The organism is Pseudomonas sp. JL27(2026) (assembly GCF_056933555.1).
In genome coordinates this window covers 801,360-859,030 of sequence record NZ_CM167794.1, presented here as the reverse complement: position 1 = coordinate 859,030, position 57,671 = coordinate 801,360, and the positions used below count along the sequence as shown (strand labels likewise).

At 58.8% G+C, this 57,671-nt stretch carries 43 protein-coding genes, 2 tRNA genes, 3 rRNA genes and 2 pseudogenes (2 of these 50 cut by a window edge); 22 read left to right on the top strand and 28 right to left on the bottom strand.

Annotation, left to right across the window (positions count from 1 at the left end; genetic code table 11):
• From AC1Z1G_RS03835 to AC1Z1G_RS03820, 4 genes are all read left to right on the top strand, one after another.
• On the top strand, window positions 1–2,469 hold the 3' portion of the coding sequence (locus AC1Z1G_RS03835) for a TonB-dependent siderophore receptor (RefSeq protein WP_483625011.1). Its footprint begins 6 nt before the window's first position; the window shows 2,469 of its 2,475 coding nt (coding positions 7–2,475); its start codon lies off the left edge, out of view; its stop codon occupies window positions 2,467–2,469.
• Between the two features lie 149 nt (window positions 2,470–2,618).
• Window positions 2,619–3,194: an NAD(P)H-dependent oxidoreductase gene (locus tag AC1Z1G_RS03830; protein WP_483625009.1), complete on the top strand. Its 576-nt coding sequence runs from the start codon at window positions 2,619–2,621 to the stop codon at window positions 3,192–3,194.
• 53 nt (window positions 3,195–3,247) lie between these two features.
• Window positions 3,248–3,619 (top strand): MerR family transcriptional regulator, encoded by a 372-nt coding sequence (locus AC1Z1G_RS03825; RefSeq protein ID WP_483625007.1) that lies wholly within the window; start codon window positions 3,248–3,250, stop codon window positions 3,617–3,619.
• A 104-nt stretch (window positions 3,620–3,723) separates the two neighbouring features.
• Window positions 3,724–4,068 (top strand): cupin domain-containing protein, encoded by a 345-nt coding sequence (locus AC1Z1G_RS03820; protein WP_483625006.1) that lies wholly within the window; start codon window positions 3,724–3,726, stop codon window positions 4,066–4,068.
• Window positions 4,069–4,288: 220 nt separating this feature from the next.
• Here the strand turns inward: AC1Z1G_RS03820 and mmsB are convergent, their stop codons facing one another.
• Together mmsB and AC1Z1G_RS03810 are read right to left on the bottom strand one after the other, a co-directional pair.
• Window positions 4,289–5,176, bottom strand: coding sequence for a 3-hydroxyisobutyrate dehydrogenase (mmsB, locus tag AC1Z1G_RS03815; RefSeq protein ID WP_483625004.1), 888 nt, complete (start codon window positions 5,174–5,176; stop codon window positions 4,289–4,291).
• A 10-nt stretch (window positions 5,177–5,186) separates the two neighbouring features.
• Window positions 5,187–6,713: a CoA-acylating methylmalonate-semialdehyde dehydrogenase gene (locus tag AC1Z1G_RS03810; RefSeq protein ID WP_483625003.1), complete on the bottom strand. Its 1,527-nt coding sequence runs from the start codon at window positions 6,711–6,713 to the stop codon at window positions 5,187–5,189.
• Window positions 6,714–6,877: 164 nt separating this feature from the next.
• Between AC1Z1G_RS03810 and AC1Z1G_RS03805 the strand changes: the two genes are divergently transcribed.
• Entirely contained in the window at window positions 6,878–7,828 is a 951-nt protein-coding gene (locus tag AC1Z1G_RS03805; protein ID WP_483625001.1) for a LysR family transcriptional regulator, read from the top strand.
• A 341-nt stretch (window positions 7,829–8,169) separates the two neighbouring features.
• Here the strand turns inward: AC1Z1G_RS03805 and AC1Z1G_RS03800 are convergent, their stop codons facing one another.
• From AC1Z1G_RS03800 to AC1Z1G_RS03785, 4 genes are all read right to left on the bottom strand, one after another.
• The gene (locus AC1Z1G_RS03800; protein WP_483624999.1) at window positions 8,170–8,571 is read right to left on the bottom strand and encodes a KilA-N domain-containing protein; all 402 of its coding nucleotides are present in this window, start codon (window positions 8,569–8,571) and stop codon (window positions 8,170–8,172) included.
• A 357-nt stretch (window positions 8,572–8,928) separates the two neighbouring features.
• Window positions 8,929–9,513, bottom strand: a complete 585-nt coding sequence (locus tag AC1Z1G_RS03795; RefSeq protein WP_483624997.1) for a hypothetical protein — start codon at window positions 9,511–9,513, stop codon at window positions 8,929–8,931.
• A 195-nt stretch (window positions 9,514–9,708) separates the two neighbouring features.
• Window positions 9,709–10,665: a hypothetical protein gene (locus tag AC1Z1G_RS03790; protein WP_483624995.1), complete on the bottom strand. Its 957-nt coding sequence runs from the start codon at window positions 10,663–10,665 to the stop codon at window positions 9,709–9,711.
• On the bottom strand, window positions 10,658–12,025 hold the full coding sequence (locus tag AC1Z1G_RS03785) for a tyrosine-type recombinase/integrase (RefSeq protein ID WP_483624993.1): 1,368 nt from the start codon (window positions 12,023–12,025) through the stop codon (window positions 10,658–10,660). Before AC1Z1G_RS03785 ends, AC1Z1G_RS03790 begins: the two co-directional genes overlap by 8 nt.
• Window positions 12,026–12,068: 43 nt before the next feature.
• On the opposite strand from AC1Z1G_RS03785, the pseudogene AC1Z1G_RS03780 reads away from it, so the two are divergent.
• Both AC1Z1G_RS03780 and AC1Z1G_RS03775 read left to right on the top strand, forming a co-directional pair.
• Window positions 12,069–12,209 (top strand): annotated as a pseudogene (locus AC1Z1G_RS03780) (LysR family transcriptional regulator); the annotation flags it as partial.
• 11 nt (window positions 12,210–12,220) lie between these two features.
• A complete protein-coding gene (locus AC1Z1G_RS03775; protein WP_483624991.1) occupies window positions 12,221–12,739 on the top strand; it encodes a hypothetical protein in 519 nt (172 codons plus the stop codon).
• 17 nt (window positions 12,740–12,756) lie between these two features.
• On the opposite strand, the gene yfiB is transcribed toward AC1Z1G_RS03775, so the two are convergent.
• The 13 genes from yfiB to aptA form a co-directional block, all read right to left on the bottom strand.
• Complete coding sequence (yfiB, locus tag AC1Z1G_RS03770) at window positions 12,757–13,260, bottom strand: outer membrane lipoprotein YfiB (protein ID WP_483624989.1); 504 nt, start codon at window positions 13,258–13,260, stop codon at window positions 12,757–12,759.
• A gap of 5 nt (window positions 13,261–13,265) precedes the next feature.
• The gene (gene dgcN / locus AC1Z1G_RS03765; protein WP_483624987.1) at window positions 13,266–14,534 is read right to left on the bottom strand and encodes a diguanylate cyclase DgcN/YfiN; all 1,269 of its coding nucleotides are present in this window, start codon (window positions 14,532–14,534) and stop codon (window positions 13,266–13,268) included.
• Window positions 14,531–15,106 carry a regulatory sequestration protein YfiR gene (gene yfiR, locus AC1Z1G_RS03760; protein WP_483624985.1) on the bottom strand — a complete coding sequence of 192 codons (576 nt, stop codon included), beginning with the start codon at window positions 15,104–15,106 and terminating at the stop codon, window positions 14,531–14,533. Before yfiR ends, dgcN begins: the two co-directional genes overlap by 4 nt.
• A gap of 174 nt (window positions 15,107–15,280) precedes the next feature.
• Window positions 15,281–17,368, bottom strand: coding sequence for an exodeoxyribonuclease V subunit alpha (recD, locus tag AC1Z1G_RS03755; RefSeq protein ID WP_483624984.1), 2,088 nt, complete (start codon window positions 17,366–17,368; stop codon window positions 15,281–15,283).
• On the bottom strand, window positions 17,365–21,054 hold the full coding sequence (recB, locus tag AC1Z1G_RS03750; RefSeq protein WP_483624982.1) for an exodeoxyribonuclease V subunit beta: 3,690 nt from the start codon (window positions 21,052–21,054) through the stop codon (window positions 17,365–17,367). The genes recD and recB overlap by 4 nt, the downstream gene beginning before the upstream one ends.
• Window positions 21,051–24,503, bottom strand: a complete 3,453-nt coding sequence (recC, locus tag AC1Z1G_RS03745) for an exodeoxyribonuclease V subunit gamma (RefSeq protein WP_483624980.1) — start codon at window positions 24,501–24,503, stop codon at window positions 21,051–21,053. Before recC ends, recB begins: the two co-directional genes overlap by 4 nt.
• 164 nt (window positions 24,504–24,667) lie before the next feature.
• Window positions 24,668–24,783: ribosomal RNA gene (gene rrf, locus AC1Z1G_RS03740) — 5S ribosomal RNA — on the bottom strand.
• Between the two features lie 157 nt (window positions 24,784–24,940).
• Window positions 24,941–27,832: ribosomal RNA gene (locus AC1Z1G_RS03735) — 23S ribosomal RNA — on the bottom strand.
• A gap of 260 nt (window positions 27,833–28,092) precedes the next feature.
• A tRNA-Ala gene (locus tag AC1Z1G_RS03730) sits at window positions 28,093–28,168 on the bottom strand.
• 30 nt (window positions 28,169–28,198) lie between these two features.
• Window positions 28,199–28,275 (bottom strand) — tRNA-Ile (locus AC1Z1G_RS03725).
• Between the two features lie 81 nt (window positions 28,276–28,356).
• Window positions 28,357–29,895: ribosomal RNA gene (locus AC1Z1G_RS03720) — 16S ribosomal RNA — on the bottom strand.
• The 16S, 23S and 5S rRNA genes sit together here with 2 tRNA genes alongside, the layout of an rRNA operon.
• 626 nt (window positions 29,896–30,521) lie before the next feature.
• Window positions 30,522–32,015 carry a CoA-acylating methylmalonate-semialdehyde dehydrogenase gene (locus tag AC1Z1G_RS03715; RefSeq protein WP_483624978.1) on the bottom strand — a complete coding sequence of 498 codons (1,494 nt, stop codon included), beginning with the start codon at window positions 32,013–32,015 and terminating at the stop codon, window positions 30,522–30,524.
• Window positions 32,016–32,141: 126 nt separating this feature from the next.
• Window positions 32,142–33,491 carry an omega-aminotransferase AptA gene (aptA, locus tag AC1Z1G_RS03710; protein ID WP_483624976.1) on the bottom strand — a complete coding sequence of 450 codons (1,350 nt, stop codon included), beginning with the start codon at window positions 33,489–33,491 and terminating at the stop codon, window positions 32,142–32,144.
• Between the two features lie 138 nt (window positions 33,492–33,629).
• Here aptA and AC1Z1G_RS03705 point away from each other — a divergent pair, with 138 nt between their 5' ends.
• From AC1Z1G_RS03705 to AC1Z1G_RS03680, 6 genes are all read left to right on the top strand, one after another.
• Window positions 33,630–34,550 carry a LysR family transcriptional regulator gene (locus AC1Z1G_RS03705; protein ID WP_483624974.1) on the top strand — a complete coding sequence of 307 codons (921 nt, stop codon included), beginning with the start codon at window positions 33,630–33,632 and terminating at the stop codon, window positions 34,548–34,550.
• Between the two features lie 138 nt (window positions 34,551–34,688).
• Window positions 34,689–35,339, top strand: coding sequence for a TetR/AcrR family transcriptional regulator (locus tag AC1Z1G_RS03700; RefSeq protein ID WP_483624972.1), 651 nt, complete (start codon window positions 34,689–34,691; stop codon window positions 35,337–35,339).
• 11 nt (window positions 35,340–35,350) lie between these two features.
• Window positions 35,351–35,932: an IMPACT family protein gene (locus AC1Z1G_RS03695; protein WP_483624970.1), complete on the top strand. Its 582-nt coding sequence runs from the start codon at window positions 35,351–35,353 to the stop codon at window positions 35,930–35,932.
• Between the two features lie 709 nt (window positions 35,933–36,641).
• Complete coding sequence (locus tag AC1Z1G_RS03690) at window positions 36,642–37,328, top strand: SDR family oxidoreductase (protein ID WP_483624968.1); 687 nt, start codon at window positions 36,642–36,644, stop codon at window positions 37,326–37,328.
• Between the two features lie 159 nt (window positions 37,329–37,487).
• A complete protein-coding gene (locus tag AC1Z1G_RS03685) occupies window positions 37,488–38,843 on the top strand; it encodes an 8-oxoguanine deaminase (protein ID WP_483624966.1) in 1,356 nt (451 codons plus the stop codon).
• 164 nt (window positions 38,844–39,007) lie between these two features.
• Complete coding sequence (locus AC1Z1G_RS03680) at window positions 39,008–39,961, top strand: adenosine deaminase (RefSeq protein ID WP_483624964.1); 954 nt, start codon at window positions 39,008–39,010, stop codon at window positions 39,959–39,961.
• A gap of 146 nt (window positions 39,962–40,107) precedes the next feature.
• Here the strand turns inward: AC1Z1G_RS03680 and AC1Z1G_RS03675 are convergent, their stop codons facing one another.
• The 3 genes from AC1Z1G_RS03675 to AC1Z1G_RS03665 all read right to left on the bottom strand — a co-directional run bounded on the left by AC1Z1G_RS03675 (window position 40,108) and on the right by AC1Z1G_RS03665 (window position 43,597).
• A complete protein-coding gene (locus AC1Z1G_RS03675; RefSeq protein WP_483624962.1) occupies window positions 40,108–41,487 on the bottom strand; it encodes an MFS transporter in 1,380 nt (459 codons plus the stop codon).
• Between the two features lie 134 nt (window positions 41,488–41,621).
• Entirely contained in the window at window positions 41,622–42,356 is a 735-nt protein-coding gene (locus tag AC1Z1G_RS03670; RefSeq protein WP_483624960.1) for an ArsR/SmtB family transcription factor, read from the bottom strand.
• A 311-nt stretch (window positions 42,357–42,667) separates the two neighbouring features.
• Window positions 42,668–43,597, bottom strand: coding sequence for a LysR family transcriptional regulator (locus AC1Z1G_RS03665; protein ID WP_483624958.1), 930 nt, complete (start codon window positions 43,595–43,597; stop codon window positions 42,668–42,670).
• 117 nt (window positions 43,598–43,714) lie between these two features.
• On the opposite strand from AC1Z1G_RS03665, the gene AC1Z1G_RS03660 reads away from it, so the two are divergent.
• The 3 genes from AC1Z1G_RS03660 (at window position 43,715) to AC1Z1G_RS03650 (ending at window position 45,377) form a co-directional block, all read left to right on the top strand.
• On the top strand, window positions 43,715–44,008 hold the full coding sequence (locus AC1Z1G_RS03660) for a putative quinol monooxygenase (protein ID WP_483624957.1): 294 nt from the start codon (window positions 43,715–43,717) through the stop codon (window positions 44,006–44,008).
• A 37-nt stretch (window positions 44,009–44,045) separates the two neighbouring features.
• Complete coding sequence (locus tag AC1Z1G_RS03655; protein WP_483624955.1) at window positions 44,046–45,059, top strand: zinc-binding alcohol dehydrogenase family protein; 1,014 nt, start codon at window positions 44,046–44,048, stop codon at window positions 45,057–45,059.
• Window positions 45,060–45,206: 147 nt separating this feature from the next.
• A complete protein-coding gene (locus AC1Z1G_RS03650) occupies window positions 45,207–45,377 on the top strand; it encodes a hypothetical protein (RefSeq protein ID WP_347903857.1) in 171 nt (56 codons plus the stop codon).
• A gap of 1 nt (window position 45,378) precedes the next feature.
• Here the strand turns inward: AC1Z1G_RS03650 and AC1Z1G_RS03645 are convergent, their stop codons facing one another.
• Window positions 45,379–46,572: a multidrug effflux MFS transporter gene (locus tag AC1Z1G_RS03645; RefSeq protein ID WP_483624953.1), complete on the bottom strand. Its 1,194-nt coding sequence runs from the start codon at window positions 46,570–46,572 to the stop codon at window positions 45,379–45,381.
• A 94-nt stretch (window positions 46,573–46,666) separates the two neighbouring features.
• Entirely contained in the window at window positions 46,667–46,864 is a 198-nt protein-coding gene (locus AC1Z1G_RS03640; protein ID WP_483624952.1) for a heavy-metal-associated domain-containing protein, read from the bottom strand.
• A 201-nt stretch (window positions 46,865–47,065) separates the two neighbouring features.
• Between AC1Z1G_RS03640 and AC1Z1G_RS03635 the strand changes: the two genes are divergently transcribed.
• The 3 genes from AC1Z1G_RS03635 to cueR all read left to right on the top strand — a co-directional run bounded on the left by AC1Z1G_RS03635 (window position 47,066) and on the right by cueR (window position 50,381).
• The gene (locus AC1Z1G_RS03635) at window positions 47,066–47,449 is read left to right on the top strand and encodes a hypothetical protein (RefSeq protein ID WP_483624950.1); all 384 of its coding nucleotides are present in this window, start codon (window positions 47,066–47,068) and stop codon (window positions 47,447–47,449) included.
• Between the two features lie 164 nt (window positions 47,450–47,613).
• Window positions 47,614–49,971: a heavy metal translocating P-type ATPase gene (locus AC1Z1G_RS03630; protein WP_483627743.1), complete on the top strand. Its 2,358-nt coding sequence runs from the start codon at window positions 47,614–47,616 to the stop codon at window positions 49,969–49,971.
• Complete coding sequence (cueR, locus tag AC1Z1G_RS03625) at window positions 49,968–50,381, top strand: Cu(I)-responsive transcriptional regulator (RefSeq protein WP_483624948.1); 414 nt, start codon at window positions 49,968–49,970, stop codon at window positions 50,379–50,381. The genes AC1Z1G_RS03630 and cueR overlap by 4 nt, the downstream gene beginning before the upstream one ends.
• Here cueR and AC1Z1G_RS03620 read toward each other — a convergent pair.
• Both AC1Z1G_RS03620 and AC1Z1G_RS03615 read right to left on the bottom strand, forming a co-directional pair.
• A complete protein-coding gene (locus AC1Z1G_RS03620; RefSeq protein WP_483624946.1) occupies window positions 50,372–51,604 on the bottom strand; it encodes an MFS transporter in 1,233 nt (410 codons plus the stop codon). The genes cueR and AC1Z1G_RS03620 overlap by 10 nt on opposite strands.
• A gap of 229 nt (window positions 51,605–51,833) precedes the next feature.
• Window positions 51,834–52,727: a PA4780 family RIO1-like protein kinase gene (locus tag AC1Z1G_RS03615; protein ID WP_483624945.1), complete on the bottom strand. Its 894-nt coding sequence runs from the start codon at window positions 52,725–52,727 to the stop codon at window positions 51,834–51,836.
• Between the two features lie 425 nt (window positions 52,728–53,152).
• Between AC1Z1G_RS03615 and AC1Z1G_RS03610 the strand changes: the two are divergent.
• Both AC1Z1G_RS03610 and AC1Z1G_RS03605 read left to right on the top strand, forming a co-directional pair.
• Window positions 53,153–54,241, top strand: a pseudogene (locus tag AC1Z1G_RS03610) (HAMP domain-containing protein); the annotation flags it as partial.
• A gap of 90 nt (window positions 54,242–54,331) precedes the next feature.
• A complete protein-coding gene (locus AC1Z1G_RS03605; RefSeq protein WP_437128164.1) occupies window positions 54,332–55,099 on the top strand; it encodes a methyl-accepting chemotaxis protein in 768 nt (255 codons plus the stop codon).
• 227 nt (window positions 55,100–55,326) lie between these two features.
• On the opposite strand, the gene AC1Z1G_RS03600 is transcribed toward AC1Z1G_RS03605, so the two are convergent.
• The gene (locus AC1Z1G_RS03600) at window positions 55,327–56,118 is read right to left on the bottom strand and encodes an AraC family transcriptional regulator (RefSeq protein ID WP_483624943.1); all 792 of its coding nucleotides are present in this window, start codon (window positions 56,116–56,118) and stop codon (window positions 55,327–55,329) included.
• An 84-nt stretch (window positions 56,119–56,202) separates the two neighbouring features.
• Here AC1Z1G_RS03600 and AC1Z1G_RS03595 point away from each other — a divergent pair, with 84 nt between their 5' ends.
• Window positions 56,203–57,231 (top strand): bile acid:sodium symporter family protein, encoded by a 1,029-nt coding sequence (locus AC1Z1G_RS03595; protein ID WP_483624941.1) that lies wholly within the window; start codon window positions 56,203–56,205, stop codon window positions 57,229–57,231.
• Here the strand turns inward: AC1Z1G_RS03595 and AC1Z1G_RS03590 are convergent.
• Window positions 57,218–57,671 carry the 3' end of an acetyl-CoA C-acetyltransferase gene (locus AC1Z1G_RS03590; protein ID WP_483624939.1) on the bottom strand. The gene runs 824 nt beyond the window's last position, so 454 of the gene's 1,278 nt are visible here — the last part of the coding sequence; the start codon falls outside the window, past its right edge; the stop codon is at window positions 57,218–57,220. The two genes, AC1Z1G_RS03595 and AC1Z1G_RS03590, sit on opposite strands and share 14 nt — an antisense overlap.

Below are 57,671 nucleotides of genomic sequence, written 5' to 3'. Positions count from 1 at the left end.
CATCTGACCGCCACGCGGCGCCTGCCGGGCCTGCCGACTCTCCTGACGCTGGCCATCGGGCTGGCCGCCAGCACGCCGATTTACCTGCATGCCGCACCCGCCGCACAGGCTCAGGTTTATCGCTTCGAGATTCCCGCACAGTCGCTCGATGCGGCGCTGGTGGCGTTTTCAGCGGTTACGCGGATTCAGGTGCTGGTGTCGGCCGACGTCACCCAAGGCGCGCAGTCGCCCGGCGTGAGTGGCAGCTACTCCAAGGATCAGGCACTGGCGCGGTTGCTCGCGGGCACCGGGCTGAGCGCCAGCTTCATCGACAGCGACAGCGTGACCCTGCAACAGCGCCAGCCCTCGGACACCGCACTGGAGCTGGGCGCGACCACCGTCAGTGGCCAGCAGTTGGGCACCACCACCGAGGGCAGCGGTTCGTACACAACCGGCGCGGTGACGCTGGGAAAGGGTGAGCAAAAACTCAAGGACATCCCGCAATCGGTCAGCGTCCTGACCCGCAAACGGATGGACGATCAAGGCATCAACACCCTGACTCAAGCTGTGGAAGCCACACCCGGCCTGACCTCGGTCAAGTCGCCTGGCCCGGGCATGTTCATCTTTGCCCGCGGTTTTGACATTGAGTCCCTGCAATACGATGGCGTGCCGGTGCCTCGTAACGTTTATGCGCTGGGCAGCTACATCACGGAAAACATGGTGATCTACGACCGCATGGAAATCCTTCGCGGCGCGGCCGGCCTGCTACAGGGCGCGAACAGCCCGGGCGGGGCGATCAACCTGGTGCGCAAGCGTCCTCAGCACGCGCCCACCGTGACCTTGACAGCCAAGGCTGGCAGTTGGGATCGCTACGTGTCCCAGGCGGACGTCGGCGGCCCGTTGAACGATGAGGGAACGATCCGGGGTCGCGCGTTGGTCAATTACGAGAAGGGGCACTCCTTCACTGACTACCAATGGGGCTGGGAACAAACCGTGTATGGCGCGCTGGACTTCGACCTGGGGCCAGACACGGTGCTCGGTGTCGGTTTCAGCAACAAAAAGAGTCAAGGGCGCCCATACTTCATCGGCATTCCGAGATACGCCAATAGCAATGCACTGCCGCTGTCGCGCTCGACGTACACCGGGGCTACCTGGAACCGTTCGGAGAATGACCAGACTGCCGTTTACCTGGATCTTGAGCATCACTTCAACGACGACTGGAAGCTCAAGGCCTCGGCCATCGCGATGAACGAGTCCAATGAAGCGACGTATCAATTCATCGCTGGCACCGTTCCTGTCGGCACGACCACGGGGCCGCGCTTTTCCGACTACTCCACCGACTTCTACGGCAAGAACCGTGGGCTGGACGTTTACCTGACTGGCGAATTCGAAGCGCTGTCGTTCAAGCAAAACGTGGTGCTGGGCGCCAACTATTCCAAGTACACCACCGACGACGGCTACGCTCGGGCGTTCTCGCCGGGCGTCGACATCGCCGACATCGATCACCACCGTCCGAATCAGTCTTACAACAGCATCGCCGACACCGCGAACCTGGCACTCAGCACCTATGACGTTCGCCAAAAAGGCATTTACGGATCATGGCGGGTCAAACTGACCGATCCGCTGACGCTGATCCTCGGTGCACGCACCAGTTGGTACGACTTCGCGTTCGACCAGGACAACTTCGTCGCCCGTAAACTGCAAGAAGGTGGCGAGAAAAACTCGGTCAAGAGCAGTGGCCAGGTCACGCCTTATGCCGGCCTGGTGTATGCCCTCAACGATCAGTGGTCGGTCTACGGCAGTTATGCCGAGGTGTTCATTCCTCAAACTCAGTTGACCAAGGAGAAAACCGGCCTGAAACCCGTCGAGGGACAGAACTACGAGCTCGGTCTCAAGGGCGAGTTGATGGACGGACGGCTCAACGCCTCGCTGGCGATGTTCCGCTACATCCACAAGAATCGGGCGGTTTCCGACTTGAGCACAGACATCGAAAGCAGTGAGGCCTGCGGTGGCTGGTACTGCTCCCTGGCGTCGGGCAAGGTGCGCAGCCAGGGTGTAGAAGCCGAATTGAGCGGGGAAGTAGCACCCGGCCTGCAACTGTCTGGCAGCTACACCTACAACACCACCACGTTCCTCAAAGACCCCGAAATGAAAGACAAGGTCTTCAACACCGCGACCCCGATGCACATGCTGCGGATCTGGAGCGATTACCGACTGCCGGGCGACTTCAACAAAGTCAGCGTCGGCGCCGGGGTCAATACCCAGAGCACCACCGTCAGCTCCGACCGCAAATTCGCCCAGGCCGGTTTCGCGATCTGGAACTCGCGGGTAGCCTACGATGCAACGGATGAAGTCACCCTGGCCGTGAACCTGAACAACGTGTTCGACAAAAACTATTTCATTCCGGCCTACAGCCAGATGCTCGCCAATAGCTACTACGGCGACCCGCGCAACGTGATGTTCAGCGTGACCTACAAACCGCAGTTCTGAGGGATCGGATCAACCGGAGCGTGACCGCTTCGACGGGCAGCAAAGGAATGTTGCCCATGCCCGTTTACGCCAACGCGTTGCTGCACACCTTGACTCTCCCCTAAGGGGCAGACTTTACCCTTGGGGCTTGATCCTCAAGGAGCGCTCACATGGGCAAACGCATTCTGGTGATTCTCGGCCATCCCTCCAGCCACAGCTTCTGCGGCGCGCTGACCGAACGTTATGTGCTGGCCGCGAAAAGCGCCGGGCATGAGGTGCGGGAATTGCGCCTGGGAGCCCTGGATTTCGACCCGATCCTGCGGGAGGGCTACCAGCAAACTCAGCCGCTGGAAGCCGATCTGCTTCAGGCTCAGGCAGACATCACCTGGGCTGAGCACCTGACCTTCGTCTACCCGATCTGGTGGGGCGCGATTCCGGCATTGCTCAAGGGCTTTCTGGATCGCGTGCTGCTGCCCGGCTTCGCTTTCAAATACCATCCGGGCAAGGCCTTCCCGGAAAAACTGCTGCGCGGGCGCACTGCCGATCTGCTGGTGACCATGGACACGCCGCCCTGGTATTACCGCTGGGTCTATCGCATGCCCGGACTGCACCAGATGCGTAAAACCACGTTGGCGCTCTGCGGGGTCACGCCAAAGAAAACCCTGACCTTCGGCCCGATTATCAACTCCACGGCGAGCCAGCGGGAAACCTGGCTGTTGCAAGCACAGGCTATCGCCGGGCGCTGAGTCTCGCGGATAATCGCCGACGTCACCAGGGACACTCGGCAAAGGGATTTTTCATGTACATCGGCAAAGCCGCGCAGCTGTCAGGCACGACCATCAAGAGCATCCGTCACTACGAGGCCATCGGCCTGTTGCCTGCGGCGCAACGCCAGGGCAACTACCGCATTTATGATCAACAGAGCGTCGAGTTGCTGAGCTTCATCAAGTGCGCCCAGCAACTGGGCTTCAGGCTCAAGGACATGCAGGCGATGTTTGAGCAGCATCGCGGTCAGGCCCTGCCGTGGGAACTGGCGCGCCAGGCGATCACCGAGAAAAAACAGGAACTTGAGAACACCATCGCGGCGCTGACCCGCCAGCACCAGCAACTCACAGAATTCGAAAGCAGCCTTGCCCAGGCGCAAACCGAATGCCCGCTGGAGCAGATTTGAACGTAAGCGCGTTTCTGGACAGCTCGATGTCGAGCACAGACAACTGACCCGTTGCCGGGCGCTATAGGGTGCGACTTCAGTTCTCCCTACCGCACGGAGTCAGCATGTCCAGACCCATTACCGTCCTTCGCGATACCCACCCGCTGCCGGTGCTCGACGCCTGCAAATGGGAAAAGCTGGAAGGCGACCCGCACACCGTCAACCTCAACGCCTACACCAGCGAAGATGGCAGCAAGATCATGGGCACCTGGATCTGCACGCCGGGCAAGTGGCGAGTGGACTACGTGAAGTGGGAGTACTGCCATTTTCAGGAAGGCTACTGCGTCATCACCCCGGACGGCATGGAACCGATCCATCTGCGCGCCGGTGATATTTTCGTGGTTGAGCCGGGGATGAAAGGCACCTGGGAAGTGGTCGAGACCGTGCGCAAATATTTCGTGTTTGCCTGAAACAAAAAACCGAGAGACTACCCGACGTAGTCTCTCGGAAAATATTCAAATACATCTGTAGCGCAGGGCCTTTGTGGCGAGGGAGCTTGCTCCCGCTGGAGTGCGCAGCACTTCCTGCATTCTTTCAGTCCACACCGTGTGGGCAGGTTTTGCGACTGCTTCGCAGCCGAGCGGGAGCAAGCTCCCTCGCCACAGCAAGCTCATTCACCGCCACCCCCCTCTATTGGGGTTTGCGATAACTGTTGATGATCGCCGAGAAATCCTTGCCGCCTTCGCCGCGCAGGCTCATCGCCTGATACAACTGCTGAGCCACCGCGCCGAGCACCACCGGTTGGTGTGCCGAACGCGCCGCTTCAGTGGCCAGCCCCAGATCCTTGAGCATCAGCTCGGCGCCAAAGCCGCCGGTATAACCGCGTGAGGCCGGCGCCGTTTCGACGATGCCCGGCCACGGGTTGTAGATCTCCGAACTCCAGCAACGCCCGGTCGAACTGTTGATGATCCCCGCCAGCACCTGAGTGTCGATGCCCAGCGCGTCACCCAATGCCATGGCTTCGCTGACGCCGACCATCGAAATGCCCAGCAGCAGGTTGTTGCAAATCTTGGCGATTTGCCCGGTGCCGACATCCCCGCAATGCACGATGTTACGGCCCATGTGCGCCAGCACCGGTTGCAGGGTGGCGAACAGTTCTGGCGTGGCGCCGACCATGAAGGTCAAGGTCCCCGCCGCCGCGCCACCGGTGCCGCCGGACACGGGCGCATCGGCCATGGCCACACCCTGTTTGGCCGCCGCCGCCGCGACTTCGCGAGCGGTCTGCGGGTCGATGGTGCTGCAATCCACGGCCGGAACGCCCTTGGCGATCCCGGCCAGCACGCCGTCTTCACCCAACCAGACACTGCGCACATGGACAGCGGCAGGCAGCATGGTGATCACCAACTCCGCGCCTTGGGCAGCTTCACGCGCCGAGGCGCTGATGGTGCCGCCCAGTTGCGCCAGCTCGGCGAGAACGGTTTTGTTCAGGTCGACCAGGTTCAACGAATGGCCGGCCTTGATCAGGTTGCGCGCCATCGGCGCGCCCATGTTACCGAGACCGATAAAAGCAATTTTCATGGTCGGCTCCTTAACGCAAATTGATGGTGGTGTTCACACCGTCATTGACGCTGTCGTCATCGAACCAGCGGCTGGTGACGGTCTTGGTCTGAGTGTAGAACTGCACCACTTGCTTGCCATACGGGCCGAGGTCGCCGAGTTTTGAACCACGTGAACCGGTGAAGCTGAAGAACGGGACAGGCACCGGAATCGGAATGTTGATTCCGACCTGACCGACGTCGATTTCGTTCTGGAACTTGCGCGCCGCCGCACCGCTTTGGGTGAACAGGCCGGTGCCGTTGCCAAACGGGTTGGCGTTGACCAGCGCAATCGCCTGATCGAGGGTGTCGACTTCCAGCACTACCAGCACCGGGCCGAAGATTTCCTGGGTGTAGATCTGCATCTCGGGGGTCACGCCGGAGAACAGAGTCGGGCCGATGAAGTTGCCCTGCTCGAACCCCGCAACCTTGACGTCACGACCATCGAGTTCCAGCTTGGCGCCTTCCTTGATGCCGCTTTCGATCAGGTCGAGAATCCGCGCCTTGGCACGCTTGGAGATCACCGGGCCAACGTCCGTGCCGGGCTCACTGCCAGCGTTCACTTTGAGTTTTTGTGCCAATGCCTTGAGGTCTGGCAGCCATTGCTTGGCCGCGCCCACCAGCACCACCACCGAGGTGGCCATGCAGCGTTGACCGGCCGCACCGAAACCGGCGCCGACCAAGGCATTGAGGGCTTGCTCACGGTTGGCATCGGGCAACACCACCGCGTGGTTCTTGGCGCCCATCATCGATTGCACGCGCTTGCCGTGTTTACCGGCCAGGTCATAGACGTGAGTGCCGACCGCGGTCGAACCGACGAACGAAACAGCCTTGATGTCTTTGTGGGTGCAGAGCGCATCCACCACATCCTTGCCGCCGTGCACCACGTTGAGTACACCTGCGGGAACGCCCGCCTCGATGGCCAGCTCTACCAGCAACAGGGTCGACAACGGGTCCTGTTCGGACGGTTTGAGCACGAACGTGTTGCCGCAGGCGATGGCCATCGGGAACATCCACAGCGGAATCATCGCCGGGAAGTTGAACGGGGTGATGCCGGCGCAGACGCCGATGGGTTGGCGCAGGGTGTAGGTATCGACGCCGCCGGCGACGTTTTCGGCGAACTCGCCCATTTGCAGGCTGCCGATGGAGCACGCGTGCTCGACCACTTCCAGGCCACGGAAAATGTCACCTTCAGCGTCGGCGATGGTCTTGCCCTGCTCAGCGCTGAGGACCACGGCAATACGTTTTGAGTGTTCGCGAATCAGTGCCTGAAGCTTGAGCATGATGCGCATCCGCGCGCCAATCGGCGTCAGCTTCCAGGTCTGGAAGGCGCGATGAGCGGCGCTGATCGCGGCGTCGACTTCCTCAGGCGTTGCAAACGGAACCTTGGCCAGCACTTGCTGGGTCGCCGGGTTGACGATGTCGTGCCACTCGGTGGTCTGGGACTCGACCCATTCGCCGTCGATCAACAACTTGACCTTGTGCAGCGTGGTTTCGTTAGGCGTGAGCGATGCGTTCATGACGGTCTCCTGGATGCTTTTTTATAGAGAGAGCTTGTTATCGAGGGAGCCAAGGCCGGAAGGCGCCTGATGCCCAGGCGGGTGCCGCGAATTGGTTGTCGGACTGTTTTTGGAGTATAGATGTGCAAACTTCTAATAAGAACGCACATAAAAGCCGGTCCATCATGCAAAAAAACATCACATCGCTGGGCGCCCTGAACTGGGACGACCTGAAGTTTTTTCTCGAAGTTGCGCGCACCCGCAAGGCCAGCAGCGCAGCCAAACGCCTGGCCGTCGATTACACCACCGTGTCGCGCCGTATCAGTTCGCTGGAAGGTGCGCTGGGCACCTTGCTGTTCGAAAAATCGCGGACCAACGGCTTCGTCCTGACCGCCGAGGGCCAGCGCCTGCTGGGTTATGCGGAATCCATCGAAAGCACGTTGCACATGGCATGCGAGCAAGTGTCCGGCTCGGGCGTGGCGCTGTCCGGGCATGTGCGCATGGGTTGCACCGAAGGCTTCGGCAGCTTTTTCATCACCCCGCAACTGAGCCACTTCGTCGACGCCTACCCAGCAATCTCGGTGGACATCCTGCCGCTGCCGCACTTCATCAGCCTGTCCAAGCGCGAGGCGGACATCGTCATCGCCCTGGAGCGGCCGGAGCACGGGCCTTACGTCTGCTGCAAGCTCTGCGACTATCGCCTGCAACTCTACGCAACCCAGGACTATCTCGATCATCACCCGGTCATCCGTCGCCCAAGCGATCTGGCCAAGCATCAGTTCATCAGCTACGTCGACGACCTGGCGTTCAGTTCGGAGCTGTTGTACCTGGCGAACGTGCTGCCCGGCGCCAGCGCCAACCTGCGCAGCACCAGCGTCATCGCGCAGTTTGTCGCGGCGCAGCAAGGGCGGTCATTGGCGATCCTGCCGTGTTTCCTGGCAGCCCAGGACCCGCGTCTGCTGCCGGTGTTGCCGGAAGAAATCAACATCACTCGTCAATTCTGGATGTACTGCCGAGAGGATTTGCGCAAGCTCAAGCGCATCACCTTGCTCTGGGACTACATTCGCAGTGTGACCGAGCAGAATCAGGCACTGTTGATGGGGGAGACCCGCACGATGGTGTTTGCGCCGCAGTGATTTCAAGGAATCAGGTAGCGGCATCGTAACGAGGTCAGCAGGCCTTTGCCAACGGTTTGTATCAGGGGTTGGTACGCAGCTTGTAACATCGAAAGGCATCCGTAGACACCGAAAAGGATCAGCTACCAGAGGCCCGCACAAGCGCGCTAAGGACCCCATGCAGGCGCACGATAAGGCTCAGGTGCGAGGGCCTACGGGGGAGTCTGCGCACGTATGCGTATTGAGGTGGTCACTCAGATTTTTCTATCAGATTCCATTGAAGAGCTCAAAGAACCAGTTCAGAAACATCACATGACGGAATATCCGCGAGGGGTTGCCGAAAGTCCTACCACCCTATAGCTTCAGTGTAGTGGTCTAATTTCCCCGGACACCTCGATAAGTGGAAAATGCATCTTCTCGGTGACCAACAAGGCGACCTCAGGCATCTCAAGGATTGCCTCGAAGGCGTCATAGACCATCGTCTCGAATTCGGGGGAGACCCATGCGGCGTATTTCAACGCAGCCCTCTTCGTTGCCTTGGTAACCGGAGTAGCTCCCTCGCCTACCGTGTCCAAGTTGTGGATACGCTCCATAGCCTTAGCATCCCTGTCACGCCACCGGCTTGGTCGTTTCGTCTTAGGTAACTTCAGGGTCTGCCAAATGTCGGTCAAGTTCCACATACCGGCGTCGCTGGCCTTAAACGATTGGCCCGCGATGATGATTAGGTGGTCCGCGTGTTTGTGTTTGATGTCGATGATGTTCATATTTTCATGTTCTCCATATTGGTTTGCCTCCTGGCCGACCTCCACGACCCAGCTACTCGACCCCATGAAAGGTCTGAGCGTGGTTCCAGAAAGCAAGCCAATAGGGCGAGTAGGTTGTTGTGCGTGGGACCCAGAGCAGGCGGTCGGGCCTGTAAGTGTCCTTTGTGATGAAGGGAATCGTGGTCGTAAGACCGTTCCCAAACTCGATGGGCAGCACAGAGAGGAATCTTTAAGTTCTCCTCTCAGGAGGGATGTTGTTATCACAACTACCACCCCCCTCACAGATGGCCCTGTAAGTGGCCCTGTAAGCAATTCAAGCCCACCAAGGGTCTTCGAGGTCTTCTTATAAATGCGGGTTTAATTCGATTGCCCAAGAGTACGAAGGTCGTAGTGCAGTTTGACCAACACATCTGGAGTCGGGATCACCAGTTCGTCAGCCCACGGATTCGCGCCGGGCAGGTAGTCACCGTTTATATCGGCGATCAAACTTGGCGGGCTGGCCTGCATCATGAATGGGATTGCCAACTCGATGGCCTTCATGTAGCGCTGAGCCTGTGACTGGCTGTAGCTGAAGAGTTCCTGTACGCCTGCGGTGGTCACCTCATCAAGCGTCTCAAGGATCACAAAACATTTCCTAACCGACAGCGGCATGGATTTTCCGCCAGTGTCGATGGGGCGAGCGTGCCAGTCCAGCCGTGCGATTCCCTCTACTATGTCCTGTGCGAAGGCTGGGTATCGACCATAAGCAGTCGGGCCAATGAAGGTGAAGAACGGATTCTTGATTGTTTTGGGTTTACGCCCTCGGTTGCTGACCGTGGGAGAATCCTTCGGAACAGTCCTTGGGGTGGCTCGCCGTCTCCCCTTCATGTGGTCAGCTATCCAGCGGTCTGTTCGCGCGCCTATACGTTTGTCCAACTCGAACAGTTCGGCAGGTGTCAGCATGGTGTGGCTCCTCATCAGCAATCGGTCGGACGAGATGTCGTTCCGGTTGTAGTGAGGGTTTTTGGAGATCGCCTGTGGGAGACCTGTGAGGATCGAAAAATGAATAGCAGTACACAGAGCCAAGGCTAACTGGTGTCATTGCTCGTAGGCGGCTCAGCGCGACCATGGCTGTTTGGTCAGTTTCCTATCGACAACTCACGGCTTTTCGCGTTGGATCTTCGGATCACCTGCGCCGCTCTGTGTGATTTGGCTCCATGCTTTGTCTCCCGCCTTCATCAACGTGGACTCAATCGGTCCCGTGATTTCAGCAAGTTTGAAAATGAATTTTGTGCGTTCTCTGAGCTTGAGTCGCTCGACATATGAGGTAAGGAGATCGTCAATGCGTGCCATACGAGTGGCGTTCCATTTGTCCCGCTGCTTACCGAGTGGAGGTGCCTGGGCTATCCTGTCCTGAAATTTGGTACAGCCCTGCACCTCAAGTATGTTCGTCAACATTTCGTCCCATTGTTCTTCGGGGGCATCTTTGGGATAACTATCTTGCGTGACGGTAAGTAAATCACCGTCTATCGAGTACCAAAGTGCAATCACCTCCGTACCACTTGAATCGCGCCCCACCGTAAACTCAAAGCCCTGTGGACGAAACATCGTGATGCCTGACTTATTCGTGCCACTTGCCATTGTGATAGAGAAACGAAGCCTGCTCACTGGAATGCCAGAAATAGGCGCTTGAAAACTTGGCACCTTCTCAAAAGTCTTACCATCAGGGAGATTCCCATAGACTGACGTACCATTCCGGTCTTTGTATTCACCACCGGGATTGTCAAAGCCTTTTGATGCAATTGACCTTCCGTGACCACTACCGTAAGCGGCCATTGAGGCATCTCCATGAGCCTTAGCCAAACACGCTGGCGTGATGTCATCAATATGGGCTTTAAGTTGCTTCCATGTCGCTGAGGGCGCTCCAAGATGGAACTTGGCAAGACGTTTCAAGATGTCGTTGGTGATTTCCATAGCCACCGTTTTATCAGAGGTGCGCAGAGAAATATTAACGGTGTCGGACGTAGCCCCCCGAGTTCGCAAGCGTAGGTAATAAACACCATTGCGTCTGAAGTGATATGGATTAGCCAACACGGTCTCTAACAATTCAGTCACCAGTTTCCGAGCCTTCAACAAAAAGCTCTTTCAGAACATTTGCAAGGGTCTCAACAGGAACCCCTGAGCCGTAGACATCAAAAGTAATCGTACCCGATGCATGCCCCATCACAGCCTGTGCATAAGCCGTAGGAACTCCTCGGGCCTGCATCAAGGACGCCAGCGAGTGCCTCATGGAATGGAACGTTAAGCCTGGACCAAAGGACTCCCCCAGAGCCGCTGGAATTGCCTGCTGATTCGCCCACTCACCACCGGGTCTGTAGCCAATCTGAGCCAATGACTCCGACCCGCTGAGTTTGCACGCCTCGACATACCGCGAGAACGCTGCAAGGTCGAACCCGTAGGCACCGTCAGTCAGTGGCACTCGGCGCTCACTACGCTTGTTCTTGATTGACTTCCCTTCGCCATCCTCGTTGATGTGGATAACTGTGATGCCAGACTCTCCGAGGATCTGCACGTCGCTTACCGTCAACTGTGAGATTTCATTGAGACGACCTCCCGTGATGGCTCCGAGGCTCAACAGCCAGCGCTTCCATGAGGTCTCAGGCAGCGTGTTGGAGTAAGTAACCAGCTCGCCTACCTGATCCTGTGTGAACGCCTTACGGCTCGACTCAAGGCCCTTTGTGAGCTTCAGCTTCTTGTCGTATGACTTGGGTATGTGACCATTTTCAACTGACCATGCAAGCACAGCCGATAGCTTTACGATGAGCTTATTGACCGTTGAGGGCATGCGGCCATCTGAAAGGCGATCACGTAGAGCCACGAGGTCAGCCCGCGAGTGAGTCCGCATGTCCAGCTCACCGAGAGCCGTGGAGATTACTCTGTGGCAAATCTGGGTTTCTTTCAGGGTAGAAGCCTTCTGGTCTTGCCCACGGTCAGCCAAGTAGAGAGCTGAAAGGGCCTCGAAGGTCATCGCTGGCGCTAATACAGATAAGGACACAGGAGCGCGCTCTACGGACTTCAGGGGTCTGGTCGAGCCATCCGCAGGACCAGAGTTGCTATCGTGCAAGCCTCCCCACACCCGCGTCACGTCGCCATCACGTTCAGCCTCGAACAGCTCCACTGAGACCACACGAAAATGTTCCTTCAGTTTGCTCCATGGGGCCTCTGGATTCTCCAAGTGGAAGGCCCTGACGAATCCCGTGAGCTGTTCTGAGGCGTCCAGTGCGTCCCGCCTGTTGCTGGTCTTGAGAGAAACCGCAGCAGCCTCAGTGGTACTACCTGTCGCCCTGAGACGCACGTAGTAAATGCCGTTGCGTCTGTAGTGATATGGCTTGGCGAGCCTCGTAGTCGGCCTTACGGGAACAACGAGGTTTGTAACGGTGCTTGTAACAGCAGGTTGAACGGCAAAGGTACTCATAGCGGTTAGCCCCTGTAATCATTGGGTTAACCTGAATTCCTTGAAGTTCTGGATGTACTGCCGAGAGGATTTGCGCAAGCTCAAGCGCATCACCTTGCTCTGGGACTACATTCGCAGTGTGACCGAGCAGAATCAGGCACTGTTGATGGGGGAGACCCGCACGATGGTGTTTGCGCCGCAGTGACGGAAATCGAGATGCCTGAAGCGCCGCAAAAGTGTAACAATCCGCCACTGACCGCTCAGCCAACGCAGTGCCCCAAACACGGTATTCCAATCTTAAGGATCAAGATGCAACACTCCCCTGCCTACATCATCGGCCTGAAAGTTCATTGCACGGCGTGCGAAAAAGAATTCCCTACAGACAAAAAGCATCAAGTGCTGATGCGCGATGACAAGCCTATCCAGTGCAAGGGTTGCAAGGCTGACCTGCGACTGAGCGCCGAAGAAAAGCAGCGTTTTTTGAGTTTCGACAATCCTGCCAAACCGCTCATGCTCGGCATGATGCTCTGCGGGCTCGTGGGGTTGCTGGTGTTCGGATCGGCCGCGATGGGCTTGCTCAAATCCGACGGTGTCGTACTGATCACAGTGGTGGGGGTGGTGTGCACCAACCTGTTGCTGAGCAGTGTATTCAAGAACAAAACCAAGCACTTGCTGCTCAACCTTGCTCCCGATGACCGAGTGCCGCCGCAAGCCAGCCCCGCCCAAGGTCAATAACCCGGGCGAGCCCCTTGTCAGTCCGCGATCACCACGATCGACACTCGGCGGTTCTCGGTACGTCCGGCTACCGTAGTGTTCGATGCGACCGGCTCGCGGCTGCCGAGGCCGCGTAGCTGGATATTTTCTTCACGCATCCCCACGGCGGTCAGGACCTTGCTGACGCTTTTCGCGCGACGCAGCGACAGCTGCTCGTTATAGGATTCCTTGCCCGACGCGTCGGTATGGCCATCGACCCGCACCCGTTCGATTCCGACCCCCAGCAAGGCCTTGCCGATTCGCTCGACGATCTCGGTGCTGGGTTGGTTCAAGCTTTCAACATCACTGCCAAACAGCACTTTACCGGACAGGCCAAACGCCCAGCCTTCATCAGTCAACTCGAACCCCTCTTGCTTGAGCACAGCAATCTGCTCCGGGGTCAGTCCTTTGTGAGGCGCGGTTTGGCAGCCGGCCAATGCCAGAAAGGCCATGAACAAGGTGAAGGTGAACAGCCGCAAGGACCGCTGGGTAAGTGCGTACATGAATATTAGCTCCTGGTTTGAACGTGGATCGCAAGGTGCTCCGACCCTGCGGTGTGCTGCCCGCCTCGAGAAAGGCGTTTGGCTTGATACATGGCTGCGTCGGCAGCATTGAGCAGAGCACCGGGCGTGACGCCATGATCAGGGTAGACGGCGATCCCGATACTGAGTGAGGTCAAGACGCTCGCGTTGCCTGGTAACTGAACCGGCACTTGCATGCTGGCGATGATTTTGTCGGCAATCCGCTCGGCGTCTTCGGTCTTGTGCAACGGCGACAGCAGAACCGCGAACTCGTCACCGCCCAGGCGTGCCACGAGGTCATCCTCACGCAACTGCGCCCGGACGCGCGTTGCCACCGCGACCAGTACCGCATCGCCAGCGGCGTGACCAAAGTTGTCGTTGATACCCTTGAACCGGTCACTGTCGAGAAACAACACGGCCACCCGCTCATTGAGCTTTTGAGCACTGCGCAAGGCGCGAATCAGCCGACCTTCGAAAAACGCCCGGTTCGGCAGCCCTGTGAGGCTGTCATGGCTGGCCTGATGCGCCAGGGTTTCGTTTTCGCTTTTCAAGTGCGTCTGCCAGGACTCGAGTTCATCGAGCAAGGCATTGAAGTCATTACCCAGGCTGTCGAGTTCGGCAATTTTCGCCGGCGGCACACGTCGATCGAAGGCGCGCTCGCTACGAGCGGCGTGGGCGACATCGGCCAGGCTGCGCAATGGGGCCGTGATCGCCCGCAACTGACGCAGCGCCAGATACAACGCGGCCAGGGCACTCAACGCGGTACACAGAATGATGCCTGCCAGACCACTGAGCAGGAAGCGCATGAGACTTCCACCATGACCGGTCAGCTGGATACTGCCGATTTCCCGGCCCTGATGCAGGATCTGCATGTCGATGGGTTTTTCCAGGAAGGTTCGGGCCAGGTGCACTTCCAACCCTGACAGCAGGCCGGTTTCCGGACGCTGCCAGCTCGCCAACACTTGCCCTTGAGCATCCAGCACCGACGCGTCCGCCACTTCTTCGGTAGAAGCGATCAGTGCCAGCGCTTCGGTGGCCGCGACCTTGTCGTTGAACACCACCGCGGCCTCGACCGTGTAACTGATCGAGCGGGCGATCAGGTGCAAGTTGTGATCGGCATACACCCGCAAGGCGAGCACCCCAAGCAACGTCAGCGATACACTGGCCATGCTCACCGCGATCAATGCAACGATCAGATGCCCGCGGCCAATGACTGAGCGCAAGGTTGGCCGGTTACGAGGCTTGAACAGCCTCATGGGGTCGTCGCCCGACGGCGAGAAAGTTGTAACACGCTGGGGTGAATACGAACGCCACTGCGAGCGACCGAATCGAGATTGACTTCAAATGACACCTGGTCATCACTGACCCGCAAGCAAAACAGGCTGCCCACCGTGCATTGATCACCGCCCTCACTGATACTCAGCACCGCATGGCCTACCAGCGAAGTGAACAACCGATTGCGTTCTTCGCTGGTCAGCTTGCCGATGTACACCGCGTCACACTCACTGGCAATCGCAGGGTTGTCGGCCAGCAGACGACGCACCGCGACAGGTCGGCCGGTCGCCTGGGTGGTGCCCTTGACCAGATCATCGGTGTATTCCGTGGGGCCTACGACGCACAAGCGCAGTTGAGGGGGCTCTACAGGCCAGCGCGCATAACTGAGAATCCCCAACACCACTTGCGTGACGGCTTTGGCACGCTGCTCGGCCATGCCCACCGAAGCCTCTGTCTGGGCCATGACACCGGTGGACAGCAGACAGAGAACGCCAGACAGCAGCAGCTGCCTCCAGCTGACCGAGCGCCCTGTCTTCAAGACAGCCACCTTCATGCAGGAATTCTCTTGATCGTGACGGGATGATGCCGCAACGATAGCACAGCACTGAAACACCAGCGAGGCCGCACACCACGGCACCTCGGCCAACTTCAAGGAGAACTCAGGCCAGTGGCACAGCCCCATAACTCAGCGGAAAAACTGACCAGTCAGTCATACCACAGATGAGGCTTACCCAAGCTCCAGCATCAGCCCACTCAGACGCTTGACCTTGCGTCGCACCGCCTCCTCAAACACTCCCGAGCGGGGCTCAATCAGGCTGAACCAGTCCTTAGCCCGGGTTATGCCGGTGTAGATCAGTTCTTTGGTCAGTACCGGGTTCAATGCGTCCGGGAGAATCAGCGCCGTGTGGGCAAATTCGGACCCTTGGGATTTATGCACGGTCATGGCATAGACGGTTTCAACATCATTGAGCCGGCTCGGCAAGACAAACCGCACCCCGCCCTGGCCGTCATTACGCGCAAAGGCGACCCGCAGCACCTGGCGTCCGGCATCGGGTCCCTCTCGCTCAGGCAGTTTCAGCGCAATCCCGATGTCACCGTTCATCAGTCCCAGGCCGTAATCGTTACGGGTCATCAGCACCGGGCGCCCCTCGTACCACTGCTGATCGCTGTCGATCAACCTCGCCTTGAGCAGCGCCTGGGTGATTCGCACATTCAGGCCTTCGACACCCCACGGCCCCTTGCGAACAGCGCAGAGCAACTGAAATGCATCAAAGGCATGCAGCACCTCTCGCGCCCAGTCGGTCCAGCATGGATCGTCCAGCACCGCATCGACGGGCGGGCGCTGTTTGCGCAACACATTCAGGTAATACCGATAACCCAACGGCCCATCGCCGTGACCTTCCAGCAACAGCCGTTCAAGCGCATGGTCCTGCTCGTTTTTGAGCGCCAGCGAAAACAAATCGGCATGACTGCGAGCCGCCAGCAGCTTGCGAGCCTCATCGGCCTGCTGTTGATTGACCCAGCGGGCCAGTTGGCCGATTCCGCTGCCCTCGCCAAACCGCCGCGAGTGCCGGAGCATGACCACTTGCTGAGCCAGGGGATGGGATCCATCAATGTCCTCTTGCAAACCGCTGACACTGAGGTCTTCGCCACTGACCGCTTGCAGCCACTGACGGGTCTGGGGGCTGTACCAACCGCCCTCGGCGTCACGGCACAAATCACCCAGTACCGCTCCGGCCTCCACCGACGCCAACTGATCCTTGTCACCAAGCAAAACCAGTCGGGCATGATCGGGCAAGGCGTCCAGCAGGTTTGCCATCATTTCAAGGTCAATCATCGAGGCTTCGTCGACCACCAGTACATCCAGGGGTAAACGGTTACCCGCGTGATGTCGAAAATGCCGCGTGCCCGGACGGCTGCCCAGCAGGCGGTGAACCGTGGTGACATCCGAGGGGATCTTGTCACGCACCGCATCGGCGACTTCGAGCGTACGCACCTGCTGGCTGATGGACTCGGTCAATCGCGCTGCGGCCTTGCCGGTAGGCGCAGCGAGGCGGATACGCAGTGGCTTGCCGCTCTCCACTGCCGGAGCCTGGAGCAGTGCCAGCAAACGCACCACCGTCGTGGTTTTACCAGTCCCCGGGCCACCGGTCACGATGCTGAATGCGCCCCGAGTGGCCAGCGCACAGGCGAGTTTCTGCCAGTCAATCAACCCGCTCGTCCTGGCCGCACCGAACAACCCCGTCAAGCGCTCATGCAAATCGTCAGGGGTTGCTTCCCGGGTTGCCAGCCGCTGGCGCAGGGCGCTGTCGATGCGTCGTTCGTAAGTCCAGTAACGGCGCAAATACAACCGTTTGCCAGACAACACCAGCGGGCGCTGAAGGATTTCACCGCGACCATCGGCCGCTAGTGCCACCAGGCCGCTTGCTGCAAGGATCTTGCACCAATGCGCACCGTCCAGCGCCTCAAGCAACTGGGAAGGCAACACCATGGCCCCGGTTTGCACATCCCCTTCTGGAGGGAGCGACAACGCGAAATCCGGCTCCTTGAGGGTTTCGAACAGATCCAGGCAAACATGCCCATGCCCCAGTTGATGGCTGGTCAGCGCAGCGGCCAGCAGCACCAGAGGATCCCCATCGGGCGCAAGTTCATGAAGAAAAGCCACAAAGGCCTTGTCCAGTGCTCGCAGCCAACCGCGCTCGACCCAACGGTCCAGCAACAGCAACAAATCCTTGGCTCGGGTAAGGGGCGTCAGTTGCGCAAGGCTGTCGTCGGCCAACGGTGTTGGCAGCACATCAGCGAAAGATCGGCTCATAACAAGACTCCCTGTTCCCATGCGGGTTCGGTCCGGAACTCGGGCTTGCCCTGAAACATCCGGTCCAGACGTTCGATCAACTCGCGCGGTGGACGAACGAAGTACACCCCCTGACTCGGCGCACGGGTTCCGCGCAGGAAAAGATACAACGCCCCTCCCATGTGCCGTTCGTAATCGTAGTCGGCAAGACGTGCCTTGAGCTGCCGATGCAGGGCCAGCAAGTACAGCACGTACTGCAGGTCGTAACGATTGTCGAGAATCGACTGTTCCATCGCCTGTTCGGTATAGGCCGCGTCATCGCCCCCCAACCAGTTGGATTTGTAGTCGGCAACGTAATAGCGTCCTTTGTGTTCAAACGTCAGGTCGATAAACCCCTTGAACATACCGTTGAGCAGGACCGGCTCGGCCGCCACCCGTGCGACGCCGTTATGGGTGTGTTGGCGCACCACTTCATCGAGTTTCAACACATCGACTTTATGACTGGCAAACCAGAACTCCATCTCGACCTGGTACTCGGTCAAATGCTCAAACACCACCGGAGATTGCCCATGGCCAATGTTCAGTGGCGTTTGCAGCAAATGCAGCAGCCAGTCATTCAAGGTCGTGATCCAGCCTTCCCAGCCTCGCAGGTTACAGCGACGGCCAATGGCATCCGCCACGGGCCCCGGATCTGCGCTGAAGCCTTCAGCGCCCGACCACTCCAGCAGCCCATGAAGAAAGGTCCCCGGATTCGGCCCACGTGGGAAACGATGGATATCTCCCCCGCTGGCGACGATCTCTCGTGGTGCATCGGGATCCAGACGTTCGTCATCAAACAGTTTTTGCGCTTGCGGACTCTCCGGCGCAGCATCGCTCCCGGCGCTCAAGCTATCGCTAATGCGCAACGCGCTGTAAGAGGCAATCCACCAGTTCTCGGCCGCCCTGCGCTTGGGAACAAGCGGTGCGAGCAGCCTGGCTTCGTTACGCGGAGGCTGGAAGTGTTCATCGGTGGCCAGCGGCATTTCACCACAATTTATTGCAGAACATGCTTGCCGCATGTCCTCCAGCCAGCGTTTCAGTTCTGCGGGCTCACTCAGTTGCACACCGGCACCCAAGAGGTAGCCCAACGCTGAGCGGTGCAGGACCGAGCTGTTGTTACTGCCGCGCTTAAGATCGGTGACCCCCAACCAGCACGCATGTTGCGCGCGAGTCAACGCCACGTAGAGCAATCGCAAATCCTCGGCGAGCCGCTCGTTATCCGCCAGGGCAATCAACTCGGCGGTAGGCTTCAAGGTCACTTGAGCCTTGCCAGAGGCATCGTGGTAATGCAGCGGCAAACGACTGCCGTCTACCGGTTTCGCCGAACAGATAAAGGGCAGGAACACCAACGGATACTCAAGCCCTTTGGACTTGTGAATGGTGACCACTTTAACCAGCTGCTCATCGCTTTCCAGGCGCAGAATCTGTTCTTCACCGGTCTGACCGGACAACGCCAGGTGTTCGGACAAATGGCGGATCAAGGCCTGCTCACCATCGAGTTCGGTGGCAGCCTGTTGCAACAATTCTGACAAGTGCAGCAGATTGGTCAGCACCCGCTCGCCATCGCTACGTGCAATCAAGGCCTGAGGCAACTGGAAATCATGCAGAAGGCGCCGCAGCATCGGCAGGATGCCCTGGCTGCGCCAGATCACCCGATAGCCACGAAACTGCATCACCCGTTGCTCCCATGCCAACTCGTCCTGGTTCAAGCGCTCAAGGTCTGCCAGTGACAGATTCAGCGTAATGCTGGCCAGTGCTGCCCGCAGCGGACGCTCGACATCCGGCTCGGCACAAGCCTTGAGCCAGCTCAGAAGATCATGAGCTTCCTGGGCAGCAAACACCGAGTCCTTGTCCGACAGGTAAACACTGCGCACGCCTCGTGCAGACAGCTCGCCCCGTACCGCCTGGGCCTCTTTACCGTCACGCACCAGAATGGCGATATCCGCCGGAAGCAAGCCTCTGAACCCTTCACCCTCACGATAAAAACCAGCCCGACCTTGTTGCCCGGCATTGAGCAACGCGGTGATCTCACTGGCGCAAGCACTCGCCAACTGCTGGCGATATACAACGCCGGAAAGCGGCTGCTCGGCAGGCAAATGCCAGATATTCAGTGCCGCTACAGATTGGCCGTCGATCTGCAACCGCTCTTTGCGGCCCTGTGACCCGACGCGCTGGAACGGTACCGGGTTCTCACCATTCTTTTCACGGAACAGAAACGCTCCGCGCCCGAGCTCTCGAGACTCGGCGCGCTCGAACACATGGTTCACCGCCTCGACCATCCCGTGGCTGGAGCGGAAGTTGGTGTCCAAAGTATGCAGTCGGCCAACGGTCGCCTGACGTGCACGCAGATAGGTGTAAATGTCGGCACCACGAAAAGCGTAGATCGCCTGTTTCGGATCACCGATCAGGAATAGGCCTGACTCTGGATTGTTCTCTTCAATACGGTAAATCGTTTCGAAAATCCGGTACTGCACCGGGTCAGTGTCCTGGAACTCATCAATCAGCGCGACCGGAAACTGCTCCCGGATCAAGCTCGCCAGACGTTCACCGCCGTCGCTTTGCAACGCTACGTCGAGGCGCAGCAGCATATCGTCGAAGCCCATCTCGGCACGACGCCGTTTTTCTTCTTCGAAACGCGCGCCGACCCACTGCGCAGCATGTTGCAGCACCGCGGCATCAGGAGTTGGCAAGCTATCAAGACTGGCTTTGAGGCCGGGCATAGCGTCCAGGCCAGGATGACTCGGTGCCTGGCCCTTCCAGGCCTCTGCCATGCCATCCGGTGTCAGTCGACTGAAGCCGGTGCCGATATCCAGTTGCTCGAGTGTTTCATCTTCGGCCCAAGCGCTGATTTTCTCGAACCAGGGCTCGAAGTAACGAGCCTGCATCTTGCGCCCGTCAACGGTTTTACTGGCTACACCTTGCTGACAAATCGCAAGCAACTCGGGTACCCACTGTCGCCAGGGCGACTTGAGGTCAATCAACGCGGCACGTCGTTCCTGCAAACATGCCGTAATCAGCTCGGCCGGCTGCGGCCCTTCAAGGCTGTCACGCTCACTGGCAAACAACCCGCGCAAACGCGGCAAAAGCGCCGCTGGCCCACCCCAGTTAGCCCGCACCCAATTCAATGCATCGCCCTGCAGCGGATAGCAAAACAATCGCCAGTAGTCGCGCAGCACTTCACCAAGCAGATCGCTGTGGTCGGTTTCCAGGGTTTGGGTGAACAGACTGCCACTGTCGAATGCGTGCTCACGCAACATCCGCTGGCACCAACTGTGGATGGTCGAAACTGCGGCCTCGTCCATCCACTGCGCGGCTATGTCCAGCCGATTGGCACAACCTGGCCACTTCTCAGGACTGTATTGCGCACGCAACTCGGTGATCAGGCTATCCGATGCCGAAACTTCATCACGGAAGAATCGGGCGGCCTCGGCCAGACGGGTACGAATACGCTCACGCAACTCTTTGGTCGCTGCATCGGTAAAAGTCACGACCAGAATTTGTGGCGGCAGCAGCTCCCGGCCAAAACCGGCATGCTCACCACCATGCCCCAGCACCAGGCGCAGATAGAGTGCAGAGATAGTGAATGTCTTGCCGGTGCCGGCACTTGCCTCAATCAGTTGGCTTCCAAATAGCGGAAACGCCAGCGCCAGAGGAGGTTGGGTGGTCATGAGCGCGTCTCCTCATGTGCCAACGACTGCCAGGCGGCCTCAATCAATGGGCGATAGAGCTCATTACACCAATCAGTAAAGGTTTCATCGGCAATCAGGGCATTGTAATCAGGGAATTGTCGAGTCAGCGCCGGGCTCTCACGACGCTCCCCCTCTGTGGTCTGCCCATCACCGTCATAAGCCTTGCGGGCAGCGGCCTCGGCTTTGCCCGGATCACTTTGCCCCAACCATGCAAAAGCGGTTTTCACTGCAACGGGCAATGGCTGGCGCATACCCGATTGCCAAGCCAGCAACAGGTTACCGAGGGCTCGTAGGGCGAAGCTCTCGTCTAAAGGTGACAGCATCAACGTGTCGTCACTGGCAACCAGCGCTGTTGTCATCGACAGACCACTGGCACACGCCACCAGATGGTTGACCCACGGTCGCGTCAGGCGATGCCACTTGCGGTTTTTTGTCGAACCAATGCTATTGGGAATAGTCGTAACGGATAGCAAGCTACCATCGCTACGCTGATGCAGGCCACTGAGCCAACCTTCAAGCTTTACACCGTGCAACTCAAGACTGATCGGCGAAGCGCTGGTCACGGGTATCGGCCAAAGCACCAACAGCTGCTGATAACGCTGCACCAAATCGGGCAGTGGCTCAATCAACTCACGTTGCAGGCACTCCCCAAAACCCGCCATTGGCAAAAGCCCTGCGCCTTGTAGTCGTTGCGCCTGAGCTTGCAATGCCTGATCGGGATGTTCCAGATCGATCAGCGCCGCCTCCAGCAAACTGTCGCTAAGGTTGTAACGTTGCAGGGCATCCAGCACGAACGGCTCCTCATCTGCCAACGGAGCCTCGGCAGCCTCAAAGAACACCTTGAGCCGTTGACTGAAGAAATGCCTGACTGGGTTACGTAGGAAGTCCTGCAACTGCCCCAGACTGAGAGGTTCATCCTGAACGTAGGCATCGAGAGGTTGTGACCTGAGCTCATCGTCATGCTGCTCATGAAGCAGTTGCCATTCTCGTGCATAACTGAACAGCGGATCACCTTCGTGGAAATAACGAGCGCTGAAGGGTTGCAGTGGGTGCTCCTGAGTCAGTGCCTCAAGCAGCCCTTCGTTTTCCGCTTCCAATCGCCAGCCTGTTTCCAGATGATCTCGCAACTGACCGATGAGCACTGATGCTGGACGCTCACTGTTGTCACGAATGCTGCGTCCCACCCAACTGATGTAAAGCTGATCCCGCGCCGAAAGCAGAGCTTCAAGCAGTAAATAACGATCATCTTCACGCCGAGAGCGGTCCCCTGGACGGTAATCACTGCCCATCAGGTCAAAGTCCAGTGGCGGTTGAGCCCGTGGATAATCGCCATCGTTCATGCCCAACAAACAAACGAGCTTGAAGGGAATTGCGCGCATCGGCATCAGCGTGCAGAAATTGACTGCACCTGCCAGGAAACGCTGAGACAGACGTCCTTGATCGAGCCCTGCCAACCACGCTTCACGGACTACCGTCAGCGGTAAGTCATCCTGCAATCCAACTGACTCGCAGGTCTCCAGCCAGGCTTCACGCAGCCCTTCAAGCTGCGTCAGCAGGTAATCGTCATGTTCATTGCTCGCCAGGAAGAACAGCTGCATCAGTGCTTGCAGGCGCCCCCCCCATGTCTTGGGTGGTGCAGGTTGCATCAGCTCCTGATGAGCAATCTGCAATGCATCCAGCAGTGCTACCAACGGGCCGATCAATGCCGCATCCAGCCCCCCAATTTCATCGTAAGGCTCAATTCCATCACAAGCACTGGACTTACCGACTGCATAACCAAGCAGCATCCGCCGCAGGCCAAATCGCCAACTGTTTTGCTCCAGTTCATCAGGCAATCCAAGGCCCGCGCGCTGCTCAGCGTCCATGCCCCATCGGATACCGGCACCCTCGATCCAGCGATGAAGGGTTGCGAGATCACGCTCTTCGACACCAAATCGCGCACGCAATGCCGGCACGTCCAACAAGTCAAGAATCTCGCTGACCGGAAAGCGGCTATCTGGCAGTTTGAGCAGATGTTCCACGGCGATCAGCAGCGGATCACGACCACGCTGGCCCTGGTCGGCTAGGGTGAAGGGAATAAAACGCTGATCGGTACGCTCAAGCTGACCAAACACAGCACGAATATGCGGTGCATAACTGTCAATATCCGGGACCATCACAATCACGTCCCGTGGCCGTAACTGAGGATCGGCACTGAAACGTGCGAGTAATTGGTCATGGAGGACTTCCACTTCACGTTGCGCACTGTGGGCAATGTGAAAACGGATCGATTCGTCGCGCTCAAGATTAACTGTCGGCCACAACTCCCGAGTCTCATTCAGTGGGCGCAATTCCAGAATATCGTCTTGTAATTGATTGAGTATGTTCTGTGGCTGATTTTCACTGAACAGATCAATCCGCCCATCACGAAACGCCGAGCGATAGCTGCCGGGGTCATCATAGCTATCAAGCAGATTGATGTAATCGCGCCCTTGCTTGCCCCACGCAGCCAATAGCGGATGTGCATGCTGATGCAGGGTCTCTGAATCAAGTTCGACCGGCATGCCTGACTTGCGCGCCTGACGCTTGTATTGATGCCGCAACAGATCTTTATCGGCGACGATGTCTGCCCAATGGTGGCGACATGGATTGTGCACGCAAAGCATGACCTGACTGAAACGAGATAAACCCGCCAGCGCTTCAAGGATTTGAGCAGGAAGCGAGGAAATACCAAAAACAATCACACGCGAAGGCAGCCCCTGCGGTGCAGTGTTCAGGCAGTTGATTTGCTCTATGAAACGTTGATGAACACCAGCCCGACTTTGTGCCATACCTTGCTCACCGACATCCAGCAGCAAGGCCCTCCACAACTCTGCCTGCCAGCAGTTGGCAGGGGTCAGCGGCTTCGCGTCACCTCTGCCATTACGCAGTTGATGACGGCCTGCCGCCCAGTCTTCCAGCCAATCAGCCCGATACACTTGATACTGGTCAAACAGATCCGCAAGGCGTTCAGCCAACTGATAGCGCTTACGTAAATCCGTGTCATGGAAAAGGAAACGCTTAAGGGGCTCAAAGTGCGACTGATCAATCAGCTCTGGTAGCAGGCGCATTAAGCGCCAGGTCAGCGGAGCCTTATCCAGCAGGGACTTGGCTGGAATCTCACTGCGACCCAGTACCTGGCGATACAACTGCCACATGAAACTGCCGGGGAGCTGCACATCAATGGCCGCTGCAATGCCGCAGCCGCCCATGTCATGGTCTTCAGAATCTTCAGCCAAAGCGAGCTTTAGCCATTGGGCAATGCCGTTGCTTTGCACCAGGACGATTTCATTTTCCAAGGGGGACAGTGGATAGCGTCGCATCCAACTGACCACAAGGCTGCGCAATTCATCCAGGCGATTCCCGTGAACCACCATGAAACCAGCGCTGGGGGACGTGACGTCCGACATAAAAGCTCCCTTGGGAAAATTCAAAGCCAGGAGCGAACCTTAGCACCGTCAGCCGCCCCTGAATGCCAAGAGAGGTCCGAAGCTATCGTACGAAAGAACTGACTTTTCTAGCAGGCAAAACAAAACCCCTACCTGCATACGCAGATAGGGGTTTCGGAATTTAATCTTGACGATGACCTACTCTCACATGGGGAAACCCCACACTACCATCGGCGATGCATCGTTTCACTGCTGAGTTCGGGATGGGATCAGGTGGTTCCAATGCTCTATGGTCGTCAAGAAATTCGGGTACTGAGTCGTGGCCAGCGGGCCTCGCTTCAGCAAATTGGGTATGTGGTAGGTTTCGGTGTTTTGCAAGAGTCGAACTTTCGGTTCATTTCGTCTTCACACACCGCAATCTGGTGCCTTTTCAGGTCAGCAAATTGCTTGGGTGTTATATGGTCAAGCCTCACGGGCAATTAGTATTGGTTAGCTCAACGCCTCACAGCGCTTACACACCCAACCTATCAACGTCGTAGTCTTCGACGGCCCTTCAGGGAACTCAAGGTTCCAGTGAGATCTCATCTTGAGGCTAGTTTCCCGCTTAGATGCTTTCAGCGGTTATCTATTCCGAACATAGCTACCCGGCAATGCCACTGGCGTGACAACCGGAACACCAGAGGTTCGTCCACTCCGGTCCTCTCGTACTAGGAGCAGCCCCTCTCAAATCTCAAACGTCCACGGCAGATAGGGACCGAACTGTCTCACGACGTTCTAAACCCAGCTCGCGTACCACTTTAAATGGCGAACAGCCATACCCTTGGGACCGGCTTCAGCCCCAGGATGTGATGAGCCGACATCGAGGTGCCAAACACCGCCGTCGATATGAACTCTTGGGCGGTATCAGCCTGTTATCCCCGGAGTACCTTTTATCCGTTGAGCGATGGCCCTTCCATACAGAACCACCGGATCACTAAGACCTACTTTCGTACCTGCTCGACGTGTCTGTCTCGCAGTCAAGCGCGCTTTTGCCTTTATACTCTACGACCGATTTCCGACCGGTCTGAGCGCACCTTCGTACTCCTCCGTTACTCTTTAGGAGGAGACCGCCCCAGTCAAACTACCCACCATACACTGTCCTCGATCCGGATAACGGACCTGAGTTAGAACCTCAAAGTTGCCAGGGTGGTATTTCAAGGTTGGCTCCACGCAGACTGGCGTCCACGCTTCAAAGCCTCCCACCTATCCTACACAAGCAAATTCAAAGTCCAGTGCAAAGCTATAGTAAAGGTTCACGGGGTCTTTCCGTCTAGCCGCGGATACACTGCATCTTCACAGCGATTTCAATTTCACTGAGTCTCGGGTGGAGACAGCGCCGCCATCGTTACGCCATTCGTGCAGGTCGGAACTTACCCGACAAGGAATTTCGCTACCTTAGGACCGTTATAGTTACGGCCGCCGTTTACCGGGGCTTCGATCAAGAGCTTCGCGTTAGCTAACCCCATCAATTAACCTTCCGGCACCGGGCAGGCGTCACACCCTATACGTCCACTTTCGTGTTTGCAGAGTGCTGTGTTTTTAATAAACAGTCGCAGCGGCCTGGTATCTTCGACCGGCATGAGCTTACGGAGCAAGTCCTTCACCCTCACCGGCGCACCTTCTCCCGAAGTTACGGTGCCATTTTGCCTAGTTCCTTCACCCGAGTTCTCTCAAGCGCCTTGGTATTCTCTACCCAACCACCTGTGTCGGTTTGGGGTACGGTTCCTGGTTACCTGAAGCTTAGAAGCTTTTCTTGGAAGCATGGCATCAACCACTTCGTGTTCTAAAAGAACACTCGTCATCAGCTCTCGGCCTTAGAATCCCGGATTTACCTAAGATTCCAGCCTACCACCTTAAACTTGGACAACCAACGCCAAGCTGGCCTAGCCTTCTCCGTCCCTCCATCGCAATAACCAGAAGTACAGGAATATTAACCTGTTTTCCATCGACTACGCTTTTCAGCCTCGCCTTAGGGACCGACTAACCCTGCGTCGATTAACGTTGCGCAGGAAACCTTGGTCTTTCGGCGTGGGTGTTTTTCACACCCATTGTCGTTACTCATGTCAGCATTCGCACTTCTGATACCTCCAGCAAGCTTCTCAACTCACCTTCACAGGCTTACAGAACGCTCCTCTACCGCATCACCTAAGTGATACCCGTAGCTTCGGTGTATGGTTTGAGCCCCGTTACATCTTCCGCGCAGGCCGACTCGACTAGTGAGCTATTACGCTTTCTTTAAAGGGTGGCTGCTTCTAAGCCAACCTCCTAGCTGTCTAAGCCTTCCCACATCGTTTCCCACTTAACCATAACTTTGGGACCTTAGCTGACGGTCTGGGTTGTTTCCCTTTTCACGACGGACGTTAGCACCCGCCGTGTGTCTCCCATGCTCGGCACTTGTAGGTATTCGGAGTTTGCATCGGTTTGGTAAGTCGGGATGACCCCCTAGCCGAAACAGTGCTCTACCCCCTACAGTGATACATGAGGCGCTACCTAAATAGCTTTCGAGGAGAACCAGCTATCTCCGAGCTTGATTAGCCTTTCACTCCGATCCACAGGTCATCCGCTAACTTTTCAACGGTAGTCGGTTCGGTCCTCCAGTTAGTGTTACCCAACCTTCAACCTGCCCATGGATAGATCGCCCGGTTTCGGGTCTATTCCCAGCGACTAGACGCCCTATTAAGACTCGCTTTCGCTACGCCTCCCCTATTCGGTTAAGCTCGCCACTGAAAATAAGTCGCTGACCCATTATACAAAAGGTACGCAGTCACCCAACAAAGTGGGCTCCCACTGCTTGTACGCATACGGTTTCAGGATCTATTTCACTCCCCTCTCCGGGGTTCTTTTCGCCTTTCCCTCACGGTACTAGTTCACTATCGGTCAGTCAGTAGTATTTAGCCTTGGAGGATGGTCCCCCCATATTCAGACAAAGTTTCTCGTGCTCCGTCCTACTCGATTTCATGACTAAGAGATTTTCGCGTACAGGGCTATCACCCACTATGGCCGCACTTTCCAGAGCGTTCCGCTAATCTCAAAGCCACTTAAGGGCTAGTCCCCGTTCGCTCGCCACTACTAAGGGAATCTCGGTTGATTTCTTTTCCTCAGGGTACTTAGATGTTTCAGTTCCCCTGGTTCGCCTCTTACGCCTATGTATTCAGCGTAAGATAACCATCTTATGATGGCTGGGTTCCCCCATTCAGACATCTCCGGATCGCAGTCTGTTTGCCGACTCCCCGAAGCTTTTCGCAGGCTACCACGTCTTTCATCGCCTCTGACTGCCAAGGCATCCACCGTATGCGCTTCTTCACTTGACCATATAACCCCAAGCAATCTGGTTATACTGTGAAGACGACATTCGCCGAAAATTCGAATTTCTCAGTTAAGAGAACTCACAAATTTTACCTTAGCCTGAGCCGTTACCAGTGAAAGTAACGTTCAGTCTATCTTTCTATCACATACCCAAATTTTTAAAGAACGATCTAATCAAAGACTAGAAATCAACATTTAGCCTTCGTCCGAAGGAAATGCTCATTTCTAAGCTTTAACGCAGAAACAGCAGTCAAACAGCAGTAAGTGGTGGAGCCAAACGGGATCGAACCGTTGACCTCCTGCGTGCAAGGCAGGCGCTCTCCCAGCTGAGCTATGGCCCCGTATTTCTACAGGCGTTTCCCACACAAAATTGGTGGGTCTGGGCAGATTCGAACTGCCGACCTCACCCTTATCAGGGGTGCGCTCTAACCAACTGAGCTACAGACCCAATTTCGGGCTGCTTCTATCGTCTTCTTCAATGAATCAAGCAATTCGTGTGGGAGCTTATGCAGCAGCTGATGTCGTCGATTAAGGAGGTGATCCAGCCGCAGGTTCCCCTACGGCTACCTTGTTACGACTTCACCCCAGTCATGAATCACACCGTGGTAACCGTCCTCCCGAAGGTTAGACTAGCTACTTCTGGTGCAACCCACTCCCATGGTGTGACGGGCGGTGTGTACAAGGCCCGGGAACGTATTCACCGCGACATTCTGATTCGCGATTACTAGCGATTCCGACTTCACGCAGTCGAGTTGCAGACTGCGATCCGGACTACGATCGGTTTTATGGGATTAGCTCCACCTCGCGGCTTGGCAACCCTCTGTACCGACCATTGTAGCACGTGTGTAGCCCAGGCCGTAAGGGCCATGATGACTTGACGTCATCCCCACCTTCCTCCGGTTTGTCACCGGCAGTCTCCTTAGAGTGCCCACCATGACGTGCTGGTAACTAAGGACAAGGGTTGCGCTCGTTACGGGACTTAACCCAACATCTCACGACACGAGCTGACGACAGCCATGCAGCACCTGTCTCAATGTTCCCGAAGGCACCAATCCATCTCTGGAAAGTTCATTGGATGTCAAGGCCTGGTAAGGTTCTTCGCGTTGCTTCGAATTAAACCACATGCTCCACCGCTTGTGCGGGCCCCCGTCAATTCATTTGAGTTTTAACCTTGCGGCCGTACTCCCCAGGCGGTCAACTTAATGCGTTAGCTGCGCCACTAAGAGCTCAAGGCTCCCAACGGCTAGTTGACATCGTTTACGGCGTGGACTACCAGGGTATCTAATCCTGTTTGCTCCCCACGCTTTCGCACCTCAGTGTCAGTATCAGTCCAGGTGGTCGCCTTCGCCACTGGTGTTCCTTCCTATATCTACGCATTTCACCGCTACACAGGAAATTCCACCACCCTCTACCATACTCTAGCTCGACAGTTTTGAATGCAGTTCCCAGGTTGAGCCCGGGGATTTCACATCCAACTTAACGAACCACCTACGCGCGCTTTACGCCCAGTAATTCCGATTAACGCTTGCACCCTCTGTATTACCGCGGCTGCTGGCACAGAGTTAGCCGGTGCTTATTCTGTCGGTAACGTCAAAACAATTACGTATTAGGTAACTGCCCTTCCTCCCAACTTAAAGTGCTTTACAATCCGAAGACCTTCTTCACACACGCGGCATGGCTGGATCAGGCTTTCGCCCATTGTCCAATATTCCCCACTGCTGCCTCCCGTAGGAGTCTGGACCGTGTCTCAGTTCCAGTGTGACTGATCATCCTCTCAGACCAGTTACGGATCGTCGCCTTGGTGAGCCATTACCTCACCAACTAGCTAATCCGACCTAGGCTCATCTGATAGCGCAAGGCCCGAAGGTCCCCTGCTTTCTCCCGTAGGACGTATGCGGTATTAGCGTCCGTTTCCGAGCGTTATCCCCCACTACCAGGCAGATTCCTAGGCATTACTCACCCGTCCGCCGCTCGCCACCAGGTACAAGTACCCGTGCTGCCGCTCGACTTGCATGTGTTAGGCCTGCCGCCAGCGTTCAATCTGAGCCATGATCAAACTCTTCAGTTCAAACATCTTTGGGTTTTTAAGAAACCCTAAACTTGGCTCAGCAATCGTTGGTTACATCTTTGATTTCTCGCGGAGTAACTTGTGATGCTGATAATCTTGTTGACTATCAGTCTGACTGCACAAGCACCCACACGAATTGCTTGATTCAGTTGTTAAAGAGCGGTTGGTTAAGATCTTTCGTCTCAACCGAGGCGCGCATTCTACAGCAGCCTCTGTTGCTGTCAAGCGGTTATTTTCAGAAGTTTTCGAAGAATTCCTCAACAACTTCAACCACTTGCGCTTCCGATCTCTCGTTAGCGGGAGGCGAATTCTACAGCGTTACACGCTGCTGTCAACCCCTCTTTTTCTCCGCTTTCGACCGAGAAGATCGAACCGTCAAAAGCGCCATGCAACCCTGCTCTTTCAACTCCTTCCAGGCTTCGATGAACTGAAGCAACCTGCTGCCGAAAACTGCGTAACTCTTTGTTTACCAAGGAGTTTTCCGTTTCGACTGCGCCGGAAGTGGGGCGAATTATAGACTTCCAGAATCTGCCGTCAACCGCTATTTTCACATTTCTGTCATATAGGTCAGAAATACCCGAAAACACGAGGGACGGCCCCTCTTAGACCGCCCTCTCCCCGTCTACTTATAAGCTAGGGAATGCAAACTGCGAGGCTTCGTGGCTTGCACGTTGCGGCCAGCGCTGGGTAATCGCCTTGCGACGGGTATAGAAACGCACCCCATCCGGGCCATAGGCATGCAAATCGCCGAACAGCGAACGCTTCCAGCCGCCAAAGCTGTGGTAAGCCACCGGAACTGGCAGCGGAACGTTAACCCCCACCATCCCGACTTCAATCGCATCGCAGAACAACCGCGCCGCTTCCCCATCACGGGTGAAGATGCAGGTGCCGTTGCCGTACTCGTGATCGTTGATCAGTTTCATCGCCTCTTCCAGGCTGTTGACCCGAACGATGCACAGGACCGGCCCGAAGATCTCTTCTTTATAGATGCGCATTTCTGGCGTCACACGGTCGAACAGGCAGCCGCCCAGGAAGAACCCTTCCTCGTGACCGGCCACACTCAAACCACGACCATCGACCACCAGGGTTGCGCCGGCAGAAACACCGTCTTCTATATAGCCACTGACTTTGTCGCGAGCCTGCCCCGAAACCAACGGCCCCATGTCCAGGCCACACGAGGTGCCCGCACCGATTTTCAGGGCCTTGATTTGCGGCACCAGTTTGGCCACCAACGCATCCGCCACCTGATCGCCGACACACACGGCCACCGAGATCGCCATGCAACGCTCACCGCAGGAGCCGTAAGCCGCGCCCATCAGTGCGCTGACCGCGTTATCCAGGTCCGCGTCCGGCATCAGCACCGCGTGGTTCTTCGCCCCGCCCAGTGCCTGGACACGTTTGCCGCGCTTGGTGCCTTCGGCGTAGATGTATTCGGCAATCGGTGTCGAGCCGACAAAACTCAGGGCTTTGACGTCCGGTGCTTCGATCAAGGCATCTACAGCAGTTTTATCGCCATGCACGACGTTCAGCACACCTTTAGGCAGGCCCGCTTCGTGAAGCAGTTGAGCGATCAGCAAGGTCGAGCTGGGATCACGCTCGGAGGGTTTGAGGATGAAGCAGTTACCGCAAGCAATCGCCAGCGGGTACATCCACAGCGGAACCATCGCAGGGAAGTTGAACGGCGTGATACCGGCTACCACGCCCAGTGGCTGGAAGTCCGACCAGGCATCGATGTTCGGGCCGACGTTACGGCTGTATTCGCCCTTGAGGATTTCCGGCGCCGCACACGCGTATTCGACGTTCTCGATGCCGCGCTTCAATTCGCCCGCAGCGTCTTCCAGGGTCTTGCCGTGCTCTTCGCTGATCAACTGGGCGATGTGCGCCTCGTTTTGCTCCAGCAGTTGTTTGAAGCGGAACATCACTTGAGCACGCTTGGCCGGCGGCGTATTGCGCCAGGCCGGGAAAGCGGCTTTGGCCGAGTCGATCGCCTGTTGAATGGTTTCACGGCTGGCCAGCGGCACTTTATGGATCGGTTGACCGGTGGACGGATTGAACACGTCAGCGCTGCGGCCGTTATCGGTGATCATTTCACCGTGGATCAAATGCGGGATGAGGCTCATGCGGGGCTCCAGAGAAGATATCCACAGGCGCCCGCTTCGGGACGCCTGCTTATATAGATGCCTTTGTAGGAAGCCGAGCTTGCTCGCGACATCGCCGGCAAGCCGTGCTCCTACCGTTCAGGCGAATCAGTCGATCTTGTTCAGCACTTCGCCGACCGCGTCGAACAGGCGATCAAGGTCTTGCGGCTTGCTGTTGAAGGTGGGGCCGAATTGCAGGGTGTCGCCGCCGAAGCGCACATAGAAGCCTGCTTTCCACAGCGCCATGCCCGCCTCGAACGGACGCACAATGGCATCACCGTCGCGCCCGGCAATCTGGATTGCCCCGGCCAGGCCGTAGTTGCGGATGTCGATGACGTTCTTCGAACCTTTCAGACCGTGCAACGCATGCTCGAAATGTGGCGAGATCTCGGCCACGCTCTGCACCAGGTTTTCCTTTTGCAGCAGGTCGAGTGCCGCCAGGCCCGCCGCACACGCCACCGGGTGCGCCGAGTAGGTGTAACCGTGGGGGAACTCCACCGCATATTCCGGCGTCGCCTGGTTCATGAATGTCTGGTAGATCTCGGAGCTGGCAATCACCGCGCCCATCGGGATCGCGCCGTTGGTGACTTGCTTGGCGATGCACATCAGGTCTGGCGTCACGCCAAAGCTGTCAGCGCCGAACATCGCACCGGTACGCCCGAAGCCGGTAATGACTTCGTCGAATACCAGCAGGATGTTGTGCTGGTCACAAATTTCACGCAGACGCTTGAGGTAACCCTCTGGCGGAACCAGCACACCCGCAGAACCGGCCACGGGCTCGACGAACACCGCCGCGATGTTCGACGCGTCATGCAGCTCGATCAGCTTGAGCAGTTCATCGGCCAGCGCGATACCGCCCTCTTTCGGTATCCCACGGGAATAGGCGTTGCTGGCCAGCAAGGTGTGCGGCAGGTGGTCGACGTCCATCATCGCCTGGCCAAACAGCTTACGGTTGCCATTGACGCCGCCCAGGCTGGTGCCGGCGATGTTCACACCGTGGTAACCACGGGCGCGGCCGATCATTTTGGTTTTGGTCGACTGGCCTTTCAGGCGCCAGTAGGCGCGGACCATTTTCACCGCCGTATCGGCACACTCGGAACCGGAATCCGTGAAGAACACGTGGTTGAGGTTACCCGGCGTCAGCTCGGTGATTTTCTCGGCCAGCTTGAAGGACAAAGGGTGACCGTACTGAAAGCCCGGCGAGTAATCGAGGGTGCCCAACTGCCTGGCCACCGCGTCCTGGATTTCCTTGCGCGTATGCCCGGCGCCGCAGGTCCACAGCCCGGACAGCGAGTCGTAGATCTTGCGGCCCTTGTCATCGGTCAGCCAACTACCCTCGGCCGCAACGATCAGACGCGGGTCGCGCTGGAAGTTGCGGTTGGCGGTGTACGGCATCCAGTGGGCATCAAGCTTGAGCTGACTGGCCAAAGGAGACGGGGCGTTTTCAGGCAAGTTCATGAGCAAAACCTCGCAAGGCAATTAGCAGCGTAGGGATTAAAAGCGTTCTTGCAGCTAAATTGCCACGGCGATAAAGTCGGTGAAATTCAACTTTTCTAACCTTCAGTCAGCCATTTACTAAACTTTTGAGTACACAGCATGAGCAGCCGTCGACCCGACCCACTGGCGCAAGTCAGCGACTTTGATATCCGCCTCCTGCGGATATTTCGCAGCGTGGTCGAGTGCGGTGGCTTTTCCGCAGCCGAAAGTGTGCTCGGAATTGGTCGCTCGGCCATCAGCCAGCAAATGAGCGACCTCGAGCAACGCCTCGGCTTGCGTTTGTGTCAGCGGGGCCGGGCCGGGTTCTCGCTGACGGAAGAGGGGCGCGAGGTCTACCAATCGGCGTTGCAGCTCTTAAGTGCGCTGGAAAGTTTCCGCACCGAGGTCAACGGGCTGCACCAACACTTGCGCGGCGAACTGACCATCGGCCTGACCGACAACCTGGTCACCCTGCCCCACATGCGCATTACCCACGCGCTGGCGCAATTGAAGGAACGCGGACCCGATGTACAGATTCAAATCCGCATGATTGCACCCAATGAAGTCGAACAAGGTGTGCTCGACGGGCGCTTGCATGTCGGCGTGGTGCCGCAGGCCAGTGCCTTGTCGGGCCTGGAATATCAGCCGCTGTACAGCGAACGTTCGCTGCTCTACTGCGCCGTCGGGCACCCGCTGTTTTATGTCGACGATAAACAGTTGGACGATGACCGTCTCAACAGTCAGGACGCCATCGCCCCGACCTTCCGCTTGCCAGCCGAGATTCAGGCCCATTATCAGGCACTCAATTGCACCGCCAGTGCCTCGGACCGCGAGGGCATGGCGTTTCTGATCCTGACAGGGCGCTACATCGGTTACCTGCCGGATCACTACGCCAGCCTTTGGGTGCAGCAAGGTCGTTTGCGCGCCCTGAAACCCGACAGCCGTTTTTATGACCTGAGCCTGGCGTCAGTCACCCGCAAAGGGCGGCGCCCGCATCTGGTGCTGGAAAGCTTTCTGGAAAGTCTGGCCGCGACACGTTGAACCCTCGAACGAACTGTAGGAGCCGAGCTTGCTGCAGGGGTTGCGGTGGTCGCGGTTTTATTGCGTCAGGACTTGTCGGATGCCTGTGGGTGCGCTATCAACGCACAGGTGCCCCCATCGAACTGCCCGGAAACGCCCATGACCTTTGAAGTCCCTGCCCACGCTGGCAAGCCTGCCAGCCGAATTCGTCAGAAGAACGAAGAAACCATCATCAAGGCCGCCGAAGACGAATTCGCCCGTCACGGTTTCAAAGGCACGAGCATGAACACCATTGCGCAGAATGCCGGGCTGCCCAAGGCCAACCTGCATTACTACTTCACCAACAAGCTTGGGCTGTATGTGGCGGTGCTGAGCAACATCATTGAATTGTGGGACAGCACTTTCAACACGCTGACGGCTGAGGACGACCCGGCCGAGGCGTTGACGCGCTACATCCGCGCCAAAATGGAGTTCTCGCGCCGCCAGCCGCAAGCCTCGCGGATCTTCGCCATGGAGGTGATCAGCGGCGGTGAATGCCTGACCGAATATTTCAATCAGGATTACCGCGCCTGGTTCCAGGGCCGCGCCGCCGTATTCCAGGCCTGGATCGACGCCGGCAAGATGGACCCGGTAGACCCGGTGCACCTGATTTTCCTGCTGTGGGGCAGCACCCAGCATTACGCCGACTTCGCCACGCAAATCTGCCGCGTGAGCGGTCGCAGCAAGTTGACCAAGCAAGACATGGAAGACGCCGGCAATAACCTGATCCGCATCATCCTGAAAGGCTGCGGCCTGACCCCAGCCCCTTAAGATCGCCCTTTATGCCTTTTACCCTCACCGGCCTCTGCGAATACCGTGAAGAGATTCGCAAAAGCCGCTTCATCGCCCTCGCCGCCCCGATCACCAGCGCCGTCCAAGCGCAGGCCTTCATCGAGCAACACAGCGACCTGAACGCCTCACACAATTGCTGGGCGTGGAAATTCGCCGACCAGTACCGCAGCAGTGACGACGGCGAACCCGGCGGCACTGCTGGCCGGCCGATACTCGCAGCCATCGAGGCACAGGACTGCGACCAGGTCGCGGTCGTGGTGATTCGCTGGTACGGCGGTATTCAACTGGGCACCGGTGGCCTCGCCCGCGCCTATGGCGGCAGCGCCAACAAATGCCTGCAAGGCGCCGAGAAGATTGCGCTGATCAGCCGGGTGCCCTTGCGGTGTGCGTGCAGCTTCAGCGAGCTGGCGCTGGTCAAGCTGCGGGTGGCGGATCTCGGCGGGCTGATCGTTGAGGAGGCTTTCACCGCCAACGGCGTCGAACTGCAACTGGCGCTGGGGGAAACGCAGATCACAACCTTGCAGACTCAACTCGCGGACCTGAGCCGGGGTCGCATCCTGTTGCAGCGTTGAATGCACCAACAGGGTTCAGCCACCGGTTGTCCACATGCCGCACTTGCCCACATCCGCTGTGCACCTGACTGTGGATAACCTGAGTACATAGCGCTGTAACCCTTCTGCAACGTGGCTTTGCGGCCACTGATCACTTTTCGTCCAATTCGCCTTCGTCATGCTCAATCTCACCGAAAAACAATCGCTTAGCGTGGTTTATCGCCATTAGAAGAAAGCCGCGCAGTGCTTATGCCCGGGGTTTCGGCTTGCGCACAATTACTGTGGAGCAACCTGTGGATAACCCGTTCATGGCTGGCGCAGCCCCATAGCCGGCATAGCCCGCAGCAAGATGAACATTTTTTAACCAAACGCTCGGGTATGCAAAAGCGGCCTGTTCACGTTACTTGCCCTGAAGGGATGCTCTAGCCGGTGGGTGCCGGTGTCGCGGGGCAGGCCGAGCATTAGCGATGGACCTTTAGGTGCTGTACGAAAACTGCCTGATCGCCACTCGGCGACTTCTCGTACAGACCCTAGGGTAAGTTATCCACATCTCGGTCGTTTCAACTATTCAAGGAGCACCGAGGCTAAAGCCTCAAGTATGCTTCAGGGATATGCCCCAACGAGTAACGACTAGGCTTCACCCTCGGCGAGTTGCACAGCGAATTGCAGTAACGGCTCGGGCAACGTTGTCCACTGAATCCATGACTCTCTTTTCTCAAGGAAGCCACGCATGACTACGGCAAAAAACGCACTGATCATCGGCGCCTCCCGAGGCTTGGGCCTCGGTCTGGTGAAAACCCTGCTGGCTGACGGCTGGCACGTCACCGCCACCGTGCGTAACCCGCAGAAGGCCGAAGCCCTCCAGGCGCTGGGCAAGGTTGTGATCGAAACACTCGACATGGACGACCAGCCAGCCGTGGCCGCCCTTGGCCAACGCCTCAAAGGCCAGGTATTCGACCTGCTGTTTGTCAATGCCGGTGTCAAAGGCCCGGAAGTTCAAACGCCCGGCGGGGCAACACTGGCCGAGGTCGGGCAACTGTTTTTCACCAACGCCGTGGCGCCGATCAATCTGGCCCAGCGCTTTGTCGGGCTGATCCGCCCGGGCACCGGCGTACTGGCATTCATGAGTTCGGTGCTGGGCAGCGTAACCATGCCTGACGCGCCAGAAATGGCACTGTACAAGGCCAGCAAGGCTGCACTGAACTCCATGACCAACAGTTTTGTCACGCTATTGGATGAGCCGACACTGACCGTGCTGTCGATGCATCCAGGCTGGGTGAAAACCGACATGGGCGGCGAAGGGGCAGAGATTGATGTCGAGACCAGCACCCGCGGGGTGGTGGATCAGGTGAACGCCTATGCCGGCAAGGGTGGGCATTACTTCATCAATTACAAAGGTGAAACCATTCCCTGGTAATCACCACCTTCCTTTGTGGGAGCGAGCCCGCTCCCACACTGGATCTGTGGCGTGCAACCTGAGTAAACTCGGCACCTCGCCCCCGCGGCGACCCTGGATCAGCAGACAGGGCAACACTGAGCTGGCGAACCTGAACCCAACTTTCAGAGGAGCCGGCAAATGCCTGCGACCCGTATCTGGTTAAAAAACCCCCTCGCCATCTTCACAGCCAATGCGCTCGACGCCCGTGGCGGACTGGTGCTGCAAGACGGTTTGATCGTCGAAGTGCTCAAGCAAGGCCAGTCACCCGCGACGCCCTGTGGACAAGTCTTCGACGCACACGAGCATGTGATCCTGCCGGGACTGATCAACACCCATCACCACTTCTATCAAACCCTGACCCGCGCCTGGGCGCCGGTGGTCAATCAGCCGTTGTTCCCGTGGCTGAAAACCCTGTACCCGGTCTGGGCCCGGCTGACCCCCGAGAAACTCGCGCTGGCCACCAAGGTTGCCCTGGCCGAGTTGCTGCTGTCGGGGTGCACCACGGCGGCCGATCACCACTACCTGTTTCCCGAGGGCCTGGAAAACGCTATCGACGTGCAAGTCGAAAGCGTGCGCGAACTCGGCATGCGGGCCATGCTGACCCGTGGCTCGATGAGCCTCGGTGAGGCCGACGGTGGTTTGCCGCCGCAGCAAACCGTGCAGCAAGGCTCGGTCATTCTCGATGACAGCCAGCGCCTGATCGCCAAGTACCACGAACGGGGCGACGGCGCGCAAATCCAGATCGCCCTGGCGCCCTGCTCACCCTTTTCAGTGACCCCGGAAATCATGTCGGCCAGCGCCGAACTGGCGAACACACTCGACGTGCGCCTGCACACGCACCTGGCCGAAACCCTCGACGAGGAAGACTTCTGCCTGCAACGCTTCGGCCTGCGCACCGTGGATTATCTGGACAGCGTCGGCTGGCTCGGCCCTCGCACCTGGCTGGCCCACGGCATTCACTTCAACCCGGATGAAATCACCCGCCTCGGCGCGGCGGGCACCGGTATCTGCCATTGCCCCAGTTCGAACATGCGCCTGGCGTCGGGCATTTGTCCCACATTGGAACTGACCGCTGCAGGCGCTCCGCTGGGGTTGGGCGTAGACGGTTCGGCGTCCAACGATGCGTCGAACATGATCCTCGAGACCCGCCAGGCGCTGTACCTGCAACGGCTGCGTTACGGTGCCGAGAACATCACCCCGCAGTTGGTATTGGGCTGGGCCACCCAGGGTTCGGCGAAGCTGTTGGGGCGCACGGATATCGGCGAACTGGCGGTGGGCAAACAGGCAGACCTGGCACTGTTCAAACTCGACGAGTTGCGATTCTCCGGCAGCCATGACCCGATTTCAGCATTGCTGCTATGTGGCGCGGACCGGGCGGACCGGGTGATGGTCGGCGGCAAGTGGCGAGTGATCGACGGGCAGGTCGAGGGGCTGGACCTCAAAGGCTTGATTGCCGATCACAGTCAGGCAGCCCGACAGTTGATCGCCGGTTAAATACTGATGATCGTTCCTTCGTCGGACACCTGAGACGCGGGAATGATCAAAAGCCCAGTACCCGCACGGAACCTTGTGTGATGAACCGGTTGATCAGGTTTTGCTCATTGTTTCGATGGGCCTCTGTAGAATGCCCGCTATCTGCACCTGATGAGAAAAAGAACATGTACGACTGGCTGAACGCCCTGCCCAAGGCAGAACTGCACCTGCACCTGGAGGGCTCGCTGGAGCCTGAGTTGCTGTTCGCCCTGGCCGAACGCAACAAGATCGCCCTGCCGTGGAGCGATGTCGAAACCCTGCGCAAGGCTTACGCCTTCAACAATTTGCAGGAGTTTCTGGACCTGTATTACCAGGGCGCCGATGTGTTGCGCACGTCCCAGGATTTCTACGACCTGACATGGGCCTACCTGTTGCGCTGCAAGGCGCAGAACGTGATTCACACCGAACCGTTCTTCGACCCGCAAACCCATACCGACCGTGGCATTCCATTTGAAGTGGTGCTCAACGGCATCGCCAGCGCATTGAAAGATGGCGAGCAGCAACTGGGCATCACCAGCGGCTTGATCCTCAGCTTCCTGCGCCACCTGAGCGAAGAAGAAGCCCAGAAAACCCTTGATCAAGCACTGCCGTTCCGTGACGCGTTTGTTGCCGTGGGTCTGGACAGCTCCGAGATGGGTCACCCGCCGAGCAAGTTCCAGCGCGTGTTCGATCGCGCCCGCCACGAAGGTTTCCTGACCGTTGCCCACGCGGGTGAAGAAGGCCCGCCGGAATACATCTGGGAAGCCATCGACCTGCTGAAGATCCAGCGTATCGACCATGGCGTGCGCGCCATTGAAGACGAACGCCTGATGCAGCGGATTATCGACGAGCAAATCCCGCTGACCGTGTGCCCGCTGTCCAACACCAAACTGTGCGTGTTCGATCACATGTCCCAGCACAACATTCTCGACATGCTCGAGCGGGGCGTGAAGGTCACGGTGAACTCGGATGACCCGGCGTACTTCGGCGGCTACGTCACCGAGAACTTCCATGCGCTTTACACCCATTTGGGCATGACTCAGGATCAGGCCAAGCGCCTGGCCCAGAACAGCCTGGATGCGCGGCTGGTCAAGCCTTAAGGCTTAGTGTGGCGAGGGAGCTTGCTCCCGCTCGGCTGCGCAGCAGTCGTAAAACGGGTGAATGGGTTCTACCTGCGAGAACCCGTTGACTGACATTGGGGCTGCTTCGCGGCCCAGCGGGAGCAAGCTCCCTCGCCACAAGCTATCTACCCTGCCGTCACCTCGCTCAACTCCTCCAGTGTCTTGCCCCGTGTCTCCATCCCGAACAGCCAGACCACACCCGCCGCAATCGCGAAACACATCGCGCCCAGGGCAAACACCCCGCCCTGCCCCGTTATCGGGAACACCAGCCCGGTCACCAGTGGCCCGAGCAACGAACCGACCCGGCCAATCGCCGAGGCGAACCCGGAACCGGTGGCACGTGCCGAGGTGGGATACAGCTCGGGCGTGTAGGTGTAGAGCACGGCCCACATGCCGAACAGGAAAAACTGCATCAACAACCCCGAGCTGATCAACAGGCTGACATTGCCGCCGAACACCGCGCTCTGGCCATAGAGAAACGCCATCACCCCACCGCCCAGCAACGTGACGATGCACACCGGTTTACGCCCCCAACGCTCCACCAGCCAGGCAGCCATGAGAAAACCCGGAATCCCCCCGAGGGATATCAGCACCGTGTAATACACCGACTGAGTCACGGCAAACCCTGACTGTTGCAGCAACGCGCTGAGCCAGGACGTCAGCCCATAGAAACCGAGCAAGGCAAAAAACCAGACACTCCAGATCATCATCGTGCGCTGGCGATACTGTGGTGACCAGATTTCACCCAAGGCCGAAAAGAACCGGCCCCGGCGGCTCTCGATCCGCGGCAAGCGAATCGGTTCGGGCAAGTCGGCGCGCCCCAGTGAAATGCGGACTTTGTCTTCGATACGCTGCAAGACCTGGTCGGCCGCCGCGTGATGTCCGGCCTGTTCCAGCCAGCGCGGTGATTCCGGAATGAAGAAGCGGATCGCCAGGACAAACACGGCCGGCACTGCCAACACCAGGAAGATATCGCGCCAGCCAACCAGCGGTAACAGGAAGTAGGACAGCACGCCCGCCGCCACAAAGCCCAGTGGCCAGAAACCGTCCATCAAGGCGATGTAGCGCCCACGGCGCTTGGCCGGGATCAATTCGGACAACATCGATTGGGCAATCGGAAACTCCATGCCCATGCCGATTCCCAGCAGGACCCGAAACAACGTAAGGGTTTCAACCGTCTGCGCCGTGGAACACAGGTAACTGGCGATGCCCCACAACACGATGCTCCACTGGAACACCGGTTTTCGCCCGAAACGGTCGGCCAACATGCCGGACAACGAGGCCCCCAGCACCATGCCGAAGAAACTTGAACTGGCCAGCAAACCCGCCTGGGCCGTGCTCAAGCCGAACTCGGTTTTGATTGAGCCCAACAGGAACGTCATCATTGCCAGGTCCATGGAGTCAAAGAAAAACGCCAAGGCAATGATGATGAAGATGATGCGGTGATAACCGCTGATGGGCAGTCGTTCCAGACGTTCTGCCGCGCTATAGCCTTGCCTGTCCATGCCACATCCCCCATCCGAAAAACCCCGGATCGAGTGTGCGCGTTCGACGAACGTGGCCGTTGCTGGATACGACCTGTCGACAACCCTGAGCGACGCCTGAAACCGTTGGGCCCAGACGCCGGCAATGAACGGCGCTAGAGGGCCATTTCCAGCTCGGTCTGCTTGGCGAAGCGGTCAATTTCACGCTGGCCGGTTGTGGTGACCTGCAATGCCCGGGACTCGTTGGGCAGGCTCAGCCAGCCCGACTGCATGAACAGCTGTAACAACCCGGCACCGAGCGAGCCGCCCAGGTGCGGTCGACGCTCGCTCCAGTCGGGGCAGGCACACGCCATATCAGAGCGGGTATGGGCCAACGCCTGGATAAACAGACCACGGGCGGCGAACTCGTTCGCGCCTTTATGCGTGATGACGACACGCTGATCCAATTGTTCAATCCAACCTGCATCCACCAACCGCCGATACAGATCGGCTGCCAGTGTTCCGCCTAGATGATCGTCACAGAGCCGAGCTCGAAACAGAGAGGATGGTGCGTTCTGCGGTTTACCCAGCGTCGTGCCGCGCTTGAACAGCTCCGGCAGTTGCTGTGGAGCACTGGCCAGCGAAGCACTGGCCAGTGCTTCGACAGCAGCACCCACTTCGGGCGCGGCCAGGCGGAAAAACCGCTTGCGTCCACGCTCCTCGACTTTCAACAGCCCGCCGGCGGTCAACCGCCCCAGGTGAGCACTGGCCGATGACGGTGACAGCCCCGCCAGTAACGCCAACTCCTCGGATTGCCGTGCCGTGCCGTCCATCAAGGCCCACATCATCGCGCTTCGCTTGGGGTCCGCCAGCAACGTGGCGATCTGGCTGATGCAAGGTGCATGTTCCATGTATTCACTCCCTGTTGAATCATTCGTCTTCTGCTCGCAGACATCTTGACCAGTAATGCGACTTCGGCCAAGACGTAAAAGCCGCCAAAAACAAGGCGATATTACAAACTTACGCAGGCAACTCCCTGGAAACCGTTAAACAGCCCCCGCCATCGACCGCGCGTGGTGGCGATGCGCAGGAAACGCTGATTCGCAGCTCCGGTACAGACATGAGGCGGGCGATAGTATAAGCCTGTACCCGCGCCATTCCTGTCCTACGGCTCCCATTGTTGGTGATTGTTCCTGAGTGAATTGTCTCTATTTGTCCGCGACTATTGAGCAGCTACCCAAGAAGACGGGAAATGACCTGCCAATTCGGCACAACGGGCAGCAAGCATTTCACGCAGCAGGTTCACAGGCTTACTCAATTGAGCGCGATGAGCGCACAGTAAATTCAGCGGTGCACGCTCACAGAGCAGCTCTGGCAGCAGCACTTTCAAACGTCCGGCCAGCACATCTGCCGCGACATCGAGCCAGGACTTGTAGGCAATCCCGGCGCCCGCCACGGCCCACAGGCGAACCACGTCGGCGTCATCGCTGAAACGGTCGCCACTGACGGTCAGGCTGACGTCCCGTTTGCCGTCGTGAAAACTCCAGTGGTCATGAACCCGACTACCCAACATGTACAGCAGGCAATTGTGTTGCGCCAGTTGCTCCAGTTGGCGCGGCTCGCCATGACGCGCCAGGTAGCTGGGCGCGGCGCACAGCACGCGACGGTTCTGCGCGGCAACCGGCAAGGCCACCAGGCTTGAGTCCTCGGGTTCGCCATAGCGCAGGGCAATGTCCACCGGTTGCCGGAACAAGTCGGCGATCCGATCGCCCAACAGCAGGCGCACCGTCAGTTTGGGATGCTCGCGCTGAAACTCGTCCAGCCAGGGCAACAGCAGGTTGCGGCCGAAATCCGAGGGTGCAGAGAGTTGCAGGACTCCGCTGACCTGATCCTGACCGCTGGCCAACAGACGGCGCCCTTCATCAAGATTACTCAACGCCGCCCGGGCGTACGCCAGAAACCCCTCGCCCTCGGCGGTCAGGCGAAGGCTGCGGGTTGAACGGGCCAGCAAACGGGCCCCCAGTTGATGCTCGATCCGCTTCAACGCCGCGCTGGCAACCGCCGCCGACAAATCCATGACCCGCGCCGCCGCAGACAAACTGCCCAGGTCTGCCGCCCGAACGAACAACTGCAAATCATCGAAGCGCAGCATCCAACCACCTGCATTATCAAAAAAATATTGAAAGAGACTGCTCTTTTAGCCGGTTTTATCTCCCGAAGAAATAGCCAATCATCCCCTCCATCGAAACGCCCTCACCCGGAGCCGCACATGTCTGAAGCCTTTACCGCCATCGCCACTGTCATCGCCAAACCCGGCCAGGGCACCCTTCTGGAACGGCAATTGCGCAACCTGGTGGCGCCCAGCCGCGCCGAAGCCGGTTGCCGGTTTTACGATTTGCATCAGGACCTGGAACACGCCGACGCGTTCTACGTGCTCGAACGCTGGGATAACGAAGCCGCCCTGCAAACTCACAATGCCACGGCGCACTTCCTGGCCTTCCAGGCAGCGGCTGCCGAACTGATCGAACACTTCGAACTCAAGCGCCTGCGGGTGTTGGGCTGATTCACCTCTTCTATTCATTCCACTTGAGAAACTCACCATGAAAGCCGTTGCCTACTACCACGCGTTGCCAATCACCGATCCCAACTCCCTGCAAGACATCGAACTGCCTGAACCCGTCGCCGGCCCTCGCGACCTGCTGGTTGAGGTCAAGGCCATCTCGGTCAACCCGGTGGACACCAAGATCCGCCAGAATGTCTCGCCCGAAGGCGGCGAAGCCAAAGTGCTGGGCTGGGACGTGGCCGGGGTGGTCAAGGCAGTCGGCAGTGAAGTCACGCTGTTCAAGGCCGGTGACAAGGTTTACTACGCCGGTTCCATTGCTCGCGCTGGTGGCAACAGCGAGTTGCATGTCGTCGACGAACGCATCGTCGGCCATATGCCAAAGTCCCTCGGGTTCGCCGACGCGGCCGCACTGCCGCTGACGGCAATCACCGCCTGGGAGCTGCTGTTTGAACGCCTGAACGTGCCTGAAAGCAAGACCGAGCAAGGCCAAAGCCTGTTGATCGTCGGGGCTGCCGGTGGTGTGGGTTCGATCCTCACCCAACTGGCTCGTCAACTCACGGCGCTGACCGTCATCGGGACCGCATCACGGGCGCAAACCCAGCGCTGGGTAAGTGATTTGGGGGCTGATCTGGTGATCGATCACAGCCAGCCGCTGAGTGAAGAACTCAAGCGTGCCGGTCATCCACAGGTAACCCATGTCGCCAGCCTGACGGAAACCAGTCAGCACTTCGATGAACTGGTTGAAGCCCTCGCCCCTCAGGGCAAACTCGCGCTGATCGACGATCCGAAGGCACTGGACATCCTCAAACTCAAGCGCAAGAGCCTGTCGCTGCATTGGGAATTCATGTACACGCGTTCGCTGTTCGAAACCGCCGACATGCTCGAGCAGCACAAACTGTTGAACCGGGTGGCCGGGCTGATCGACGCCGGCACGTTGAAAACCACCGTGGGCGAACACTTCGGCACCATCAACGCGGCCAACCTGCGCCGGGCCCATGAGTTGCTGGAAAGTGGCACGTCCAAGGGCAAGATTGTGCTTGAAGGCTTCTGAGGAATGATCGGACGGTGCCTTGCGTTTTCTGTGTCAGAAACGGACGGCACCGTCAGTCCGAGGAGTTGATCCTTGTCACAAATCCGATCGTATTCAGGTCTACAATCGGGCCTCTGCAACGCAATCTTTTACGTGAGGAGGTCAGCAATGAAGATCCTGATAAAAGAATTGGCAAAATCCCAGTGGCAGGTCCGCCTGGACAACCACGCGGTGAACTTCCGCACCGAAGCAGAAGCCCGCGCTTTTACCTCGACCCTCGAGGCTCGACTGCACGCCCCTCATCACATCCCCGAACGCCAGCAACAAGCGGCCGGCTGACTCAAGCCACGGCTTGCGCTGCCCGAGCCCTTTGCAACCGGCGAGTGAGCATTGCGACACTCACCACCAGCACACCGCACAGACTGATGACCATGGCCATCGGCATCGCGCTGCCATCGTGCAACACACCCACCAACGCGGCAGCGCCGGCAGCAACGCTGAATTGCAAACAACCCAGCAATGCCGAGGCACTGCCTGCGCGTGCGCCCTGGCCATTCATGGCGCAGGCCGAGGCGTTGGGGCTGATGCAACCCAGGCTGGCGATGCAGATGAACAACGGAATCAACAGCGGCCAGAGTTGTTCGGTGTGCAGGGCACTCACGCCCAACAGCGTCAAGCCTGCGGCCAGATAAACCCACACCGCGCGCGCCAGCAAGAACGCCGGACCGCGTTTGGACAGCAGCCGCGCATTGAGCTGTGCCACCAGAATGAACCCCGCCGCGTTGGTACCGAACAGCCAGCCAAAGTGCTCGGCCGGAACGCCGTACAGCTTGATGAACACAAAAGGAGAACCGGCGATGTAGGCAAACATCCCGGCGATCGCAATGCCACCGGTCAAGGCATGGCCGAGGAAGATCCGGTCCGACAGCAACCGGCCGTACTGGCGCAACGAGCCCGATAACGGCGGACGCGGCAGATGGGCCGGAAGACTTTCTGGCAACCCCAGTGCAACGGCCAAGGCCGACAACGCACTGAAGACCGTCAACGCGATAAAGATAGACTGCCAGCCATACAGGTTGACCAACAGGCCCCCGAGCATCGGCGCAAGAATCGGCGCCAGCCCCATCACCAGCATCAGTTGGGAAAAGACTTTCGCCGAACCCACCGCATCGCATTTGTCGCTGACCACGGCGCGGGAAATCACCATCCCGGCGCATCCGCCCAAGGCCTGGAGGAAACGTGCGGCGATCAGCCATTCAAGATTGGGTGCAAACGCACACACCAGCGAGGCCACGGTGAACAGCCCGACACCGGCCAGCAACGGCAAGCGTCGACCGAAGCGGTCTGCTACCGGGCCGTAGACCAGTTGACCAATGGACAAGCCCAGGAAATACGCCGCCAGCGTCAGTTGAACGTGTTTTTCATCGGTGCCGAACGCCGCCGCCATGGCTGGGAATGCCGGCAGGTAGAAGTCGATGGCCAGCGGCCCAAAAGCGCTCAATGCGCCGAGAATCAGAATGGTACGGAGGTTCATCAGGCGTCCAGGTTGGCATCAGTCGGCAGGCCGACAGTCTAGCCCCGCGTGAACGCCTTGAACATTCCGATAGGTCGCTAACTAATAAAAAGATTCAGGCCAGCGTCACCGCGTAGCCTTCTTCGCTGATCAGGCTGATGACCTGTTCGGCCGACAGCGCACTCTCGACACCGACTTCCTTGGCCGCGAGGTCGACCCGCACACTCGCCGCCGGGTCCTTGGCTTGCAGCGCCTGAGTAATGGCCCGAACACAATGACCGCACGACATACCTTGAACGTTGAACACTTGCATGAGGCATCTCCTTTGATGAGCTTTAGGGGGCGCTCTCAATCAGTTTCCCGATGTGGGAACTGATTGAGAGCGCCTCCTGAGCCAGTCTTGAGCTTGCCACCATGGCAAGGTCAAGTTCTGAAGTACGCTGCCGGGCTGGCAATCGGCGTCGCGCTCGGCCAAGCTGCGCCATCAATGACTCAAACATAGGAGATTCAGCCCATGCGCTGGTCAGCTTTCAGCCTATTCAGCCTGCTCAGTCTTTTCGCCGCAGTCCCTTCGGCCAACGCCGCCGGCGAAGACTATGGTGTGCTGATCATTTCCCGCGAGCGCCTGGAAGTCGCGACCTCGTGCGAAATCGGCGTGTACATCCAGGACCAATTGTCGGCGCGGCTGTTCCAGGAACAGAGCACCTCGTTCAACCTGCCACCGGGCAACGTCTCGCTGCGCCTCAAACTGCTGCCGGGCCAGGCGCCGGGTTGCAACCCAGGCATGCTGGCACCGGGTTCGCAGAACATCACGCTCAAGGCAGGCGACGTGTTGAAGTACCGCATTGCCATGACTGAGGAAGGGATGCACCTCAAGCGTGCCTCACTCGGTTACTGAAACCGCCCCCATGTGGGAACAAACCCGCTCCCACATTTGGCCTGCGGCGATAGGTAGATTGGCGCTTGACCTTGCCCGCATGGCAAGGTTGATCCTGTAGGTCATTTCTACAGGGAGTAAGACTGGTGTCCGATTCCATCACCTTCGATCTGCCGATTGCCGGCATGACCTGCGCCAGTTGCGCCGGACGTGTCGAGCGCGCCTTGAGCAAAGTTGTCGGCGCCAACGCCGTCAGCGTCAACCTGGCCACCGAGCAAGCTCGCGTCCAGGCCCCCAGCGACAGTTTGCCCGCGCTCATGGAAGCCGTGGCGCAAGCCGGTTACAGCGTCCCGGCGCACAGCCTGGAACTGAGCATTGGCGGCATGACCTGCGCGTCATGCGCCGGTCGCGTTGAACGGGCGCTGAACAAAGTCCCCGGCGTGAAAAGCGTCAGCGTCAACCTGGCCAATGAACGGGCCCACCTTGAACTCCTCGGCCAGATCGACCCGCAAGTGTTGATCCGCGCCGTCGACAAGGCCGGTTACAGCGCCAGCGTCTGGCAAGCCGAACAGGCCGGTAACGACGATCAGGCCCAACGCCTGAGCCGTGAGCGCTGGAGCTTGCTGCTGGCCCTCGCCCTCGCCTTGCCACTGGTGCTACCGATGCTGGTGCAACCGTTCGGGCTGCACTGGATGCTCCCGGCCTGGGCGCAGTTTGCCCTGGCGACCCCGGTGCAATTCATCTTCGGTGCGCGGTTCTACGTCGCCGCCTGGAAAGCCGTGCGCGCTGGCGCCGGCAACATGGACTTGCTGGTCGCCCTGGGCACCAGCGCCGGTTACGGCTTGAGTATTTACCTGTGGGCGACGGCCAGCGCCGGGACCCTGCCTCACCTGTATTTCGAAGCCTCGGCGGTGGTGATCGCCCTGGTGCTGCTCGGCAAATACCTGGAAAGCCGCGCCAAGCGCCAGACCGCCAGCGCCATCCGAGCCCTCGAAGCCTTGCGGCCGGAACGGGCGATCCAGGTGATCGACGGGCGCGAACAGGATGTCGCCATCAGTGCCTTGCGCCTCGGTGACCTGGTGCTGGTCAAACCCGGCGAACGCTTCCCGGTGGACGGTGACGTGGTCGAAGGCCAGAGCCACGCCGACGAAGCGTTGATCAGCGGCGAAAGCCTGCCTGTACCGAAACAACCCGGCGACAAGGTCACCGGCGGCGCCATCAACGGTGAAGGCCGGTTGCTGGTGCGCACCCAGGCCCTCGGTGCCGAAACCGTGCTGGCGCGCATTATTCGCCTGGTCGAAGACGCGCAGGCCGGCAAGGCACCGATTCAAAAACTGGTGGATAAAGTCAGCCAGGTGTTCGTCCCGGCCGTATTGCTGCTGGCGCTGGCCACCCTGATTGGCTGGTGGCTGTACGGCGCGCCGCTGGAAACGGCGGTGATCAATGCGGTCGCGGTATTGGTGATCGCCTGCCCGTGCGCACTCGGCCTGGCCACACCGACCGCCATCATGGCCGGCACCGGGGTGGCCGCCCGCCACGGCATTCTGATCAAGGACGCCGAAGCCCTGGAGCGCGCCCATGAAGTCAGCGCGGTGGTCTTCGACAAGACCGGCACCCTGACGTCCGGCGCTCCACGTATCGCTCATCTGAGCGCTGTCGACGGCGATGAAGCCAGCCTGCTGCAACGCGCTGGTGCCCTGCAACGCGGCAGCGAACACCCGTTGGCCAAAGCCGTTCTGGACGCCTGTGCCGAACGCAATCTGCCGGTGGCGGACGTCAGCGCCAGCCAGTCGCTGACCGGTCGCGGCATTGCCGGCACGCTCGAGGGTCGCCAATTGGCCCTGGGCAATCGCCGTCTGCTGGAAGAAAGCGGCTTGAGCACAGGCGCGCTGGCCGAGTCCGCCACGGCATGGGAAACCGAGGGCCGGACCTTGTCCTGGCTGATCGAGCAGAGCCCCGAGCCACGGGTGCTGGGCCTGTTCGCATTCGGCGACACCCTCAAGCCCGGCGCGCTGCAAGCGGTGCGGCAACTCAATGCCCGCCACATCAGCAGCCACCTGCTGACCGGTGACAACCGTGGCAGTGCCCGGGTGGTCGCCGAGGCGCTGGGGATCCGTGATGTACACGCCGAAGTGTTGCCCGCCGACAAAGCCGCGACCGTGACCGAGCTGAAAAAAACCGGCGTGGTGGCGATGGTGGGCGACGGGATCAACGACGCCCCGGCACTGGCGGCGGCCGACATCGGCATCGCCATGGGCGGCGGCACCGACGTGGCCATGCACGCGGCGGGCATCACCCTGATGCGCGGCGATCCGCGCCTGGTGCCAGCGGCGCTGGAGATCAGCCGCAAGACCTATGCGAAGATCCGGCAAAACCTGTTCTGGGCCTTCGTCTATAACCTGATCGGCATTCCGCTGGCGGCGTTCGGCCTGCTCAACCCGGTGCTGGCCGGCGCGGCCATGGCCCTGTCCAGCGTCAGCGTGGTCAGTAATGCGTTACTGCTCAAGACCTGGAAACCCAAAGACCTGGAGGACGTTGAATGAACATCGGCCAAGCGGCCCGCCAGAGTGGCTTGAGCGCGAAGATGATTCGCTATTACGAGTCGATCGGCTTGCTCAAGGCAGCCCATCGCACCGACAGCGGCTATCGCGTGTACAACGCCGACGACCTGCACAGCCTGGCGTTTATCAAGCGCTCACGCGATCTGGGGTTTTCGCTGGATGAGGTCGGCAAACTGCTGACCCTCTGGCAGGACCGCCAGCGCGCCAGTGCCGACGTCAAGGCGCTGGCCCGGCAGCACATCGATGAGCTGAACCAGAAAATCCGTGAACTCGCCCAACTGCGCGACACCTTGCAGGACCTGATGGAACACTGTCAGGGCGATCACCGCCCTGACTGCCCGATCCTCAAGGAGCTGGCCTCCGGCTGTTGCGCCGAGCCGGCTCAGCGCTGATCGGCACTCAACGCCTGGCGACGTTGCGCCTTTAACGCCAAAACCTTCAGCACCGCCAGGGTGCTGAGGGGAATGCCGTGAAACAGCATCACCACGATGCCCGGCGCCCAAACGTTATAGAACGGTGCGGCGATCAACATGCCCACGCCAAACCCGGTCATTTGCAGCAACGTCAGGAAGCTGAAAATCGGCAGGCGCAAGCTATCGGGCTCACGCTGCAACCGAGACATCAGCCCCACCTCGGAAAACCCGTCGCCCAAACCTGCCGGCAGGGCAAACAGCAGCAGTGCGTAAAGGCTGTGTTGGTTGAACATCAGAATGAAGCCGCTGGACATCAACAGCACGCCGAAGAAAAACCGCCGCTCCAGGTTCTTGTTCTCCGTCCCCGGCAAACGGCTGGCGATGCGTGCGCCGATGAACTTTCCACACGCCCAGACAGCCAGCATCAAGCCCAGCGTGGTGCTGGCCGACTCCGGCGTCAGCAGTTTTGAGATGATCGGAAAGCCCACATTGTGCGCCGCACTGCCCAAGGTGTCGGCCATCGACACCGCGAGCATCGCGGCGATCACCGGCGTACTGCGCAGGCCCTGGCGCAGGGCCGCCCACTCGCCACTGGACGCTTTGGCGTCCATGCTCGGCGCAGGTCGATAAAACCGCAGCGGCACAATGAACAGCGCAGCCAGCAGATAAGTGATGACGTTCAGCGCGAACACCACCTCAAAACCAAACCCTGCCACCAACAATCCTGACACCAGACTGCCCGCCACCATCGCCCCCGATGAAGCCGAGGTGAGCCAGGCGTTGGTCTTGAGCAATTGCTCGCCCTGGATCATGTGCGGCAACTGGCTGTTCAGACCGATGGCGAACATCGAGTTGCCCAGCCCCAGGCCGAACGCAATCACCGGCAACATCAGCGCCTGCTCTGTCACCGGCAACAGCAACAATAGCCCCAACAGGCCGGCACGCAGCAGATCAAACCCTATCAGCGGGATGCGCCCGCCCCAACGGCGGTAAAACGCGGTGCCGATAAGGCTCGCGAAAACACCGCCAGCCACGCGGCTGGCCAGGAAAACCCCGACGGCAATGGCGCTGTTGCTCAGCAGGTAAACGTAAGTGGCCAGCGCCACCATGTTGAGGAACGCACCGAAGTCCGAAACCAGGCGCGCAGCGATGATCAGTTGGGCATTGCGGGTGGATTGAGCGCAGGTGAGTTGGGTGTTCACAATCGTCCTTGACCGAGAGTTGCCTTGAGTGCCGTGCAGTTAACGCGATGTAACAACCGATGGATACCCATGTGGGAGTGAGCCTGCTCGCGATGAGGCCTCCAACATTGAGGTTACCTGACACACCGCTATCGCGAGCAAGCTCCCCCACAGTGGTTTTGTGTTGAATTTAATTTTTGAGCAAGCCCCCATAAAAAACCCGGCCGAAGCCGGGTTTCTCGTCAACCGATCACTGCATCCAGGGTGGAGGCGGCTCTTCGGCTTTGCTCGGTGGCGCATCGTCTGCGGCACGAATAGCCTGACGGCGTTCTTCATCAAAGCGTGCGGCTTCGATCTCGCGCATGATGCCGCCCACGTCCGCCAGCTCTTCCGGCTCGTCGAACTCACCGCTCAGGGCACTGGCCGGGTGCAAGGTGCCGGCTTCGTACAGGGCCCACATTTCCTTGGCGTACCGGGTGCGCTTCAACTCCGGCGCAAATCGCCCGAAGTACGAGGCCATGTTGCCGACATCGCGTTCCAGCATGCTGAACGCATGGTTGTTGCCGGCGGCATCCACCGCTTGTGGCAGGTCGATGATCACCGGGCCGGTCGGCGTCAGCAGTACGTTGAACTCGGACAGGTCACCGTGCACCAGACCGGTACACAACATCAGCACGATCTGCGAAATCAGGAAGGCGTGATACTCGCGTGCCTGATCCGCTTCCAGCACTACGTCGTTCAGGCGCGGCGCGGCGTCGCCGTACTCGTCGGCCACCAGTTCCATCAGCAGCACGCCTTCCAGGAAGTCGTAGGGCTGAGGCACACGAACACCGGCACCGGCCAGGCGGAACAACGCCGCTACTTCGGCGTTCTGCCAGGCGTCTTCGGTTTCTTTCTTGCCGAACTTGGAGCCTTTGGCCATGGCACGTGCCTGACGGCTGTTACGCACCTTGCGGCCTTCCTGGTATTCGGCCGCCTGACGAAAGCTTCGTTTATTCGCCTCCTTGTAGACCTTCGCGCAACGTAACTCGTTGCCGCAGCGCACCACATAAACAGCTGCTTCTTTACCACTCATGAGTGGGCGCAGCACCTCGTCGACCAGACCGTCCTCGATCAGGGGTTCAATGCGTTTTGGAGTCTTCATCAGCTTTTATTGTGGGTCCTTTATTACCAAACACGCGAAAGTCATTCGTTATACGGCAATCCACTCACCGGGGGGAGGGGTTGCCGACCTATGAACGTTGCCGATGCACACAATGTGCCGGATTAATCCGCCAAACACCGGCAGACCACCCACAACCGAAAGGGATCATAGCTGAGAGTCCGCCACCCGTCGGTGAATGGATCGCAAGGCAATTGCGACAGAGTTTGAGCTACGCCTGCCAACACTTTGCAGGATATTTCTCGACAGCCCTCAATTTCCCTCTCTTTCAGCCGAAGTCATCAAAGAGAACAGTGTTCGTCCGACAATCGAACGATCAACACCGTCACACCGCAACGCTTAACGGCAGCCACTAATCCGCGAGTCATCAGTACTGCGTGGGCTTATAAGAAAAATCTGGAGCGCGGATGAACATCAAACAGAAACTGACGTGGGCGTTTGCAATCATCGCCTGCTTGCCGGTCGTGCTGGTCGCCACCCTGGTGGTCATGAACCTGCGCAGCGATGCCAAAGACAATTTTGTCGACAGCAGCGCCCGAGAGATTCGCCAGGTCAGCAACGCCATGCAGCTGTTCTTCGACAGCATCAGCCAGAACGTCGATTACCTGGCGTCCCAGCCGCTGATCAAAAACACCGACGCCAGCCTCAAGACCTACATGAGCGCCAACGCCGAGCAGACGCCCCAGGGCGACATGGATAAACAGGTCTTCGCCCTCCTCCAGAACCTGGGTAGCAGCCACCCCGCCTACGCCTATGCGATTGTCGGCACCAATGCCGGCGGTTACGTGTCCTGGCCGGATGATCCGAAACTCAACAACTACGATCCCCGCCAGCGCCCCTGGTACAAGGCCGCCCAGGCCAAACCGGGCAAACCGTTTCGCACCGAGGCCTATTACTGGGCCCAGGATGACGCGACGTACGTCAGTACCGTGCGCACCGTCGACAACACGCTGGGCACCAACGGCGGTGTGGTCAGCATCGACGTGACGCTCAAGCAACTCACCGAAATCGTCAAGCAGATCAAGCTCGGCGAAACCGGTTACCTGATGCTGATGGAAAACAACGGCACGATTCTGGTGGACCCCAAGCAACCCGAGCACAACTTCAAGGCCCTGAGCAGCCTCGGCGACGGTTATGCCGAGCTGGCCAAGGCCGGCAAAGGGCTGGTGGAAATCGAGCTGAATGGCGAGCGCTACATGGCCAACGTCTGGCCGTCGGAACAACTGGGCTGGACCTTCATCGGGCTGATCAAGCAAACCGACGTCATGAGCACCGCCACACAACTGACCTGGTTGATCGCAATCATCGCGGCCGTGCTGGCGGTGGTCTTCGCCGTGGTCGGTGCGAGTTTCGCCAGCCTCATCGTGCGGCCGATCCGCAGCGTCGCCAGCGGCCTGGAAGGCATTGCCCAGGGTGAAGGCGACCTGACCCAGAACCTGCATATCCGTGGCAACGATGAAACCGCGCAACTGGCCAACTGGTTCAATCAGTTCCTCACCGCGATTCGCAGCCTGATCCAGCACATCGGGGGCGCCGCGACCAAGATTCTGGCCAACTCCCACAACGCGACCCAGGTCTCCAGCGAGATGGCCGAAGCCGCCGGACGCCAGCGTGAGGCCGTGGACATGGTCTCCACCGCGTTCCACGAGATGGTCGCGACCGCCAACGAAGTCGCCCGCTCCTGCAGCCAGGCCGCCGAGTCGGCCGACAGCGGCCAGCGCCAGGCCCGCGAGGGTCAGCAACAGATTGACGCGGCGGTGACCAGCGTCGACCGTCTGAGTCAAGAGATCGAACAGTCCGCGCAGTCGATGCAACAACTGGAGCGCGACAGCAATGACATTCAGTCGATCCTCGGCACCATCCGCTCCATCGCCGAACAAACCAACCTGCTGGCGCTGAACGCGGCCATCGAAGCAGCTCGCGCCGGTGAGCAAGGTCGCGGGTTTGCAGTGGTGGCCGATGAGGTTCGCGCCCTGGCCAAACGCACGGCCGACTCCACGGCGGAAATCGACGGGCTGCTCGGCAACCTGGCCAAGCGTACCAGCCAGGTCACCCAGCAAATGCACGCCAGCCTTGAGGTGTCGCAACAGTCGGTGAACCGCATCGGCGAAGCGCGCAACAGCTTTGGGCAGATCCGCGAATCGGTGGACGTGATCCGCGATATGAACACCCAGATCGCCACCGCCGCCGAAGAACAGCATCAGGTCGCCGAAGACATCAACCGCCACATCAGCCAGATCCATGGCGATGCGCAACTGGTGGCCGAACTGGCCAACTCGGCGCGGCTCGACTCCCAAAGCCTGGCGGGGTTGTCGAATGAGCTGGATGGGTTGGTGCGGCGGTTCCGCACCTGAGAATGGAGTGATCTTCGGATCCACCCCTCACCCTAACCCTCTCCCCAAAGGGGCGAGGGGACTGATTGGGACGAACTCAAGAAATACTGCGACCTGAGCAATCGAGTCGTTCTCAGGTTTAAAAAAAACAAGTTCCCCTCGTAGAATCATGTCGAATCATTTCAACCAAACAACTCGATCAGTCCCCTCGCCCCTTTGGGGAGAGGGTTAGGGTGAGGGGCTGAATTTCACTGTCTGAACAACTCTCCCGGGGTAAACCCGAACAATCCTTTAAACGCGGCAATGAAGGCCGAGGTCGAGTCATAGCCGCTGGACAGAGCCGCCGTGGTCACGCTGTTGCCGTCCTCCAATAAGCTCAGTGACGACAGCAGCCGCATGCGCTGGCGCCAGCCGCGAAAGCTCAAGCCGGTTTCACGCTGGAACAAACGCATCAAGGTTTTCTCTGAAGTGCCCAGTCGCTCAGCCCATTCATGCAGCGTGACGCTCTGTTCAGGGCGTTCAATCAGTTCATTGCACAGCCCCAGCAAACGTGGGTGCCGTGGCAACGGCAACGAGAAACCGACCTCGGGCAAGCTCGCCAACTGATCCAGCAGCACCTCGACCAGACGCGCTTCGCGGCTCTCGCCCTGTGGGTATTCCACCGGCAGCAGGCAGAAACTCTTGATCAGTTCACGGGCCAACGGCGTGACTTCCAGCACCCGACAACGCCCTTGCGCCCAGGCGCATTCCTCGCGCCGCACGTACAGGCTGCGCATTTCCGCGCGCATCGACGTCACCACCTGGTGCTCCAGATCGGCCGGAATCCAGATGCCCCACTGCGGCGGCGCAAAAAAACTGCCCTCGGCAGTGTGCACGCCGAGGACGCCACTGATGGCGTAGGAAAACTGCACCCAATCGTGACGATGCGGCGGCGTCCACGAGCCCGCGCTGAGACTTTCTGCGCGGGCGTAAAGGGGACGCGGCAACGCCGTCAGGGCCGGAATGGTTCGTTCCAGAGAAATTTGTCCGTTAGCCGGCATAGCTTGGCCTTATGTCGCAAGACGGGCGGAAGCGACGACCTTAGGCTAGGTCATCAACTCTTACAATTCTATTCGGTGCCGCCCATGCATGCCTTCAAACACCTCAAGCGCGTCGTCACCGACTGGTTCCTGTGCGGGATGCTGATCGCCACGCTGCTGTCGTATGTGTTCCCGACCTTCGGTGCCACGGGTGGGGCGATGCACGCCGAGTGGGTGATCAACATCGGCGTGTTCCTGGTGTTTTTCCTGCACGGGGTCAACCTGTCCAGTGAACAGATCCACCACGGTGTAAAAAACTGGCGCCTGCACCTGATGGTCCAGGGCTTCACCTTTGTGGTATTCCCACTGCTCTGGTGGGTGAGCAACGCACTGCTGGGCTCGCACATTCCATCGCTGCTGATGCTGGGTTTTTTCTACCTGTGTGCCCTGCCCTCGACCATTTCTTCGTCGGTTGCCCTGACTGGCAGCGCGGGCGGTAACGTTCCAGCGGCGATTCTCAATGCGAGCCTCTCCAGCGTGCTGGGGATTTTTCTCACGCCATTGCTGGTGAGTGTCGTGGTGGGCAGCGGTGCCGGTGGCATCGACCTGGGTTCAACCCTGCTCGAACTCTGCGCCCTGTTGCTGCTGCCGCTGATGCTGGGCCAGTTGCTGCGCCCCGTGTTCGGCCGTTTTTTCGGACGCCACAAGCGCTACACCAACATCGTCGACAAACTGGTGATCCTGCTGCTGGTCTACGCCGCGTTCTGCAATTCGATGGTCTCGGGGATGTGGCAACAACAAGGTAAAACGGTGATTCTCAGTGCCCTGATTGGCAGCGCAATCCTGCTGGCGATCATCCTGTGGATGACCACCCGCACCGCCCGCGCCTTGAAATTCAGCCCGGCCGACGAAATCGCGGCGGTGTTCTGCGCCAGCAAAAAATCCCTGGCGGCCGGCGCGCCGATGGCGGCGCTGATCTTCGGCGCCAACCCCGGCCTGGGGCTGATCCTGTTGCCGATCATGATCTATCACCCGTTGCAGTTGATCGTCTGTTCGGTGATGGCCGAGGCTTATGCCAACCGTAACCGGAGCCTGGCCGCACAACAGAGCGGTGCGGCCCTCAGCGCTCAATAATCGCCGTGACACCCTGCCCACCAGCGGCGCAGATCGAGATCAACCCGCGCCCCTGCCCCGCCGCATCCAGCAGCTTGGCGAGGTTGGCAACGATCCGCCCACCGGTCGCGGCAAACGGATGCCCTGCCGCCAATGAGCTGCCCTTGACGTTGAGCCGACTGCGGTCGATAGACCCCAGCGGTGCGTCGAGACCGAGGCGGGTTTTGCAGTAATCCGCATCTTCCCAGGCCTTCAGGGTGCACAGCACTTGAGCGGCAAAGGCTTCGTGAATTTCGTAGTAATCGAAGTCCTGCAAGGTCAGGCCGTTGCGCGCCAGCAAACGTGGCACGGCGTACACCGGCGCCATCAACAAGCCTTCGGCACCGTTGACGAAATCCACCGCCGCCGCTTCGCCATCGCGCAGGTAAGCGAGGATCGGCAACCCGCGCTCCTTCGCCCAC

Bases quoted from the DNA above. Each gene is read 5' to 3' on its own strand.
- recD (WP_483624984.1), bottom strand. From the start codon at position 17,368: ATGAGCCGATCTTTCGCTGATGTGCTGCCAACACCGTTGGCCGACGAC.
- AC1Z1G_RS03595 (WP_483624941.1), top strand. From the start codon at position 56,203: ATGCATGCCTTCAAACACCTCAAGCGCGTCGTCACCGACTGGTTCCTG.
- AC1Z1G_RS03775 (WP_483624991.1), top strand. From the start codon at position 12,221: ATGCCTGAAGCGCCGCAAAAGTGTAACAATCCGCCACTGACCGCTCAG.
- AC1Z1G_RS03810 (WP_483625003.1), bottom strand. From the start codon at position 6,713: ATGAACGCATCGCTCACGCCTAACGAAACCACGCTGCACAAGGTCAAG.
- AC1Z1G_RS03680 (WP_483624964.1), top strand. From the start codon at position 39,008: ATGTACGACTGGCTGAACGCCCTGCCCAAGGCAGAACTGCACCTGCAC.
- AC1Z1G_RS03600 (WP_483624943.1), bottom strand. From the start codon at position 56,118: ATGCCGGCTAACGGACAAATTTCTCTGGAACGAACCATTCCGGCCCTG.
- AC1Z1G_RS03685 (WP_483624966.1), top strand. From the start codon at position 37,488: ATGCCTGCGACCCGTATCTGGTTAAAAAACCCCCTCGCCATCTTCACA.
- AC1Z1G_RS03830 (WP_483625009.1), top strand. From the start codon at position 2,619: ATGGGCAAACGCATTCTGGTGATTCTCGGCCATCCCTCCAGCCACAGC.
- dgcN (WP_483624987.1), bottom strand. From the start codon at position 14,534: ATGAGGCTGTTCAAGCCTCGTAACCGGCCAACCTTGCGCTCAGTCATT.
- AC1Z1G_RS03665 (WP_483624958.1), bottom strand. From the start codon at position 43,597: ATGCTGCGCTTCGATGATTTGCAGTTGTTCGTTCGGGCGGCAGACCTG.
- AC1Z1G_RS03795 (WP_483624997.1), bottom strand. From the start codon at position 9,513: ATGCTGACACCTGCCGAACTGTTCGAGTTGGACAAACGTATAGGCGCG.
- AC1Z1G_RS03635 (WP_483624950.1), top strand. From the start codon at position 47,066: ATGCGCTGGTCAGCTTTCAGCCTATTCAGCCTGCTCAGTCTTTTCGCC.
- recC (WP_483624980.1), bottom strand. From the start codon at position 24,503: ATGTCGGACGTCACGTCCCCCAGCGCTGGTTTCATGGTGGTTCACGGG.
- AC1Z1G_RS03820 (WP_483625006.1), top strand. From the start codon at position 3,724: ATGTCCAGACCCATTACCGTCCTTCGCGATACCCACCCGCTGCCGGTG.
- AC1Z1G_RS03690 (WP_483624968.1), top strand. From the start codon at position 36,642: ATGACTACGGCAAAAAACGCACTGATCATCGGCGCCTCCCGAGGCTTG.
- AC1Z1G_RS03700 (WP_483624972.1), top strand. From the start codon at position 34,689: ATGACCTTTGAAGTCCCTGCCCACGCTGGCAAGCCTGCCAGCCGAATT.
- AC1Z1G_RS03650 (WP_347903857.1), top strand. From the start codon at position 45,207: ATGAAGATCCTGATAAAAGAATTGGCAAAATCCCAGTGGCAGGTCCGC.
- AC1Z1G_RS03640 (WP_483624952.1), bottom strand. From the start codon at position 46,864: ATGCAAGTGTTCAACGTTCAAGGTATGTCGTGCGGTCATTGTGTTCGG.
- AC1Z1G_RS03615 (WP_483624945.1), bottom strand. From the start codon at position 52,727: ATGAAGACTCCAAAACGCATTGAACCCCTGATCGAGGACGGTCTGGTC.
- yfiB (WP_483624989.1), bottom strand. From the start codon at position 13,260: ATGTACGCACTTACCCAGCGGTCCTTGCGGCTGTTCACCTTCACCTTG.
- AC1Z1G_RS03785 (WP_483624993.1), bottom strand. From the start codon at position 12,025: ATGAGTACCTTTGCCGTTCAACCTGCTGTTACAAGCACCGTTACAAAC.
- AC1Z1G_RS03800 (WP_483624999.1), bottom strand. From the start codon at position 8,571: ATGAACATCATCGACATCAAACACAAACACGCGGACCACCTAATCATC.
- cueR (WP_483624948.1), top strand. From the start codon at position 49,968: ATGAACATCGGCCAAGCGGCCCGCCAGAGTGGCTTGAGCGCGAAGATG.
- yfiR (WP_483624985.1), bottom strand. From the start codon at position 15,106: ATGAAGGTGGCTGTCTTGAAGACAGGGCGCTCGGTCAGCTGGAGGCAG.
- AC1Z1G_RS03825 (WP_483625007.1), top strand. From the start codon at position 3,248: ATGTACATCGGCAAAGCCGCGCAGCTGTCAGGCACGACCATCAAGAGC.
- AC1Z1G_RS03645 (WP_483624953.1), bottom strand. From the start codon at position 46,572: ATGAACCTCCGTACCATTCTGATTCTCGGCGCATTGAGCGCTTTTGGG.
- recB (WP_483624982.1), bottom strand. From the start codon at position 21,054: ATGACCACCCAACCTCCTCTGGCGCTGGCGTTTCCGCTATTTGGAAGC.
- AC1Z1G_RS03630 (WP_483627743.1), top strand. From the start codon at position 47,614: ATGACCTGCGCCAGTTGCGCCGGACGTGTCGAGCGCGCCTTGAGCAAA.
- AC1Z1G_RS03670 (WP_483624960.1), bottom strand. From the start codon at position 42,356: ATGGAACATGCACCTTGCATCAGCCAGATCGCCACGTTGCTGGCGGAC.
- AC1Z1G_RS03655 (WP_483624955.1), top strand. From the start codon at position 44,046: ATGAAAGCCGTTGCCTACTACCACGCGTTGCCAATCACCGATCCCAAC.
- AC1Z1G_RS03715 (WP_483624978.1), bottom strand. From the start codon at position 32,015: ATGAGCCTCATCCCGCATTTGATCCACGGTGAAATGATCACCGATAAC.
- aptA (WP_483624976.1), bottom strand. From the start codon at position 33,491: ATGAACTTGCCTGAAAACGCCCCGTCTCCTTTGGCCAGTCAGCTCAAG.
- AC1Z1G_RS03675 (WP_483624962.1), bottom strand. From the start codon at position 41,487: ATGGACAGGCAAGGCTATAGCGCGGCAGAACGTCTGGAACGACTGCCC.
- AC1Z1G_RS03805 (WP_483625001.1), top strand. From the start codon at position 6,878: ATGCAAAAAAACATCACATCGCTGGGCGCCCTGAACTGGGACGACCTG.
- AC1Z1G_RS03705 (WP_483624974.1), top strand. From the start codon at position 33,630: ATGAGCAGCCGTCGACCCGACCCACTGGCGCAAGTCAGCGACTTTGAT.
- AC1Z1G_RS03605 (WP_437128164.1), top strand. From the start codon at position 54,332: ATGGCCGAAGCCGCCGGACGCCAGCGTGAGGCCGTGGACATGGTCTCC.
- AC1Z1G_RS03660 (WP_483624957.1), top strand. From the start codon at position 43,715: ATGTCTGAAGCCTTTACCGCCATCGCCACTGTCATCGCCAAACCCGGC.
- mmsB (WP_483625004.1), bottom strand. From the start codon at position 5,176: ATGAAAATTGCTTTTATCGGTCTCGGTAACATGGGCGCGCCGATGGCG.
- AC1Z1G_RS03695 (WP_483624970.1), top strand. From the start codon at position 35,351: ATGCCTTTTACCCTCACCGGCCTCTGCGAATACCGTGAAGAGATTCGC.